Raw genomic sequence first — 57,671 nt, 5'->3', positions numbered from 1 at the left:
TTAGATATCCGTCACGGCAAGATGCTTCAAAATAAAGGCATTTTATATGCTCCTGATTATATCGTAAATGCGGGTGGATTAATTCAAGTAGCAGATGAATTATATGAACCGAATAAAGAGCGCGTATTACAAAAAACAAAAGGAATTTACACAACCCTTCTTAACATTTATAAAGAAGCAGAAAATGAGCGAATGACAACTGTTGAGGCAGCGAATCGGTTTTGTGAACAACGTATTGAGCTACGTAAATCAAGAAATAACTTCTTTACACATAAAAAGCGACCGAAATGGGATATTCGCCTATAAGTTTAATAGAAAGAGGGGACAGAATGGAAAAGCAATTTCCACTTATTCAAGTCATCGATCATTACGGAAATGTTGTAGTAGATGAATGGCGTCATCATGTTACGAGAGAGCTTTCCATGACATTTTACCGTCATTTAATACGAACACGGACGTTTGACAGAAAGTGTATAAGTTTACAGCGCCAAGGCCGTATTGGAACATATGCCCCTTATGAAGGACAAGAAGCGTCTCAAGTAGGAAGTGCCCTTGCCTTAGAGGAAGGAGATTGGATGTTTCCTACCTATCGCGATCATGGGGCGACCATGACATTTGGACATTCGTTAACCAACATTTTATTATTTTGGAACGGTCGAAACGAAGGGTGTGTTCCTCCGAAAGGGAAAAAAATTATGCCGCCAAGTGTACCAATCGCTACCCAAATTCCGCATGCTGCTGGGACGGCGCTTGCAGAAAAACGAAAAGGGACAACGAATGCAGTAATTGTGTATTTCGGTGATGGAGCAACATCCGAAGGAGATTTTCATGAAGGATTAAATTTTGCGAGCGTTTTTCATGCTCCAGTTGTATTTTTTAACCAAAACAACCAATATGCGATTTCGGTACCCATCACACGCCAAATGAAATCGAAAACCATCGCCCAAAAAGCGCTCGCCTATGATATATACGGTGTTCGTGTCGATGGAAATGATGTGTTTGCTGTGTACTTTGAAACGAAAAAAGCGCTTGAGAGAGCAAGAAACGGTGAAGGACCGACGTTAATTGAAGCCGTTACATGGCGTTACGGAGCTCACACAACAGCAGATGACCCGACGAAATACCGAAATCAAGAAGAAAGCGAAAAGAGACGGGAACAGTCAGACCCGATTTTACGGCTTGAACGCTTAATGAAAAATGAAGGTTGGTTCGACGAAGTATGGGCAAAAAAGGTACAAGAAGAAGTTACACAGGAAATTGATCATGCTGTTCGTGAAATGGAGTCCTTCCCAAAAGCTGATCCCGAAAATATGTTTAAGCATGTATTTGCTGAGCCAACATGGACGATTGAAGAGCAGAAAAAAGCTTACTTTGCTTGGAAAGGAGGGGGAGTCGTATGACAACTATCGTAAAGACGAAGACGCTTTCGTTCGTTCAAGCAGTCAATGATGCGTTAAAAACGATGCTTCGGGAAAATCAACAAGTCGTTTTACTAGGAGAAGATATCGGTAAAAACGGTGGCGTTTTCCGGGCGACCGATGGATTACAAGCGGAATTTGGAGAAGAGCGGGTGATGGATACACCGTTAAGTGAAGCCGGCTTTACTGGAGCGGCCATCGGGATGGCCCTTAACGGATTTCGACCTGTTGTTGAAATTCAATTTTTAGGTTTTATTTACCCAGCCTATGAACAAATCATGACACATGCTGCTCGTATGCGCTCACGTACGATGGGACATTTTACCGTACCGATGGTCATACGGGCTCCTTATGGTGCAGGAGTACGGGCACCGGAGATTCATAGTGATAGTACCGAGGCATTATTTACCCACATGCCAGGAATCAAAGTCGTTTGTCCTTCGACTCCATATGATGCCAAAGGGTTGTTAATTGCAGCTATTGAAGATCCTGATCCTGTCTTATTCCTAGAACCAATGAGATGTTACCGATCGGTTCGTGAAGAAATTCCTGAGGGGAAATATGTCATCGAGATCGGTAAAGGGAAAAAGCTCCGGGAAGGAGACGATGTAACCATCATTGCATGGGGAGCAATGGTTCCAGTGGCAATGAAAGCTGCTCAAATGGCTGCCCAAAAAGGGATTGAAGCAGATGTGATTGACTTACGCACCCTTTATCCGCTTGATAAAGAACTTATTAGTGAATCTGTTCAAAAAACTGGGAGAACTGTAATCGTGCAAGAAGCGCATATGACTGGAGGAGTAGCGAACGACATTCTAGCGATCATTAATGATACGTCGTTTTTATATCAAAAAGCACCTGTACAACGAGTGACAGGGTATGATGTTCCTGTACCGTTTTTTAGCTATGAAGACGAATATTTACCAACACCCAATCGGGTATTATCCGCGATTCAAACAGCCGTCAAGTTTTAATGAGAGAGGGGGGAGTGGAAGTGGTTGAAGTCAAACTTCACGATATTGGAGAAGGAATGACAGATGCTATGATCATGCATTATTTTGTCAAAAAAGGAGATGAAGTAAAAGCAGATCAACCACTGGTCGAAATACAAACGGACAAAATGACTGCGGAAATTCCAGCGCCTTCTTCAGGGGTTATTAGCGATATCCTAATACCTGAAGGTCAAACCGTAGAAGTCGGTACAACCTTACTTTTATTACAGCCAACTGAGAATATCGTTCATAGTGAGCAACAGCGTACTGAAAAACAAATACCAGTAACAATTTCAGCTCAAAATCAGCAAATTGAAAGGAATGTCATAAAACAGAATAAAAAACCACAGCGGATTCTTGCCGCACCTTATACTCGAAAAATTGCACGGGATCATGGGGTAGACTTATTACTTGTTAAAGGAACAGGACCTGCTGGACGTATCATGGATGAAGATGTCTATCGTTTTATTCAAACACAAAACCATAGCAGAAAAGTAACAAAGCCACTGGAAAGTAAGCCTCAATTCATCGAAAAGCCATCAAATGTTCAACGAGTAGAGGACAATCGTTCTCGACCTATAGATGAATCGCACGAACAAACCATCATTCCGTTCCGTGGTAGACGAAAACAAATTGCCAATAAAATGACCCAATCTCTATATCGAATCGCTCATTGTACGCATTTTGAAGAAATAGATGTGACGGAACTGAATCAGCTCCGTAATGAACTTAAAGAAAATAATATGAACATATCTGCCACAGCATTTTTTATTAAAGCCCTTTCCCTCGCCTTAAAACAGTTCCCGATTTTCAATGCGAAATTAGATGAGGAAAACGAAGTCATCCGATTAGAAAGAGAGCATCATATCGGAATTGCTGTAGATACAAATGAAGGGTTAATTGTGCCAGTTATTAAAAATGTTGAGAAGAAATCGTTACGTCAAATCCATGATGAAGCAAAAGCACTCACCAAAAAAGCATTAGAAAATAAATTGTCCATTCAAGACATTTCAGGAGGCACGTTCACCATTAGTAATGTCGGACCACTAGGGGGAAGTATTGGTGCCACACCGATTATTAATGATCCAGAAGTTGCATTAGTTGCCTTCCATAAAACAAAGAAACGACCAGTTGTAACGGAGCATGATGAAATTGTGATCCGCCAAATGATGAATATTTCTATGTCCTTTGACCATCGTGTAGCTGATGGAGCAACTGCAGTCCATTTTACAAACTATTTAATGAAGTTAATTGAAAACCCAAAATTGATGCTTGTGGAGATGGTATAGATGGTTGTTGGTGAACTAGCTCATGAACGAGATGTGATCATTATTGGTGGCGGGCCAGGAGGATATCATGCGGCCATACGTGCCGCTCAGCTAGGTTTGTCCGTCACATTAATTGAAAAAAATGAGCTCGGGGGAATTTGTCTTAACCAAGGATGTATCCCATCAAAAGTTTTTGCGCATGCGGCTAAACAAATAGGAGAAAAACAGCATTTCGAACAATTAGGAATCGAGTTCAAAACTACGTCATTGAATATAGAAAAATTACAAAACTATAAGCAAAATATAATAAAACAACTACGTCAAGGTGTGGAAACACTATGTAAAGCAAATAAAATCGAACTCATTAAAGGAAAAGCTTCATTTTTGTCGGAAGATCGTCTCGGAGTGGAAACCCATTTTGCCTTTGATGTTTATCGCTTCCAACATGTGATTATCGCGACAGGAGCCTCACTTGTTTCTCCATCTTTTGTTACTATTGACCATGATCGTATACTAAATGCTTTTTCTATTTATCAGTTGAATACGGTACCTGAGCATTTAATGGTTTATGGTAATGATTATATTTCGTTAGAAGTAGCCATGAGTTATCATGCTTTCGGTTCGAAAGTTACCTTAATTCTCGAAGACGATTTCCCATTTGACCCATCCATTAATCGAGAGCTTCAGCGTCTCTTGAAAAAAAGAAAAATAAAAATCTATCAAAAAAGCACCATACACAAAGTCGAGCACGCATTAAAGACTGTTCAAGTAGTGTTGATTACTAGTGAAGGAAGTACGACAACGATCGAAGGATCGCACTTATTTGTATCAAGTCGTACGAAATCCAATATAGAAGAATTAGGAATCGACAAGTTGGGAATCAAATTGACCGAAACAGGCTTTATTGACGTCAACCACAAAGGACAGACGTCACTAGAAAATATTTTTGCCATTGGGGATGTAACAGAGGGTCCAGCATTAGCTGTCAAAGCGATAAAACAAGGAAAAGTAGCGGCAGAAACGATCGCCGGTTTGGATTCGGAAGTAGATTTAACCTTTATGCCGACAATTGTTCATTCGATTCCTCCGATTGCAAGTGTCGGACTAACTGCAAAGGAAGCAAAAGAACAATACGAATGCATTCATGTTGGCCAATTTCCATTAAGGGCTAATGGATTTGCTTCTATTATTGGCCAAAAAGAAGGGTTTATCAAAGTGCTAACAGATGCCAAAACAGACTTAGTTGTCGGCATTCATATGATGGGATCTGGAGCAATCGAGCTTATTTCAAGTGGAATCATCGGTCTGGAAAATGTAGCCCGAGATGAAGATATGAAGTTTCCATTGTACCCACATCCGAGTATAAATGAAGGATTGTTAGAAGCAGTTGAAGCGTTAAAGGGAGAAGCTATTCATCTACCACCTAATAAACAACAACATAAAACAAAGGTAAACGAAGCAGTAAGTCAATAGTACCTATGCATTTCTTATAAAATGCTCTCGATTAAAAAGCTTTTGGTATACAAATGCTCCATGATTAATTTGTATACCATTAGCTTTTTTTATTAAGGCTCTTTTAAACGATAATGTTAATATTTATACATTTCGCTTGTGGCGGACACCTTCCGCGGGCAAGCCGCAAGCCGCTTCCCTCGCTACGCTCAAGTAAGGGTCTTGCGGCTTCTTGTTTCCGCCGGAGTCGCCGCCTTTCGCTTCATGTGAATAACTTGATAAAAATCACAATGATATAAAATAGCCTTTATTAAAAATGGATTGATTTAGGGAAGATGCACGGAAACATCTTTAACAAGATATTAAACATTAACATTCTACATCTTTTTATGTACCAAATGATTAATCAAAAGAAAGTGAATACAAATACGTGAATTTTTGTTGCTATTATACCGAATAGGGTATATCATATTCCTTGTCAGTGAAGTTCCAATTATGGTAACTTATCTGGGGAGGTTTTAACAGGATGATTCTTGTTTTGAGTTTGTTCATTAGTTTAATGGCTATGTTGATGTATAAAAGATACGTTCCCGTGTGGGGCGTTCCTTGTGTACAATCTTTTCATTCGCAAGGTAATTCAATCATTTTAGATGTTCGCGATTTTCATGAGTCATACAAAGATCCCGTACACGGAGCGATTAATATTCCAATTGCTTACTTAGAAAGAAGCAGTCAGCAATTATCTCAAAACAAAGTGTATATCGTGGCTGCCAACCATATAGAAAAAAATCTTAGTATCCGAACCCTTCGAAAAAAAGGTTTCCACGTTATGGGTTACACGCTAACAAATGGTCAGTGTCAGCACAAAGCGGCTTAACATAGCGAAAAAGGTGAAAAAATCACCTCTTTTCTATTTTTGTAAATAATAAAAAAATCTAGCTAATCCAAGTCATTTCAGATTCTTTAATTTGCCATTTTCCATCTTTATAATAAACAGTAATTTCTATACCGATGGCACCAGTTCCAGAACGATACTTGGAACCTTCAAATAAGATATTTTTGTTAAATTTAAAAGAAACCTTATCAAGTTTTAGAAGCACACCATCCAAGACCATTGTATCTGGATTATATAAACCTTTTTCTTTCAGTTCTGCAAATGAAGCTTCCATAACCTTAACTTTGTACTTTTTTTCGAAAAAACGGAATATTTCTTTCTTATCTTGTTCGTTCAATTCAACGAAATTACCCAAATCAATAGCGATGTATTTCATATGGCTATTTAATGCTGTATCTTTTCCCATCATTTCGTCTAAGGCCAGACGATATATTTCCCCTACATGTTCTTTTGGATTAATTCCATTCATACATGCAGTCAGAAAAAATATAGAGAAAATAAATGTTGAAAATAATTTCATTTTTATACTTCCCTTACTCCTTTTTAATGGTATAGACGACAAATTGAATAATATGTTTCATTTATATCTCAAATTTAGGGAAAAAATGAGTTGACACTATTGTTTTATTCCTGTAATATACCCATGGGGGTAATTATAAAAATCAATCCTTTCAATTAGAATAAATTTTTTAAAACAATATATACCTATATAGGTAATTAAGGAGGGATTAAACAATGTCAGAAAAGAAAAAAACAAACATTATTTTATTTAGTGGTGATTACGATAAAGCGATGGCAGCTTATATTATCGCTAATGGAGCAGCGGCGTATGATCACGATGTTACGATTTTCCATACGTTTTGGGGACTTAACGCGTTACGGAAAGACGAAGCTGTATCAGTTAAGAAAGGATTTATCGAAAAAATGTTTGCTAAACTTATGCCAAGAGGGGCCAATCAAATGGGTCTATCCAAAATGAATTTTGCAGGATTTGGTCCGAAAATGATTAAAAGTATTATGAAAAAACATAATGCGATGCCATTACCACAATTAATCGAATTGGCCCAAGAACAAGGGGTTAAGCTAGTCGCTTGCACCATGACGATGGATTTACTTGGTTTAAAAAAAGAGGAACTGTTAGATGGCATTGAATATGCAGGGGTAGCGGCCTACTTAGCTGATGCAGAAGAAGGTCAAGTCAACTTATTTATCTAATGGAAAAAATTTTTAAGGTAATAAATACCCTATAAGGTAAAGTGGTTAGGAGGTATAATTTAATGAAAAACTTAAAAGCAAATGTAACGGTTGATGCGAAAGGTTTAGCATGTCCCATGCCGATTGTAAAAACAAAAAAAGCGATAAATGAATTAGAGGCAGGTCAAGTGTTGGAAGTTCAAGCAACTGATAAAGGATCCAAAGTAGATATAAAAGTATGGGCAGAGAGTACTGGTCATCAATATTTAGGGACGGTGGAAGATGGAGAGGTGTTAAAACATTATTTAAGAAAGTCTTCCAATGAAGAAACGATCGAAAGAAAGTACCCAAACGTGATTACTAATGAGGAACTGGAAAAGAAACTGGAAGCGAACGAAACAATCGTTGTTCTCGATGTTCGAGAGGCTGCTGAGTATGCTTTTAATCATATTCCAAACGCAATTTCCATTCCTTTGGGTGAATTAGAGCAGCGTGTACATGAATTAAACAAAGATGATGAAATTTATATAGTTTGTCGGACTGGGAACCGTAGCGATTTAGCCGCTCAAAAGTTAACAGAGCATGGATTTACAAAAGTGTACAATGTCGTTCCAGGTATGAGCCAATGGACAGGAATGACAAGTGGAATCAATCGTTAAATAACGATTAGAAATTTTTTGCAACTAATTATACGTTAGGGGGAATGGGAGTTAGCTCGTGATTTCCAAAAAAAATCACGGACTCACTATTCTTGATGAACAAGAATTTAGAAAGACCGTAACGGAAAATTTACCACCTCAATCTAATTTCTACCACAAACGAACATGGAAAAATTGAATCCAGACGAAGATAAGCAACGTGAAATGGAAATTGGCCGAATCGCTGTGCGGTTCAATAAAACGAATAAATGGAGGTTATTAAGATGGAAGTAACAAAAGTAGTAGATGCGAAAGGGTTAGCTTGTCCGATGCCAATTGTTAGAACGAAAAAAGCGATGGATGAACTAAAATCAGGGGAAGTGCTTGAAGTTCACACAACGGATCATGGTGCGAAGAACGATTTAACCGCCTGGGCACAATCAACTGGTCATGAATTATTAAAACATGAAGAAGACAATGGGGTATTGAAGTTTTGGATTAAGAAAAGGTATGGCAAATGGGAAGTCTCCGTTAAGACTTCCCATTTTTATTACTTAAACAAAATCAAATAATCTCCATATCCTTCTTCTTCCATCTTCTCTTTTGGGATAAAACGAAGGGCGGCAGAATTAATGCAGTAACGGAGTCCACCAAGTTCTTTTGGGCCGTCATTGAAGACGTGACCAAGATGGCTGTCAGAATCTTTACTTCGGACTTCCGTGCGTACCATTCCGTGGCTTAAGTCAATTTTTTCTTCTATCGCCCCTTTAAGAATTGGTTTCGAGAAGCTCGGCCAACCACAACCAGAGTCAAACTTATCTTTGGAGCTAAAGAGCGGGTACCCAGTGACGACATCGACGTAAATGCCTTCTTCAAAATGGTCCCAATATTCGTTTTGGAATGGTGGTTCCGTTCCATTATTTTGGGTGACTTCGTATTGCATCGGTGTTAATCTCTTTTTTAACTCTTCTTTTTTCTTTTGATCTTCCCAATGTTTTTTTAAATAGTCTTCGCGGCCCGAACCTTTTTTGTAAAGAGCATAACGAAATGGGTTTTTCTTATGAAAGTTTTGATGATATTCTTCCGCTGGATAGAATGGTTTTGCCGGTAATATTTTCGTGACAATTGGTTTATTAAACGGGCTGTGTTCTTCAAGATGCTTCTTTGATTTTTCAGCAGCTATACGTTGTTCTTCCGTATGATAAAATATAGCGGTTTGATAGGATTGGCCACGGTCGTTAAATTGGCCTCCTTCATCGGTTGGGTCAATACTTTTCCAATAAATGTCTAATAACGTTTCATAGCTAATTAATTCTGGGTCATACGTAATTTGTACAACTTCGTAATGGCCGGTTGTACCGCTGCATACTTCTTTATACGTCGGATTTTCTTTCCATCCACCGGAATATCCGGAAATGACGGAAATAATTCCTGGTTTTTCCTCAAAAGGTTCGACCATACACCAAAAGCATCCTCCGGCAAACGTTGCTAATTGATGCGCCATTGTTTTTCCCCCTTCAGCTTATTGTGAAATATAGTTTACCATATCCAAGAACGTTTCATGAAAATATAAGCTCGTTCGGTATGCTCCGTACACTTTCTACCCTGAAATCGGGCAATATCCAATATAAAATAAATAGAAATATCAACACTCTTATGCTTGATACTTCTTAAAGTTACGCTTGAAATGCGCAGATACAAGTTGAATGCTGGATATGATCCTTTTGTCATGACGTCCCGCAATATTTAGGCCATGACATACTAAAAACAAGCCCGTAATCTCCATAGGCATATAAGAAAAAAAGTTTGGGAACTCTTCGTATGTGCCAATCATCGGTTAGCCGTCATGCGTTAGGCCGTAAAACGCCCCTAAATAGTATTCACGGTGGACTTAATCGTTCTGTAGCTCCCTTATGTATTTTTTGGATTATGACCATTTCAATCATTGATGACTATTAAAAAAATCTTCAAGTGAGACTGACACATCATTTCCTGAAAAAAATTGGTTGTCCATCTATAACAGCAACCAAATTAGATGTATACAATAACTAATACCTAGAAGGGGAAGCGGGGGAATCGATGTGAAATGGCTTACTTTGAACGAGATAGTGGCACAAACTGGGGGAGTATTCGTCCAAGGGAAAGGAAATCCGCTCATTAAGAATGTGGTGACAAAGCGATATAAAATCGGTCATCATACATTGCTCATTGATTTATATACAAAAAGGAAAGTTGATTCCAAGCTCTTTAAAAAGTATAACGAAGTGGTGGTCATGACGGAAAAACCGCATCATTTTACCCATCTAGGAGAAAAAGTAATAGTGGTCCAAGTAGATAATATCGACGAAACGTACTGGAATTTTATTGATTATTATCGGAACCTTTTTGATATTCCGATTATTGGAATCACGGGGACATGCGGGAAAACGACGACAAAGGAAATGATTACCCACATCCTTAAAAAAAGATATAAAGTGCAATCCACGTATAAGAGCTTTAATGGTGGCCATAGAAATCATCGCTATTTATTAGGAATCGATGAGGATACGGGGGCGGCAGTTATTGAAATGGGGGTCGACCGACCAGGAGATATTTTATTTTATCTTCAATATTTTCGACCTCAAATTCGCGTCTTGTTAAATATTGATGTCTATCATTTAGTTGGATGTGAAACACCTGAACGTTATTTAAAAGCAAAAGCAGAATTACTGCATGATTTCGATCCAAATTACAATACGTTGATTTTAAATGCAGATGATGAGAACATTCGTCAAATTGATATCAGCCATATCCAAAATAACATTGTTTATTTCGGCATGAGGGATGGTTGTCATTTTCAAGCGACTGATGTGTCTTATGAGAAAAAAGGGATGAAATTTACGTTGCATCATCAACATCAGACGTATTCAGTGTATGTCCCTGGATACGGCAAGCATAATGTATACAATGCGCTCGCTTCTATTGCGGCCACATGTAGTGCAGGAGTGGAAATCAAGGAAGCGTGTGAACGACTTGCATCCTTTCAACCAGTCATGGAACATTTGGAATTTCGAGAGGGAATCAATGGGAGTACCATCATCGATGATACATGGAACGTCACTCCACTATCGATGGAAACAGCGCTACAAGTGTTGAAGGAGGTAGCTGATACAAAAAAGAAAATCGCTTTATTAGGGTATATGCCACAGTTAGGAGAAGGGGAATACGCAAAAAATGAGTATGAACGAATTGGAAGAAAAGTAATGGAATCGAATGTAGATTATTTGATTGTTGTTGGAGAAGAAGCGAAGGAAATTGCGAAGGAAGCTCTTAAATGTGGCATGAATCCAAACAATGTTTATTTTGCGGAGGATGGAACAGACATTTTGAATATATTAGAACCTTTATTAAGTAACGAAACAATCGTCTTGTTAAAAATTCCTCATCGAGTCATGGTTCAAGACTCTTTTAAACAATTAAAAAGTACGATCATCGAGTCATGAAAGGGGGGATTCTATGAAACCATTATATCTCCAAGAAATTGTGAACGTCATTGACGGAAATGTGACACATGGGTCAGGAAATCCACTCATCGAACATGTTACGTATCGTCCGAAAAAAATAAAGGACCATACCTTGTTATTCTACCGTTACAACGATATGAAAATCGATAAACAATTGTTTAAAAAGTATCAACCGGTTACGGTAGTTACCGACGAACCAGATGCTTTTAGAAAAGTAAAAAACCATTGTATTTTGATTCAAGTGGAGCATATAGAGGATGCATACTGGAAATTTGTAACTTACTATCGAAACCTGTTCGATATTCCAATCATCGGTATCACCGGTACGTGTGGAAAAACAACGACGAAACAGATGGTCAAACATATTTTAAGAAAGTATTATCACGTCCACTCTACCTATCTAAGTAATAATCAAAGGTCCCTTAATTTAAAGTATTTGCTGGGGATTGATGACCAAACGGAAGCAGCCGTGTTTGAAATGCCGGTAGCATCGCCAGGATATTTAGCCAATACGATTCAATATTTCCAGCCGCCGATTCGTGTTTTGCTAAATATTGATGTGTACCACTTAAAGGATTGCAAAACCCCTGATGCGTATATGAAAGCGAAAGCAGAAATTCTCACAGGACTTGATAAAAAGACGGGGATCATCATTTTAAATGGCGATGACCCGAACATCAAAAAAGTAGTAGATATAAGTGATTTTAACCATGTCATTTATTTTGGTATGAGTGAAGGATGTCATTTTAAAGCTAATCATGTCCGTTACACAGATGAAGGCATGAAGTTTACCCTTACGCACCAAGAAAACGAGTATGAAGTGTTGGTGCCTGGTTATGGAAAATCGAATGTGTACAATGCCTTAGCTTCGATTGCTGCTGCATCCAGTGCAGGAATAGAAATTGCTGAATGTTGTGAACGATTAGCTACATTTGAACACATGAAGGAACATTTAGAAATCCAAAAAGGGGTTGGTGGAGTAACCATTATTGACGATACTTGGAACGTAACACCATTATCGATGGCTGAAGCACTTGAAGTACTTAAAGACATATCCGGTACAAAAATAAAAATCGCCATTTTAGGATATATGCCACAGTTAGGAAACCAAAAGTATGCGATGGAACAATATGCACGAATGGGGGAGAAAGTGGTAAACACGAACGTAGACCACTTAATCATCGTTGGAGATGAAGCAAAGGAAATTGGTCGGGTAGCAATGCAACAAGGAATGAACACCAACAATGTGCATTTTTGTACGGACGGTAAGGACGTCTATGAAACAGTAAAATCCTTTCTCCATTCAGATGCAGTGATTCTTTTAAAATTACCTCATCGTGTGATGGTAGAAGACACTTTTAAACAGTTTAAGAGGGCCATTATACGATAGTCTTTTTATCTACTTATAAAAAATATTTGATTAGAAAGGAAGGCAACATGAAAAAGACAGCTCAGTTACGACATATAATTAATTCAAGTTCATTAGATTTTTTAATGGAAGCCCATAATGGTATATCAGCAAAAATTGTTGAAGAAGCTGGATTTAAAGGAATTTGGGCCAGTGGATTATCCATCTCAGCGTCTTTGGGCGTACGAGATAACAATGAAGCGTCATGGACACAAGTGTTAGATGTGTTAGAGTTTATGAGTGATGCCACATCCATCCCTATATTATTAGATGGGGATACGGGATATGGAAACTTTAATAACGCACGACGCCTTGTAAAAAAATTAGAATCTAGACAGATCGCCGGTGTATGTATTGAAGATAAGCTCTTTCCAAAAACGAATTCATTTATTAGCGGGGAGGCACAGCCTTTAGCGGATGTAGAAGAGTTTTGTGGAAAAATTAAAGCGATGAAAGATAGTCAGGCAGACGATGAATTTGTGGTGGTCGCCAGAGTAGAAGCGTTTATTGCTGGCTGGGGACTTCAGGAAGCTCTTCGTCGTGCGGAGGCGTATCGTCAAGCAGGAGCGGATGCGGTATTAATTCATAGTAAAAAAAGTGACCATTCAGAGATTAAAGCATTTATGAAAGAATGGAGCGGCAGGCTTCCGGTCGTCATTGTCCCGACGAAATATTATTCTGTTCCGACCCAAGTTTTTAAAGATTTAGGTGTAAATGTGGCGATTTGGGCCAATCATAATTTGCGTGCAGCGATTACGGCAATGCAACATACGACCCGTCAAATTTATCAAGATCAAAGTCTAGTCGACGTTGAATCAGCGGTTGTACCGGTCGATGAAGTGTTTCGACTTCAAGGAGCAGATGAATTACAACAAGCAGAAAAGAAGTATCTCCCGGTCCCAAGAAAAAAAGTAAATGCCATTATTTTAGCTGCTAGCCGTGGAGACATGGATGAGCTTACCAAAGAGATTCCGAAAACGCTTTTGAAAGTCGGTGGAAAATCGATTTTAACTACACAAATCGATGAATTTCATAAAGTAGGGATTAAAGACATTTGCGTAGTGAGAGGATACGCAAAAGATAAAGTGTCATCTGCCAATTTCTCAGTTATTGACAATGATTTATACGCCGAAACAAAAGAACTGTATTCATTATATCTAGCAAAAGAACAATTACAGGAAAATACCATCATCAGCTACGGAGATATTATTTTTAAAAATTACATCCTCAACGATCTTCTCAATGACCTAAACGATATCACCCTCATCGTCGATGCTGACGTCGAAACCATCAGTAAAGATAAAGATTTTGTCACCACGAACATTCCCTATTCTAAAAAGTTATACTCTAGTACCGTTCAATTTCTCCATATGTCTAACAATCTACAAGAAGAAGACATCCACGGGGAATTTATCGGGTTATGGAAAGTATCGAAAAAAGGGGCACTCATTGTAAAAAAAGCACTTGAACATTTGGCAGAAAGAGAAGATTTCCACCAACTGACCATGGCCGATCTGTTTCATTACATTAGCTCTTCACACAAAATTGCCGTGAAATATATCAAAGGTTCTTGGTTAGATATTGATACAATTCGTGACTTACAAAAAGCAGGTGAGTTATTTGATTGACACAAAACTGTTTGGTGAAGAATTAAAAAAGTTAGGTTTCACATTTTTTAGTGGGGTTCCTTGTTCGTTTCTTAAACATTTAATCAACTATGCGATGAACGAATGTGACTATGTAGCAGCAACGAATGAAGGGGAAGCGGTGGCTATTGCATCTGGTGCGACATTAGCTGGAGAAAAATCAGTTGTATTAATGCAAAATTCCGGGTTAACGAACGCTGTTTCTCCTCTTGTTTCTTTAAATTATCCGTTTCAAATCCCGGTGCTTGGATTTGTTAGTTTAAGAGGGGAACCGGGACTTTCAGATGAACCCCAACATGAATTGATGGGGCGTATCACTACACAAATGTTAGAGCTGATGGAAATCAAGTGGGATTACTTATCATCAAACTTGGACGAAGCAAAACAGCAATTACAGCGTGCGAAAACTTGTATTGAACATCAGCAGTCATTCTTTTTTGTTGTGAAAAAAGGAACGTTTACAACGGAATCACTTAAAATTGAAAAACAAAGGACAAATTTCAACGTAAAAAAGGTAAATCGATCAGGAGAAGATCAACTGCCGACACGATGGGAAGTTTTACAGCATATTAATTCATTGAAAGACGAGCAAACCGTCCAATTAGCAACTACAGGTAAAACAGGCAGGGAACTGTTTGAAGTGGAAGATGCCCCGAATAATTTATATATGGTCGGTTCGATGGGCTGTGTGAGTTCGCTTGGTCTAGGAATGGCACGAACAAAGAAAGATAAAGATGTGTTCGTCATTGAAGGTGACGGGGCGTTGTTGATGCGGATGGGTAGTTTAGCGACAAATGGGTATTACGCACCGAAAAATATGTTGCATTTTTTATTGGACAATAATGTACACGATTCAACTGGAGGACAAAGCACAGTTTCTCACAACGTTGATTTTGTTGAAGTAGCAGCATCTTGCGGTTATACAAAAGCGATTTACATTCACAACCTACATGAATTAACTGATCAAATAAATGATTGGAAGAAACATAAAGGCTTAACATTTCTTTATATGAAAATAGCACCTGGCTCAAAGAAAAATCTTGCTCGTCCAACATTAAAGCCACATCAAGTGAAAGAGCGATTGAAGGTGTTTTTAAATGGTTAAAACAGCCGTTATTTTAGCCGCTGGGATGGGAAGTCGACTGGGCGAACGAACGAAACATCAGCCGAAGGGATTTTTACAACTCGGTGAGAAACCGATCATTGAAGAATCAATCCAGAAATTATTGGAGGCAGGTATTGAAGAGATTGTTATTGGAACAGGTTATTTAGCTGAGGCTTACGAAGAACTAGCTAAACAATATCCCCAAATTACTTGCGTTCGTAACGACAAGTATGAAACGACCGGGAGTTTATACACCCTTTATTGTTTAAAAGAACGGGTTAGTCAAGACTTTCTTCTATTAGAAAGTGACTTAGTCTATGAAAAAAAGGCAATTAAACTACTAATCAACCATCGTTGTGCCGATGTCATTTTGGCTAGCAGCTTAACCGGGGCGAATGACGAGGTTTTTATCGAAACCGATGAACAATGCTTCTTAAAAAAGATGTCCAAAAACAAAGAGGAACTAGTTAACCCTAGCGTCGCGTTAGTAGGAATATCGAAACTATCCTATTCTACATTCCATACGATATGCGAATATGCGGAAAAACATTTTCAGGAACAATTGATGCTCGATTATGAAGCCGCCCTTGTAGGTATTTCTTCTCAAGTTCCACTTTACGTCTACAAAATCCATCCATTAGCTTGGTGTGAAATTGATAACGAAGAACATTTATTACAAGCAAAACGTGACATTTATCCGTACATCAAACTTCAAGAAAGGGAGAAACCGCCTGTTCAAAGAAAAATTCTACTAAATCCGGGACCAGCCACTACGACAGATACTGTCAAATATGCACAAGTTGTTCCTGATATTTGTCCGCGAGAAGAAGAATTCGGCTATGTGATGCAATTTATTTCAGATGAATTAACCAATTTCGTTGCATCCACTGATCAATATACCACCGTCCTGTTTGGGGGCTCTGGAACGGCTGTTGTCGAGTCTATTTTAAGTTCCGTAATAGGTGATGGAACTGTCTTGATTATTAATAACGGTGCCTACGGAAAACGAATGTGCCAAATCGCCGATGCATATGGCCTGAATTTTGTGGAATTCGAAAGTAGGCCTGATCAACCTTTACACCTTCCATCCATCGAAAAGATCATTCATCAGTTTAACGGGAAGATTACTCATCTTGCCGTTGTTCATCACGAAACAACAACAGGACTGTTAAATGATATTGCTTCGCTCGGACGCCTTTGTCAAACATATGGTATTCATATGATTGTGGATGCAATGAGCTCATATGCGGCTATTCCTCTTGATATGGAAGCAATGAATATAAGTTATCTTGCCGCTAGTTCCAATAAAAATCTTCAAGGCATGGCTGGTGTTGGATTTGTGATTGCGAGAAAAGACCATTTAGAAGCGACGAAACAGCTTCGTCCCCGTAATTTTTATCTCCATTTGTATTCACAGTATCAATACTTCCAGGAAACGAAACAGATGCGATTTACTCCTCCCGTTCAAACACTTTATGCGTTAAAACAAGCCATCATAGAGACTCGCCTTGAAGGAATTGAAAATCGGTATGCGAGATATTCTAAAATCTGGGAAGTGCTGATTAATGGCATTACTCGTTTAGGATTAACCCACTTGGTAAAAAAAGAACATCACTCCCGTATCATTACGGCCATAGTGGAACCAACCATTCCTAGCTATTGTTTTGGTGAAATGCATCAGTTTTTTCAACAACATGGAATAACCATTTATCCTGGAAAACTTCATGATTTTCCAACGTTTCGGGTGGCCAATATTGGGGACATCACATATAAAGATATGGAACAATTTGTTCAGCTATTAGAGCAATATCTCTTTTCGATTGGATTTTGTCCTGAAAGGAAGAAGAATCATGGCATTTCCTAAACATCGGTTAGCAGGCTCTGTGGCTGTATTTAATGAGCACAATGAAATTTTATTAGTAAAAAATTGGAAAAGAGGATGGGAATTTCCTGGTGGGTATGTAGAAAATGGTGAATCTATTCAGGAGGCGGCTATTAGAGAAGTGAAAGAAGAGGCCGGAATAGAGATCCAAATTATCAAATTATGTGGCGTTATACAAGATATTAAAAATAGTCGCTGTACCATTCTTTTTCTTGGAACTCCCATTAGAGGAAAGGTCACATGTGGGGACGATGCGTTAGATGCTGGATTTTTCTCCATCGAGGATGCCCTACAAATGGTGAAATGGAAAACGTATAAAGAGAGAATTCATAAATGTTTGAATGAGACAGAACATCCATTTTTTATTGAATCGTAATGTAAGAGGGTGGAATTGTGGTATCTTATATCTCTTTGACAACAGAAGAAGCGATTGCAAAATATGAAGCGAATTATAACGATTATAAAAATAATGAATTAAAAAAAGTGAAGCAGTATCGTGATAGTTATCAACATATAAAAGGGAGTTTAGCGGACCAAATCGTTGAACGTGCGATATGGTATATGGAGCATGGCTATACGGTATATGGACACGGATATAATTCTTATCACTCTGATGGAGTCCTCGATTGTTCAGGGTTTATCAAATTAGTCTATGGCGATTTTGGATTTGACTTGACTGGTGTTGCGAAAAAGTATGTCGATATAGGGAAACGTGTTGACGGTGTTTATCAAAAGATTGTTGATGAATATTGGCACTTGGAAGGGGTGAAACATCTTCGTCCGGGAGATATTTTTACTTGGTGGAAAGAGCGGAGCAATCATACCGTTTATATTGGGCATGTAGGGATTTACATGGGCGAGTTAGAAGGAAGGCCTTCTGTCATTTGTACAGCAAGAGGAACACCAACTGCTATCGGAATTATATCAAGCTTCAAACGATGGTATGGTAGAAATTTTTATAATGTTCAACGAATTTTACCTGAAGGGTCATGGACGCCAGGAATCGTTATCGATGGTCACGAAGATCGGGGACCAGTCATTCCAAAGCGGTACGTCCTCCCACCCCAAAAGCCGATTATTATGCCCAATCGTCATCAATAGCTAAACGGATTTACGTAAAAGAGATGTGTATCTGTAAGCTATTTTTCAAAAATATTTTGGATGACTCATTTGGATAGACACTGATACGAAATAAATTCATAAAATAAAATTGAAATGCCATGCTCTTATAGGGAATTATGAAGGGGTGAGACTGTGGAAACAGAACCGATTCAATTGGGCTTTTTATATCATGCAAAAAAACAGCATCACCTTTATCAACACATGCTTGAACAATTCAGTCGATATTCCAAACAATATCGATTGAAAACCGTCTTGTTTTCAATCGATGGAATTAATCTAGATTATCAATGCATTTGTGGTACGATTCTTGACGGTAACACCATTCGTGAAGGGCTATGTGACATTCCCCCTTTAATTTATAACTTCGCCCTTTTTTCCAGAAAAGAAAATATTCGTAAAATGCGTACGTTAAGGAAAATGGAAAACATCACTGTCATTAATCCGGTTAATCGATTTGACCAAGGTATCATCTTTGAAATGTTAACAGCGTTAGAAGGTTCCCATCAATTTCTCCTACCGTCAGAAGCCTTAGATCCTACTATATTAACCGAATGGTTACAAGCTAATGATACCTTATATCTCTTACCTGAAAAGACGTACGTCTCTCCAAAAGCTGCAGTCATTAAAAAAACAAAGAAGAACAATTTTATTATTTGTATTGGCAATTTTGAACAAGTTTGTGAAAGTAAAGACATTCAAACTTATATTTTAAAAATGGTCAATAACAAAAATTTCCGTTTAATGAAGGGGATTCCATGTATGAAAAAAGAGAAAACCCCACTTGAAATAAGAATGTATTTGCAAAAGGGGGCGGAAGGAACATGGACGAATCCCTTGATGGTTGTAAAAAAAGGAATCTTTTCACAACAAGAAATGATCTCCACCTCGTTAAAAAATGTTCAAAATATGACCAATCATCAAGTAGAATCATTAACCAATCTTACATTAAAGATTGCGGAGTATTTTGATTTTTATATTCCGCTTTTAGGCAGTTGTACGCTTGATTTTCTTCTTGAAGAAAAAGGTTTTCCTTATCTCATTTATGTTGCCGGGTTTGATCAAGAATTGTCTACCTTCAATCAATTAGAAAATGGAGAACAATCTAATCTATTGGACCATGCTTTTTTCTACCTGTTATATTTACGGGATCAATCTGTCAAAGAAAAGGGTCTTACAACATGAAATGGATAAAATTAGAGAAATTAAAAGAAATAGATTCGGAATATTCTGGCAATGTGGTCTATTTCCCAAATGAAATAGCCAAACAGTTGCCAACGAAGACAAAACTAGTGTTTGGCCAACGAGAGATTTCGGTTATGATATCTGAATACACCTCAACAGAAAAAAATACAGGCAATCACTTTCATCAACCATTACGCTTGAAATGTTCCGCCCAAGTGTTTGAGCAACTACTCTTCCAAGAGTCGGCTACTTATCAAATGTACACTAAAGATAACATGATTCATATCGGTCCTGTAATCGGATTTCTCCTTGGCGATCAGCATTACTATTATCATGACCGTCGTTTAAAAGAATTATCAGATGCCATGGGAGTTTATGAACACGTTGGTGGTCTATATATTGCATTTAGGCATTGCTCGATTAGTTGGCAGGATAAATGTATTTATGGACAGTTTTATAATTACAGCAATCAAAAATGGGAATATGGTAAACTGCCTTTTCCATCGGTTGTTTATCGAAGAGGATTTAACTCCAAAAATAATTTTGTGACGGAAGTTACCGATATAGCCAATTGGAAAGTTTTTAATGAGAAGCGATTTGATAAATGGGAAATGTATAAATTATTAAAAGAAAATGAACAATTACATTCTTATGTACCTGAAACCGCCATCCTAACTACAGAAAATTTAATATCATTTCTTACAAAATATACAAAAGTTATCTTAAAGCCACATAAGCTTTCAAGGGGACGAGGCATTTCCATCATCTCTAAAAATGATGATGGAACGTTAACCATTCAAGATTATCGAAAATTTACTGAAATAAGTATTTTATTTTCTCAGTTGCAATCATATTTAGTTGAAGGTAACTATATACATCAAGATTATATCATTCAGCCATTTATCCCTTTAGCGCAAATTAATGGAAGACCTTGGGATATACGAGTCGTTATGCAAAAAAACAGATGGAAAAATTGGGTTTGCAGCGGAATTGAGTGCCGGCTTGCCGGACCGGGGAAAATGATTACCAACATTTCAAATGGGGGAAGTGCCCTTCATCTAAGGGAAGCGCTTGCGTTAGCTTTTGATTCGGAAATCGCCTCTTTTCAAGTTGAAGAAGAAATTGAATTCATTACGAAACATTTTTGTGAAATGATGGATGAAACAGGCGGCCATTTTGCCGAATTCGGTATCGATTTAGCGTTGGATCAACAAAAACATTTTTGGTTTATAGAAGCGAATGTTCGTCCGACATTTAAAGGGTTTCAATTGTTAGATGAAAGAATTTACCGTCAAATTTGTTACGAACCTATTCTTTATTCAGCTTCTATTGCCGGTTTTGGCTGGGAGGAAAATAATGAAACGAACATACAAAATTATTCCGGACTTACAGGCACGTAATGCACTAACGATCCATCCGACTACTGCTAGACGACAACACATTCCCATTTCAAAAAAATGGTTTTTACGTTTTGGCATGCAAGTATTAGAAATCAACTTGAACATCTCTTCGAAAATAAATGAAAATGAAGTCAAGTTATCTGTTGATATAATTGAATGGTTACGGATTCCTATTAATGGAACGTACGAACTCCGCCGAGTAGCAAATGAACTAATCATTGGACCTTATCTCGGTCTTCTGACAACATCGAAAAAAAGCAGTTTAGATGAAACGGTGCAATACTTATCTAATTACTTATACGATTACGACCATATTGGAGGAGCGATTGTTGCTTTTTCACTAGAGGGGATTCACACGAACGATCACACGATTGAAGGATATTTGTATAATCCAGACACGAAAAAATGGGAAAGCGGTGTGTATTCATATCCTGCGAGTGTCTTTAAAACCATTTATTTAAATAAAAAATGGAGAAACTATTTTCAAAGAGTGTTTGGTCAACGTTTTTTTAACAGTTATATATTCAATAAATGGGAGATGTATCAATGGTTAACCCAAAACGATGACGTAAAGACCTTTTTACCTTATACCGTTCTGTACAAACGACCGAAAGACTTAGAAGCCACATTGAACCGTTATGACCAAATATTTGTGAAACCTGTTCACGGAAGTATGGGAGAGAGAATATATAAAGTTACCAAACTTGGAGAACAGAATTTGAAATTGGAATATTCTCAGGACGGAACGGCATATACGATGACATTTAAAAGTGTATATGATTTAGACCAGTATTTCCTCAACCGGTTTAAAGGTAAAAAAGTAATTTTACAGGAAGCGCTTGACTTAATTTCTTTTGATGGAAAGAACATTGATTTTCGAATCGTGTTAGTGAAAGATCAAGCAGGTGAATGGAACGATATGTGCATGGTGGCCAAATATGGGCAAAAAGGGAGCATTATCACCAATATTTTAGCTGGAGGGACGGCTGAAATAGGGGAAGTGACGTTACAAAAAATATTTAACCTTTCACCAAATGAAGTGTTTGCTTGGCGGAAGGAGATTTCAGAGCTCGTAAAAAAAACCGCCCAATGTATCGAACAATGTGGTGTACACTGTGGAAATTTAGGAATAGATATTGCCATTGATCATGATCAAAGGGTGTGGATTCTTGAGGTGAATAATTTAAATCCGAGTCCGTTGTTCGCACTTGATATTCATAATCGTCCCCTTTTTTATGAAATCAAGCGGATGAATCTTCTATACGCAAAAAATTTAGCCGGCTTTCCGGAGGAGTTAACATGATCGTAAATATTACAAAGGTTCCAATGCAAATAAAAAATGCAATCGTCGTCCATGAATCCGTATTTTTTGATATGGATGTGATTCCACGGCGGATGATTTTGCAAATTGGTTCGTGGCGGCGAGAAGTGGAAGTTGAGCTTTCAAGTGACATAACGAAAAATGTCATCGCTTTGTCCAATCAAATGCATGTCCCTTTTGATTTTCCGGAAAATATTCCATTCGATGTTACCATGACCAATCGGGTCATACATGTTGGCCCCGTTATTGGCTTAATCGCATTTCGAGAAGAACGAGAGATGGATCTTCATGCGATACAAAAATTTAAGGACTATGTTGTTAACTATGTGAACCTTCGTGGGCTCCTTTATATTTGTGCGGCCGATAGTATATCTTTTTCAAATCAAACAGTTAAAGGGTATGTTTATCAGCCGGATCAAAAGAGTGACCAGCCGTCTTTTCAATTAAGTACATTTCCTCTACCTGATGTGTTTATCAATAAAGTTCGTCTCGATGAACCGGTCGTTGAACAACTTATCTCTTCACATGGGGAAAAACTAGTGAACTCTTATGTATGGAATTATCGTGAATTAGAGGAATGGCTATCCTCCTATCCCTCCATCTCTTCACATTTACTTTCTATGAACCAACTAACGACTTTGGAAAATTTAGATGAGATGTTAAATATGCATGAAACGGTTGTATTAAAACCCATCCATTTACGAAGCAATTGTATGGAATATAAAGTAAAGAAGCTTAAGAATAGATATCAATGGATAAATCAATGGAAAGTATATAGCTATTCTAAAGATGAAGCCACTGTACTTTTTTCAAAGTTAATACCTGAGGAACCATTTCTCATCCAACCGCTTATTTCGTCAATCAATAAAGAGGGGAACTCTTATATATTGAGAGCTTTTTTACAAAAAAATCGTTCCAAGCATTGGCGTTGTTCAGCAATTGTTTCCGATTTTAAGGGTGCCGAAGAATTTTCTTTAACGGGACAGGAAATCTTACGGAATGCCTTTCATTTGAACGAACGAGAGGTGTTTTTAAAGGAACAAGAAATAATCACACTTTGTCATTCAGTATGCCAACTAATAGAGAAGTGTTATGGAACGTACGCAGACTTATGTGTCACGATGAAGATAGACGAAGACTTAAACTTATGGCTATTAGATATCGACCCATTGTACGAACATCAAATGCTTTCCGAATCGATACAAGATCAACAAACGTATTTCAATATCGTGACTGCTCCGCTTGAATATGCCAAATCACTTAGTGGATTTTTATAAAGCTTAGTCCTTCATCTATGAGGGACTTTTTTGTTTTTATAGGTTGGCTCTGGATAAGTGTATCATAGCTAACTTATAAATAAGATTAAAAGAACTGGCAAGGAAATTGCGATAAAGAAAAGTATTTATGTGACAACGGAAAAAACTAAATAAGTAAATTCATATTTCTTTCTGTTTTTCGTGTATAATCTTTGATTTTCTATTAAGTTCGAAGTATGCTAAATCCAAATATGAAATGAGGTGGAAACTGGTGACGACGATTTATGATTTTACAGTTGAAAAACCAAATGGAGAACAAATGACCTTATCGGGGTACAAAGGGAAAGTGTTACTCATAGTGAATACGGCAAGTAAATGTGGATTTACGCCACAATTTAAAGAGTTGCAAGAGCTTTATGAAAAATATAAAGACCAAGGCTTTGAAGTTTTAGGTTTTCCATGCGACCAATTTATGAAGCAAGAATTTGATACAAATGATGAAATTATGCAGTTTTGTCAAGTCAATTATGGAGTATCGTTCCCAATGTTTGCGAAAGTAAATGTGAAAGGTAAAGAGGCGCACCCATTGTTCAAATGGTTAACGCAAGAGAAGAAAGGGTTATTAAGCTCAGAAATTAAATGGAACTTTACGAAATTTTTAGTGGACCGCAAAGGAAATGTCGTAGATCGTTTAGCACCACAAACGAACCCAGCGAAGATAGAGGGGCAGATACAGTCATTAATATCAAGAAAATGAAGTAAAAAACGCAGGAGGAGCTTGTCCCCTGCGTTTTTTATTATATTAACATACCTGCAATCGCAGCGCTTAATAGAGAAGCTAAAGCACCAGCAATTACGGCACGTACTCCTAATTTCGCAATGTCGGCACGGCGGTTAGGCGCTAAGTTTCCAAGACCACCAAGTAAAATTCCTAAAGAAGAGATGTTTGCAAAGCCACATAGGGCAAAACTTACGATAGCAACTGTTTTCTCAGAAAGGTTTGGTATTTCAGGTGCAAAGGCAGAATAAGCAACAAACTCATTTAAAATCAGTTTTTGACCAATAAAGTTACCGGCTAATACTGCTTCATCCCAAGGAACACCGATCGCAAAGGCAATAGGTGCGAATACATAACCTAAAATAACTTCGAGGGATAATTGGTCGAAACCGAACCAGCCACCAACCCATCCAAGTAAACCGTTAATAAGGGCAATAAGAGCAATGAAAGCTAAAAGCATTGCACCGATGTTAAGTGCAAGTTGTAAACCGACGCTTGCCCCACGTGCAGCCGCATCAATGACGTTTGCAGACTCCGTATCCGCTTCCATTTCAAATTCTTTTGGCTCTTCTTTTTCTTCAGTTTCTGGAACGAAAATTTTTGCTAAGACTAATCCAGCAGGTGCCGCCATAAAGCTTGCGGCTAATAAATATTTTAATGGAACACCAAGTAGAGAATATCCAATCAATACAGAACCGGCTACAGAAGCTAAACCACCTGTCATGACGGCAAATAATTCGGATTGAGTCATTTTTGCTAAATATGGACGAATTACAAGCGGTGCCTCTGTTTGTCCAACGAAAATGTTAGCAGCTGCAGACATGGATTCTGCTTTACGTGTTCCTAATAATTTTGCTAAGGAACCACCAATAATTTTAATAAAAAACTGCATAACACCTATATAATATAACACAGAGATTAATGCTGAGAAGAAAATAACAACTGGTAAAACGTTGAACGCGAATATAAATCCGATGTTTGTACCCTCAGCGAATAAACCACCAAATAAAAAGTTAATCCCTTCGTTGGCATACCCAATGATGTTGTTAATCCCCATTGTTAGTTTGTTCAATGCATTTTTTCCAGCTTCCCATTTTAATACTAAGAAAGCGAATACAAATTGAATCGCAAGTCCGCCAAGCACTGTTTGTAACTTAATTTTGGACTTGGCCGTTGAGAATAAAAAGGCAATCCCAAGTACAACTAAAATTCCTAAAAGTCCCCATACATAGTTCATTTTTGTCTTCACCCCAATGATGTATTTAAACCTTGCCGTCACAGTTTTTTTATTTTACAATGCAAATCTGGAATTAACAATGCTTTTTCGACAAATTTTACAAACGATGACACCTTACGTCTGAGGTATGACCTCTGTCAATCCTTGATAATACTAGAAAGGAGCAAGGTAATGAAAATCCGAAAAATTTTTATGGATAACAAGGAAGAAAAAGTATTTATTTACGAAAATAAGAAAGAGGAATACTTTATGGTAGCATTTCCTAGTGCCGAATGGTCTATTCAATTTACGTACGATGAATTTGGTGAGTCTCTTATTAATAAGCTTATCAAATCATTAACTAATCGTTTGAATGAAGAACAAGCAGAAGCTCTTGCCTTACGCATCGACCAGTGGACGAAAGAAATGTAATGAAAAAAGCCGTTCAATTCCAAAAAAGGAAATGAACGGCTTTTTATTCTGGAAAAAGAATACCTTTTTCTTCTATTATATATATAAAATAGATTTTTCTTACAGCGGAGGAGAACGAGATGAACGTGGTGACGAAATTACCTAAAGAAACGATGGTAGCTTTTTTCCAAGAGCATTGGGGAGGCTGTGAAATGATCGTTTCAACGGGAATATATTATTGTCCTGACTTACCTTCTTTAGCGGTCATCAGTGACGAAGGACAACTTCAAGGATTGTTAACGTACAAAAAAAGAAAGCATGCTTGGGAAATTGTATCGTTAGACGCGCTTATTGAGAATCAAGGAATAGGTTCATTGCTGTTAAGAACGTTAGAAGAGATGGCACAAAAAGAAGGAATAAAACGAGTGGAATTAATTACAACAAATGATAATATTCGCGCCATCGAGTTTTATCAAAAACGAGGGTACCGTCTTGAAAAAGTGATAAAAGATGCTGTTAGTGAAGCACGAAAAAAGAAACCGACAATCCCTCTCGTCGCTAATAATGGTATTGTCATTCAAGATGAATGGCTGTTTGTGAAAAATATTCTCTAAAGAAAGAAGGCTTTCTTCCTGAAAAGCCTTTTTATTTTTTAAATCTACTTGACGTATGAAAAAATTATGATAAATTAAAAGTACATACTTTATCACTTAAAAGCGTTTAAGTTTAAAAGCGTTTAAGCAGAAAAGTTTCATAATGGATTTGCTGAACAGAAGAAGTAGTCGTGTAGTGGGCAGCACATAGAGACTAGATGGTTGGTGAAAATCTAGGCAGCTACTCGGACGAATTACACTGTTCGTAACGGCAGATAATGCAAGAGTGGGTGAATGACGACATTCATCAATTAGGGTGGTACCGCGGAGAGCTTCTTCGTCCCTAAAGGGAAGGAGGCTCTTTTTTATTTCGAAAAAAAGGAGGAATCTTTCATGTTTCGTATTCAACCAGTTTATACGCCGAAGCTTTGGGAAGCCATTCTGTTGTCTCTTTGGATATTACTTAGTATTTTTGTCAGTATTTTTTCCTTCTCTTCCGCTCCACAAGTTCCGATTTTGATAGCCATTCTCGTTTTAATGGGATATGGATTCATTCGAAACGTACCGTTGAAAGATTTAGAAGACGGAATGGTTGATGGGGCGAAATCAGGGATCCAAGCCATTTATATCTTTTTCTTTATCGGAATTCTTATCAGTAGCTGGATGTTAAGTGGAACGATTCCAACAGTTATGTATGGAGGATTTGAACTGATTGTGCCGCAATATTTTTATGCGATTGTTTTTCTCCTCACCGCAATTGTTGGCGTTTGTATTGGTAGCTCATTAACGACCGTGGCAACGGTTGGTGTGGCGTTTATTGGTATCAGTAGCGCATTAGATTTATCGTTACCAATTACAGCTGGTGCGATTGTATCGGGTGCCTTTTTCGGTGATAAAATGTCTCCGTTATCGGATACGACAAATCTGGCTGCATCAATTGTCAAAGTGGATCTTTTTGAGCATATTCGCAATATGAGTTGGACGACAGTTCCAGCATTAATTATTACTCTCGTTGTTTTTGTATTCATGTCACCGTCAGAGATTTCTTCAAATTTTTCTAAAGTGGAAGAGATGAAGCAGGCACTCTTAGACAGCGGACTCGTTCATTGGGATAGCCTAATTCCGTTAATCTTATTGTTCATATTGACTATTTTTAAAGTTCCGACGTTGTTTACGTTAGCGATAAGTAGTTTATCGGCCATTGTTATTGCATTTATATATCATGAACATTTAACGATCAGTCAGCTATTTTCGGTATTGTTCGGCGGATTCGTTTCAGAAACAGGAAATGAAGCGATTGATGCATTACTATCCCGGGGCGGAATTAACAGCATGATGTTTACGATATCTCTTGTCTTATTAGCTTTAAGTATGGGAGGGTTATTATTTAAATTGGGCATTGTTCCTTCCATACTTCAAGCAATTGACCAATGGTTAAAAAATCGCCAATCCGTGGTGTTAGCTTCCGTCTTATCAGGGATTGGGGTCAATTTATTAGCTGGAGAACAATACTTGTCCATCCTATTAACCGGTGAAGCGTTCCAATCCCATTACCAACGACTAGGCTTAGCCAATAAAAACTTATCACGTGTTCTAGAAGATGCAGGTACGGTCATTAATCCACTCGTTCCTTGGGGGGTATGCGGAGTATTTATTGCATCGGTCCTTGGGGTACCTACTCTCGAATACGTCCCGTTTGCGTTTTTCTGCTTGTTATCCCCTTTGATTACTGTCCTTTTTGGATTTACTGGCTGGACGCTTACCTACTTGTCAACACCGGTAAAAGAAAAAGCAATTGGAGTCAAATCGTAACGGATTTGACTCTTTTTTTATTCATTCAAGGTGAAAAAATAAACTTTTTCGAAACAAGGAGTGAAATAGTTGCTTGAGAAAAATTCCGTGTTATATAGTAAAACTATGTAGTTCATCAATTAAACTAATTGGTCAAAGCTAGAAAGGAGTACATAAATTGAAGATAAGTGAATTTTCCATTAGGCGACCTGTTTTTACGATGGTCACAATGATTTTTATTTTAATTTTGGGGACGGTATCTTTATTGAAAACACCGTTAAAACTGATTCCTGATATTAGTCCACCGGTAGGGGTCGTTGTAGCTACTTACCCAGGTGCAGGCCCGACTGAAGTTGTGGAAAAAGTGACGAAACCATTAGAAGCGAATTTAGCAACATTACCAGGTATTAAAAATATCCAATCGACTTCCCAAGAAGGGTCGAACTTTATTTTAATGGAGTTTACATGGGATACATCAATTGATGATATTCAAAATGAAGTGTTGCAGCGGTTGGACCAAACCCCTCTTCCAGATGAGGTGAAACCTCGTTTTTTAAAATTTGATCCGTCCCAATTTCCGATTATTCAATTATCCATACGGGGAGAAAAGAACGAGGCATCGTTAAGAGATTTAGCGGAGAAATTAACAGTTGAACTCTCCAAAGTAGATGGCGTCGCGAGTGTAACGACGTCTGGAACAATCACGGAAGAAATTCGGGTCCTCATTGATCAAGACCAATTAAAGACATATGGATTAACGCAAAGTGATATTGTCAATGTTATTCAAGCGAATCAAATATCTTTACCAGGTAATACGGTTTTATCCCAAGACAAAGAGCTAACAACACGTATCGTTAGTTTGTTACATACCGTTGAAGATGTTGAAAATCTGATTGTGACAAAAAATCCTGTCACAGGTGAAACGATTCGGTTAAACGATGTAGCGAACGTTGAGTTGGTATCGAAAGAACAGGAAACGATCACTCGTACGAATCAGCAACCGTCTGTGTTAGTAAATGTTCTTCAACAATCGGATGCAAACACAGCGGAGGTTTCGAAACAATTCCAGAAAAAATTGGATGAACTGTTACAAGAGGAGCGTTTTCAGTCCATTAAAGCTGACCTATTATTTGACCAAGGAGAGTACATTGAGCAATCCATTGGAAACATCGGTAATGCGCTTATTTTAGGTGGCGCTTTTTCGATGATTGTTTTGTTCTTCTTTTTACGAAGTGTGAAAAGTCCAATTATTATAGGAGTCGCCATTCCGTATTCAGTGGTTGTCACGTTTGTTCTTATGTATTTCGCCAAATTTTCGTTAAACATCATGACGCTTGGTGGACTCGCCTTAGGAATCGGTATGCTCGTTGATAACGCGATTGTCGTTATTGAAAATATTTATCGACACCTTTCTATGGGGAAAGATCCAAAAGTAGCGGCTCGAGATGGTGCAAGAGAAGTAGGCGGTGCAATTACGGCTTCCACATTAACTACTGTTGCTGTGTTTTTGCCTGTAGCTTTTATCACTGGATTAATTGGCGAACTGTTTTCGGAGTTTGCGTTAACGATTGCCTTTAGTTTATTAGCTTCATTAGTCGTTGCCTTAACTGTAGTTCCGATGCTTGCTAGCCGTTGGTTGAAACCGTTAAAAGGACACGAGGAAGCACGGAGAAGACGATCGAAGCCGTTGAAAAAATTAGAACGCTCTGTACGGTGGGCACTTCAACATCGGTTTGTCGTGCTGTTCGTTACGTTTGCGTTATTAGTTGCTGGGGGTTACGGAATTTCCACGGTTGGAATGCAATTTTTACCCGCTACCGATGAAGGTTATTTCAATATACGGGTATCGTTAGAGGATGGTGTAGCGTTATCGGAAACAGAACAAGTGGTGAAAGAAGTCGAAAACGTATTAAAAAAGGAATCCGATATTGACGTATTTGTAAGCCTTATCGGTTCCACACAAGAAGAATCATTCCGGGGAACAAGTCAAAATAATATTGCTGAAATTTATGTGAAAATGAAGCCATTGGATGAGCGGGAACGTTCTACATTTGAATTTGTTGATGATGTAAAAGAACAATTGGAAAAAGCAGCGATTTCTGGACATCCAAGCGCGGAGCTTTCCTTTAATTTGCAATCAACCTCAGGTAATGCCCCACAAACGTTATCGTTTAGCGTGAAAGATACAAACAAAAAACGGTTGAACGAATCGGTTGAAAAAATTTATGAGGCGTTAGTGGACTTAAAAGACGTAAATGAAATTACAACCGATGTAATGAATAAAGTAGACGAAGTACAAATTACGGTTGACCGGGAAAAAGCTTTAAACTATGGGTTTGTCCCAGCCCAAGTGGCGACCACCGTCAATAATATTACCCGTGGGGTTCAAGCAACACAAATTGTGGACGATGAAGGAAATGTGCATGGTATTTCCGTGAAATATGATGATGCTTTTACAAAAGACGTTGAAGCCTTGAAAGCAATCGAATTAAAAGCCCCATCTGGTCAATTTGTACCGTTAGAGGAAATTGCCTCCATTGAAATTGGTAAAGGCCCTGTGAACATTCAGCGGATCAATCAGCAGGATGCTGTGCAATTCACGTTGAAATATAAATCAACGACGAACCTTGGCGAAATTTCTAGGCTGGTTGATGAAAAAATTGCTGCATTGAACTTATCACCGGAAACGGAGATTACGTTTGGTGGGGATCGTGAATTATTGGAAAGTTCTATTGATGACATGTTGTTAGCGATGGGATTAGCCATTGTCCTAGTTTACTTAGTTATGTCCGCGCAATTTGAATCGTTTAAGTATCCATTTATCATTATGTTTACCGTTCCATTAATGGTTATTGGTGTGGCGATTGCGTTAACCGTTACCCGGACACCTGTTAGTATCTCGGCAATCATTGGGGTTATTGTGTTAGCCGGTATTGTCGTTAACAATGCCATCGTCATTGTCGATTACATTCAACAGCGAAAAGCGGCTGGACTGGACAGTTTAGAAGCTATTGTCGAAGCTGTTCAAGTTCGAGCTCGTCCTATTTTAATGACAGCTTTAACAACGATTTTAGGGCTTCTTCCATTAGCATTAGGAATTGGTGAAGGAACAGAAATTAACCAACCAATGGGAATTACCGTCATTGGTGGATTAATTAGTAGTACGTTCCTTACATTATTTATCATCCCGATTGTGTATAGTTTCTTTGATAAAGAAACAAGACGTATGAAGAAAGCATAAAAAATTGAGTCCCATCTATGACTAAGGCGCAATTAAAGGAAATATATTGTAATGGGAAGTTTGGATGAAGGGGGAAATCGATGGGAGAGACGGTGTTGTTAACAGGATTTCCAGGGTTTTTGAGCGCTCGGTTAATCAAAAAAATTGCCCAACATCAACCGAATGTCCAAATGTATTTGCTATGTCAACCACATCTAATGGACAAAGGCAAAAAAGAAATTTTACAAATTGTTGAGCATTTGAGTCTTTCAGCCAGTCAATTTATATTATTAGAGGGAGACATTTCGCTCAATCGATTAGGATTATCTGAGGACATGTACGATAAGCTAGTCAATGAAGTACAGGTTGTTTGGCATTTAGCTGCCATTTATGATTTAGCTGTACCGAAAGATATCGCATATAAAGTGAATGTAACTGGAACTGAAAATGTCAACGAATTAGTAAGGAAATGTAAAAAAATAAGACGTTACAACTACTTCTCAACGGCTTATGTCGCTGGTACAAGAGAGGGGACGATTTACGAATCGGAGCTCATCACTCCCCCCTCTTTTCGTAATTATTATGAAAGAACGAAATTTGAAGCTGAATGTATTGTCGAGCCGTTAAAAAGCGAATTGCCGGTCACCATTTTTCGTCCGAGTATCGTTGTTGGTCATTCGGAAACGGGAGAAACGGCAAAATTTGATGGTCCGTATATGGTCTTAAATATGTTAGTTGCGCTTCGACGTTTGCCTGTTCTTCCACAAATTGGTATTAACACAACGGAAACGAATCTTGTTCCTTACAATTATGTAATCGATGCAGCTTATTTTCTAGGGACGAATTCAATTGGGATCGGAAAAACGTATCATTTAACAAATCCCAATCCAATTGCTGTTTCCGAATTATATCGGCAACTGATGAGAGAATTGCTTCGAAAACGACCATACGGGAAAATTCCCCTTTTCGTTGGGAAATGGGTATTACACATACCCGCAATTCGAAAACATTTACGAGTAGAAAAAGAGGCTATCGATTATTTTGTTGGAAATGGCTTATTTGACTGTACGCAAGCGATGACTGATTTACAATCAACTACCATAAGATGCCCAAGCGTTACTGAGATTATCCCAGCTCTTGTCGCCTTTTATCAAAAAAACTATGACAATCCACAACTTCACATTCATGTATCATGAAAGGAAGACCGATATGTTAACCAACTTGATGGAAACAATTTTACCAGCTACCGGTGAGAAAATTTCTGAAGTTGTCGAAACACCATTGGAAGAAATTCATCCGATTTATGAAAAGGCGAGAAATGCTTTCAGTGATTGGAGCCGACTATCTTTAAAAGATCGGTTAGATTATTTTAGAAAGTTACGCCTCGTAATGACCGAAAAAATGGATCATCTTGCCCAAGTGATTTCAAAAGATACCGGAAAATCAATAACGGAAGCCATTACGGCTGATGTGATGCCAACGATTGATGCGATTTTACATTTGGAACAAGAAGCACCACACGTCTTAAAGCGACAAAAAATGAAAACGCCACTCATGTTATGGGGAAAAAAATCGTATGTTGAGTACATGCCGATGGGCGTGGTTTTGGTCATTTCCCCTTGGAATTACCCAATGAATTTATCGATGGTCCCGATGCTAAGTGCACTTGTAAGCGGAAATACGGTCTTGTTAAAACCATCAGAAGTCACGCCTCTCGTTGGAAAGGAAATTGAACGGTTATTTCATATTGCTGGATTTCCAGATGGTGTCGTTCAAGTGGTTCATGGAGGAAAAGAAGTAGGCGCCGCTCTTACTGAAGGAAAGCCGGATTATATTTTCTTTACAGGTTCTGTGCGTACCGGAAAAATCATTCAGCAAGTTGCGGCAAAGAATTTAATACCAACAACGTTAGAACTTGGAGGCAAAGACCCAATGATCGTCTTTGAAGATGCTCCGCTTGAACGAGCAGTGAAAGGGGCGGTTTGGGGAGCATTTACCAATAGCGGGCAAGTATGTATGAGTACGGAGCGTCTATTTGTTCATAAATCCATTCTTCCTCAATTCGTCCAAATGTTGAAAAAAGAAGTCGCTAACTTGAAGAGAGGAACGGGACCGAATGATGACATTGGGGCGATGACGTATCTGCATCAAGTCGAAATCGTCAAACGGCATGTGGAAGATGCGTTACAAAAAGGTGCTACCTTAGAAACGGGAACACCACCAGAAACATGGGATGGAACGATGTTTTTACCGTTAATGGTATTAAGTAATGTAACGACGGATATGGATATTGTGAATGAGGAAACTTTTGGTCCAATTTTACCGATTATTCCTTTTGAAACTGAAGAAGAAGCGATTCAATTAGCGAATCAATCGGATTACGGGTTAAACTCGAGTGTCTGGTCAAAAGATTTAGAAAAAGCGAAACGTGTCGCTTCGCAATTAGTGACTGGAAATGTGGTCATTAATGATGTGATCGTTTCCGTTGCTAATCATCATTTACCATTTGGTGGGGTGAAACATAGCGGTATCGGTCGTTATCATGGAACTATTGGTATTTTAACGTTTTGTCATACAAAATCAGTAATGGTTGATAAAGGGACAAAACCATCGGAAATTCAATGGTATCCGTATAATGGAAAATATGAACTCTTTTTATCTCTCTTCCGCCATTATTTCGGGGAAAAGAGAAATTGGCTTGGCTTTATGAAAGATTATCTAACCTTGTTAAAAATGACCAAAAACTCTTGATAAATTGGAATACATTGTGTATAATCTAAATAGGTTAATAAGGACGTGTTGATCGTCAAAGGGGAGTAGCGTTAGGTACAGTTGTACCTAAAACAAAGTCGTCATTTCATGGGAGTTTCCCATCGGCTTTGTTGGCACTACAGTGTGTCTAGCAAGACCTTTGCCATGAAGGCAAAGGTCTTTTTATATTGCCTTCATGGACAAACGTTCTAGTATGCGTGTACATCAAAAATTCAATAATCATTATTGGGGGAAGGAAAAATGGATGTGACGATGTTGATGGAGTATGGTTGGGTTTTACTTGTCCTTGTTGGCTTAGAAGGAATTTTAGCTGCAGACAACGCTGTCGTAATGGCCGTTATGGTCAAACATTTGCCAAAAGAGCAGCAGAAAAAAGCTCTTTTTTATGGATTAGTTGGTGCGTTTGTTTTCCGATTTGCCGCCTTGTTCTTGATTTCGTTTTTAGTCAACTCATGGCAAGTGCAGGCAATTGGTGCCGTGTATCTATTGTTTATCTCGATGAAACATTTACTGAGTAAAAACGGAAAAAATGCAGAACAAAAAACTTCATCCCAATCTGGATTTTGGATGACAGTGTTGAAAGTTGAATTAGCCGATATTGCCTTTGCTGTTGATTCCATTCTTGCCGCCGTTGCCTTGGCGGTTACACTTACACCAACTGGTTGGTTTAGCGTCGGTGGGATTGATGGTGGACAATTTTTAGTCATGTTTTTAGGTGGGATTATCGGTCTTGTGATCATCCGATTTGCGGCTAATGTATTTGTCAATTTGCTGCACAAATATCCTGGACTTGAAACGTCCGCGTTTCTTATCGTCGGATGGGTAGGAGTAAAACTTGCTGTTCTTACTTTATCTCATCCACAACTGCACATTATTAACGAACACGTACCAGAATCGTTCGAATGGAAAATGATATTCTGGACGGTACTAGCCATTATCGCATTTGGAGGCTATTTTCGTTCTAAAACAAAAATGAATACAAGCAAATCATACTAAAATGGGCCTGATTTAGGGCTCTTTTTATTTTGTTCGAAAATACAGCTTTTCGTTCACCTCGAGAATTGCACCGTTACTGAAAATAAAGGTTGAGGGTGGATTAAAACGAACTTGTAAAATATTTTTTATAACACCCCCAGACCAAAATAGCTTATTCCGTAACGTATAAGTGAATGCGGCCGCAAAATCTAATGTTGAGGTGGTATAAATCATGAAATCGTTATGGAAAAAATCTTCATTAGCTCTTGTTGTTGCGGGAACATTTGCTATTTCCAATGTTCTTGTACAAGCAGAAGGAAACGGAACAACTTTAGCGAATGATGGTCAACAAAATGAAAGCTTCGATAATTTTGAAACGATTGACATATCAAAAATGATGGAGGATGCGGCTGACGTAAAAGATCAATTAGAAACTTCGAATCCAGATTTAGTCCCAGGAGATTTCTTCTATTTTGTTAAAATCGCTCTAGAAAAAATTCAACTAGCTCTTACGTTTGATCAAGAGAAGGAAGCAGAATTAATCGCAAAATTTGCTTTTGAACGGCTAGCTGAAGCTGAAAAGTTAATGAGCGAAGGGAATGAAGAAGCGGCATTAGAATCACTCCAAGTTGCGATGGATTTACTTAAAGAATCTGAAAGCATGGTCAACGAGGAAGACGTAGAAGAAGATGTTGATTCCGAAGCAACAGACGACACCGTTGAAGAAAATGAAGACGAGTCAGAAGATGATACAACTACAATAGATGAGGTTCAAGAGAAAGAAGATTCAGATGATGCATCTTCAGCTGAAGAGGTAGAAGATACATATGATCAAGTGATGCGAAACAACATTATCGCTTTAACCCTTGCAATGGAAAAAGTGAAAAATCCAAAAGCAAAAGAAGCTTTACAAAAAAATATTTTGAAAACATACCAAAAAATGTATAAAAAATATGGGTATATTATTGATATTGATATCGATGTGAAAGAAGTTCAATCTGACGTAAATGAAACACCAACAGCTGTTGAAAATCCTACTGAAGAACAAACGGTAGCTACTGACACAGTTCAAGAAAAAGTAGAAACTAAGGACGTAACTGAACAAGTAGAAGGAACAACCAACGCAATCGTCTCAACTGAAAAAGAAAAGAAAGCGGAGAAAGAGACTGGAAAAGCAAAAATGAAAGAAGAAGTAAAAGTGAAAGTAAAAGAGAAAAAAGAAGAAGTAATAGAGAAAGTAAATGAAAAGCATCGTGAGAAGGAAAAACGACATGACGAAAAACACGAAAAGCACGAAAAACATAAAAAACATGAAAAGCATGAAATAATGAAAGAAAAGAAACGGGAAAAACATGAAAAGGATGAACATGATGACGACGACCAAAAGGATGAGCGTGAATAATAGAACAACAAATATTTAGCATCAAAAGATAGCCGTAAAAAAATACGGCTATCTTTATTGCCAAACCTTTGTGAATTCATGATACAATGGCATTTGGAAGTGAGGTGAGGCTGATGCTAAGTTTATTGTTGTTCAAAAAGAAAAAGAAAAAGAAAACGCTAGAGGAAATAGCAGTAGAAATTCAAAATGGAAATGATGAATTATTAAATCAATTGCTTTCTGATTACAAACCTTTTGTAAAGAAAGCGGTTTCAAAAGTATGTAAACGATATATTAATGAAAGTGATGATGAGTTTAGCATCGGCCTCATCGCCTTCCATGAGGCCATTCAAAAGTATGAGCATACAAAAGGTGCGTCGCTATTAAGCTTCGCTGAAGTTATTGTGAAACGAAAAGTCATTGACTATTTACGAAAACATGGGAAGCATCAGCCATTACATTTAGAAATAAACGGAAAAGAAGAGCAAGATGAACAAGCTCCTTCGACACTTGTCGATCGATTATCGATCGAAGAATTCGAAAAAAATCGCGAAATTGAAATTCGTAGGGAAGAAATTTTGCGATACCAGCAAGATCTTCTCCGTTTCGGGCTTACTTTTGATGATTTAGTAAAAAATTCACCAAAACATGAAGATGCCCGCATGAATGCGATTCAAGTTGCAAAAACATTAATGGCCCATGAAAATCTGAAAAATTACTTGTTTCAACATCAACGTCTGCCAATTAAAGAATTAGAGCAACTTGTTAGCGTCAGTCGGAAAACGATTGAAAGAAATAGGAAATATATTATCGCAATCGCACTTATTTTATCGGGTGATTATGTGTATTTATTGGAATATATAAAAGGGCGGATGGATGGATGAAAAAGGGAATCATCGTAGATTTAAAAGATCAATACATAGTCGTTTTAACTCCTACAGGGGAGTTTGTTAAAGGAAAGAGAGAATTTGATCATGTTGTTGGGAAGGAAGTTTTGTTTACTCCCTATGAGGAGAAAAAATGGGGATTTTCACTTCCTACTGTACAAATATTGGCACCGATTGTAGCCCTCCTAATGCTCGTGTTTTCAGTAATGGCCTTTTCCTCTTTTTCCAGTCAAAAAGTGTACGCTTATGTAACGATTGACATAAATCCTAGTATTGAACTAGCACTTAATGGCTCATTAGAAGTTGTTGATGTAATCGCATATAACAATGATGGTTCGACGGTATTGAGTCGCATTCATGATTGGAAACATAAAGATGTGTTGGAAGTTTCGAAAAAAATTATTGAAGAAAGCGAAGAACTTGGATTTTTAACGACGAATCAAGAAGTGATTGTTGGATCGGTTATTGTTGCTAAAGACGAAAATGTTTTGCTCGACTTAAATCAAAAATTAGAACAAGTCAAACAAAATGCAACAACACCGATTGAAATTGTCCAAATTACAAAAGAAGAACGTGAAGAAGCGGTGCAAAAAGGGGTAAGCCCTACAACATATGTAGTTGAAAAAAAAGAAACTCAATTACCTGCTTCTAATCGTGCTAATTCATTTGTGAAAGAAAAATTAATAGAACCAAATAAAGAAAAAGGGAAACAAATAGAAATTCAGCAAGAAATTCAACCTACTCTAAAGCATGAAGTAAAGAACAATACACCGAAAAACGACTGGAAGCAAAAAGAAGAGCGTTGGAAAGAAAAAATTGAAAAAAAAGAACAAAAGACAATAAATAGACAAGAGAAAAGAGAACAAAAGAGATTAGAGAGACAAGAGAAAAGAGAGCAGAAGAGATTAGAGAGACAAGAGAAAAGAGAACAAAAGAGACTAGAGAGACAAGAGAAGAGAGAACAGAAGAGGCTACAAAGACTAGATAAAAAAGAAATGAATGAAAAGATAAAGCTAAAAAGCAAGCATGACAAAGTAGAGAATGAAAGCCAAGAAGACAAAAAAGAACAAAAGGAAAACATAGAAACAGCTGACAAGAAGGGAGATTAACCCTTTTGTCAGCTTTATTTTTATTGTTGCGGGTATTGACCGGAAAGTTGCGATTGAGCTTGCTTCACTAATCGTTTCGTAATTTCCCCACCGACTGATCCGTTCGCTCTTGATACGGTATCTGAGCCGAGTTGTACACCAAATTCTTGGGCAATTTCATACTTCACTTGATCTAGATATTGTTCCACACCAGGAACTAATAATTTATTTCGACTTGTCATTAATTGACACTCCTTTACTTGATATAAGAATGATCGTATCACTCTTATTAGTAGTATGGGGAAAAATACGGTTCACATGATTGGTAATTCTTTGTGAAGAAACCAAAACATATCTTCCAAAGCGTTAAAATCCTCATCAATTGGTCAACATAATCGTAATGACGTAAAGGAGAATGGAAGGATATACCAGCTGAATATTTAATTGGCTTGAAATGTCTCAGAATGTCCCTACGTATCCTACTTTAGGAATCAGCTGATTGTGTAATTGAATTGGTAGTCATGGGCTTTTTTGTGGAATTTTATCGCATTATTCTTGATACCAATCACTAAATACATTACCTTGATACATCGCTTTACGTTCGACACGCATGTTTCATAATGGTTTTAATTGAGCCCTTTTCAAGTGGGTGTTTTTTCATTAAGATAAAGAAATGAATACAATTGAAAGGGAAGTAGAGATGTGGAAAAGTCTCCATTTACGATTTAGACAATTAACACCGGCACAACTTATCGTATCCTATTACTTGTTAGCAATTACTGTATCCATGGGTCTCCTTAGTTTACCGTTTGCCCATAAAGAGGGAGTGGAGTGGACTTTTTTAGACGCATTATTTACAGCAGTTAGTGCTGTAAGCGTCACAGGCTTATCAACCATTTCGGTTGCTGATACGTTTAATACAACAGGTGTATTTATTTTAATGTTTGTCCTGCAATTTGGTGGAGTCGGAATAATGACTCTCGGTACGCTTTTTTGGCTTTTGTTAGGGAAGAGGATAGGCTTTCGTGAACGTCGATTAATTATGACCGATCAAAACCAAATTCGATTATCAGGGCTCGTTCATTTATTACAACAAATTTTTTACATAATTATTTTAATTGAATTGATTGGAGCTCTCATTTTAGGTCTTCATTTCAGGAATTATTTTTCAACATGGAAAGAAGCCTTCTTGCATGGTTTGTTCGCCTCCGTAAGTGCCACGACGAATGCCGGATTTGATATTACAGGTGCATCGTTAATTCCGTTTGCGAACGATTATTTTGTCCAATTTGTCACGATTATTTTAATTATTTTAGGTTCAATAGGCTTTCCTGTGTTAATTGAAACAAAAGACTTTTTAATGAATCGTCACAAAAATGGCAAATATCATTTTTCACTGTATACAAAGCTAACGACCCTTATTTACTTCGTTTTATTTATACTGGGGACAGTCCTTATTTATTTGTTCGAATATAAGGCATTCTTTGCGGATAAAGTATGGCATGAAGCACTTTTTTATGCGTTGTTTCAATCTGTGACTACGAAAAGCAGTGGCTTAGCAACAGTGGATATGAATCAACTAACTGAGGCGACTCAATTGTTACTGAGTGGATTAATGTTTATTGGGGCATCCCCAAGTTCAGTCGGAGGGGGAATCCGAACAACGACGTTTGCGCTTAATCTGCTATTTTTATTTCACTTTGCAAGAGGCAATCGCCATATTAAAATTTTTAAGCGAGAAATTCATGAGAACGACATCTTAAAATCGTTAGCTGTTACGTTACTAGCTATGATTTTATGTGCCATTTCCGTCATTATTTTATCGATTACCGAGAATCATTCGTTAGTAGCTATCATTTTCGAAGTAACCTCAGCCTTCGGGACAACAGGATTATCAATGGGGATTACTCAAGACCTTTCCACTACAGGTAAGTGGGTAATAATGACTTTGATGTTTATTGGTAGAGTAGGAATATTATCCTTCATGTTCATGATCGGAGGGAAAGAGAAAAAAGTTCATTACCATTATCCAAAAGAAAGAATCATTATTGGATAACATATGAAGCAGTGATTTCCTGTTTCAGGAAGTGACTGCTTTTTCCGTATGAAGAGCCTGCGAATGAAAAAACTATAAATGATTTTATTAGTAAAGGAGTAGAGAATATGACGAAGCGAAAAGCTCAGTTTGACGCAGCTGAAAAACATAATAAAACGCCAAACAAAAATTTACAGGAAACAGAATTTTCTGCTGAATTTGCTCTTGGTGAATCTCCAGCCAAAGGAGCGAATCGCAATTCAAACAAGGGAAGGGCAGGACATGAGGAATAGAAAGTCCTCAACATCAAGTAGAGAAGAATTTGGAATTGAATTTGGGGATATAAATGCAGTAAAACAATATGAACTGTTTCTTCAACAAGAAAAAAGGAAAAATAAACAAGATACGAAAAAAAATGTTGATAATAAAGAGTAAAAGGTAAAGGGAACCTCCGACTATTGGAAGTTCCCTTTATTTTATAAGGAAAGATAGGTATGTTGACTTGTAAACGCTTCGGCTTGTCCGGTTGATGGGTCATAATAAACAAGCAGGATGGACGGTTCTAGAATGATTTCTTTCGAATTTAAATAGTGGGCTAAGTCAAACGGAATTTCTTCCAAAATCGTATGTTTGTGTAAATCTTTTTCTGTCAGTTCAAATTGAACGAATTTTTCCCCGAGTAGTTCAGGGTGTTCGGCAATTTGTTTATACACTTGTGATCGTTGGTCCGAAGCAGAAGTCTTTTCCCACCAAGGCTTACGAGGCCGGAAGCGTGAGTTAACTAAATAATCGTATTTCATTAAACCTTCGACAATATTTAGCTGGTTAAATTGATTATCAGATAAGAACTGATGTAGACGCTTAAATAAATCTTCCCGTTGATGGCCAATTCGGGCCCAGCCTTGTTCATCCCAATACGTACCAAACTGTTGGAAAAAGTCAAACGGTGTAGCAAAACCTTTTGATACTAAAAATTCGATCGTTTCATCCATCCGATGGTCGTTCCAATACTTTTCAAGAACATCTTCTACTTGCTTAATCCGGATGATGTCTTTAAAACTTAACACATTATTTTTTAATATTTCATACGGGGCGTGGTCCATATATACATAATCGTGTTCGTTCGCACGAATACGTAGGCCTGTCCCGCGAAGCATTTTTAAAAAGCCCAATTGCAGTTCTTCCGGGCGAAGCGCAAACACATCGTTAAAAGTCTTCTTAAACGATTCATAATCTTCTTCAGGAAGACCGGCAATTAAGTCAAGATGTTGAGCAATTTTTCCACCTTCTTTGACCATCGTAACGGTTCGAGCCAGCTTTTCAAAATTTTGTTTGCGCATAACCAGTTCGTTTGTTAAGTCGTTCGTCGATTGAACACCAATTTCAAAGCGGAATAGGCCAGGCGGTGCATGTTCGTTTAAAAACTCGATCACCTCTGGGCGCATAATATCAGCCGTAATCTCAAATTGAAACACGGTTCCTGGGACGTGTTCGTCAATTAAAAATTGAAACATTTCCATTGCATAGCTTCGGCTAATGTTAAAGGTTCGGTCGACAAATTTGATCGTTTTCGCACCGTTTTTCATTAAATACCGTAAGTCTTCTTTAATTTTTTCCCGGTCAAAGTAGCGGACTCCTACTTCGATTGAGGATAAACAAAATTGGCAACGAAATGGGCAACCACGGCTCGTTTCGATGTAGACCACCCGTTTAGATAAATGCGGAATGTCTTCTTTAAATCGAAACGGGGATGGCATTTGCCGTAAGTCGAGTTTATTCGTTTGCGGTTGAATTACCGGTTTTCCCTTTTTCCTGTAGGCGAGACCTGGCACTTGCTCAAAGTTTCTTTCGCCATGAAGTTCATCCAATAATTGTTTAAAAGTAGCTTCCCCTTCGCCAATGACGATAAAATCAACTTCCGGAAGTCTTTCTAACCATTCCGGAACATCGTAAGAAACTTCAGGCCCACCAAGGACGATGATCAAGTTTGGATTCACTTTTTTTAACATTTTAATAACTTTGATTGTCTCTTCGATATTCCAAATATAACAACTAAATCCAATCAAATCGGGAGACTTAGAAAATAAATCGGAAACAATATTCATCGCTGGGTCTTTAATCGTATACTCGGCAATTTCGATCTCGTAATCTGGTTGGGCATATGCTTTCAAATAGCGAATGGCAATGTTCATATGAATATATTTTGCGTTCAGTGTACTAAGTACCACTTTCATACCGACATAATCTCCTTTAGTTCATTCATGCGTTATTCCATCATTTTATTGTATCGAACGGAAAGAAAAAGTACAATGTATGACTTCAGACAAGGATTTTCTTCCAAATATACAGCAGGAATCTGAAGGTTTTTTACGAATATTGTATGTGAAACGGTTTTTGTACTTCTATTTGCAGTGAATAGGACCAGTAGTTAAAACATTCTTTTCTAGTTCATTCCACTTCCTCGGATGAATTCACTAGATTTCTCTTTCCTATTCCATTCATCTATCCAAATGTGAAAAGTTCCTATGCCGTGTCTAGCAAGTTGAATATATAAATGAGTAGAGTTAGATGAAAACATCATCTCCCATTTATCATTTGTTTCCATTAGTTCTACAAATCATTCCAGTAGTAAACGGAGAATTCGTATGATAAGAAAGGAGAGAAAGTTTTGATTAAACATTCTTTCTTCGATAGTATGATGCACAATACAGGAGTTTGTTCTAAAGAACAAGAACTTGCCTTTTTTCAATTAATGATAGATGAAACTTTTGAAGCAATTATATCCACCAATGAAGAATTTTCTATTCAATCCGGAAATCGAACATTTTCTACATTATTCCAATTGGAAGAAGCGAATTGGAAAGGAAAAAATTTTTTTCGACTGTTTCAATTTCCGTCTATTGTTTTCAAGCACCAATTTAAAGATTCCCTTAGTTTAAATCATAAAGCTGAGACAGAAGCGCAATATGTAGGCCAAGACGGAACGATTAAATACGTAAAAATTAAAGCGGTGAAGTTTAATCCTTCTATCTATTTATTTTTCATACGCGATATTTCCTTTAATAAACAATTAGAAGAAATCGGGCTATTGAATCGCAATTTGTTTACAGGAATGTTTGAGCAGGCAGCTGACGCGATTCTCATTTTCGATCATCATGGAAAAATTATCGATGCCAATCCGATTTTTTGCCGTATATTTGGAGTCCCAAAAGAAGACCTGATTCACCAAAAATTAGAAAAGTACATTCCACGACCATTTCATCAACGGTTAAATAAAGTTAAACTAGCATTAAAAAAACGTCAAAAATCATGGGGGGAAATTCCTGTTATCCATTCCAAAGGGATGTCCATTTTTGAATATTCGGCAAGTCCGATTGTTGACAACAAGTTTCATATGGCCATTTTACGTGATATTACGGAAAAGCGACAAATTGAATTAACATTGAAGAGAAGTGAGGAATTGTTTAAAGATCTATTTGAAGAAGCCATTGATGCAATTGTGTTTTGGGACCATGATGGGAGCATCATTAAAGCAAATGAATCTGCCTCTCGTATATTTGAAACTCCTTTAGACGAATTAATCGGAAAGAAACTATGGGATTATGTAGAACAGAAAGATGAACAATACGCGGCCATCCAAAAAGAGTTTTACGAAAAGGGAGCTATTCGTGATGAATTGTTGTTTTTAATGCCGAACGGTCAAAGAAAACATTTAGAATTTACATCGAAAATGCATTCCGTTGATGGCTACAATATGACGATTTTTCGTAACGTTAGTGAACGTTATCGAATGGAGCAAGAATTGCGAGAAAGTGAAGCGAGGTTTCGAAAAATATTTGAAGGTTCAAATGACGGAATGATATTATGGGACCAACAGTTTCAAATTGTCGATGTTAACCCTGAAATTTGTCGCATTTTTCAAAAAGAAAAAGAACAACTGATCGGGGAAAATTTGCAAGAATGGTTATCGAAAAGTACGAAGCAAAAGAAAAAATTCGAGCATTACCAAGTGGAGCTAGAAAAAAACGGCCAGGCGGATATGTTATTATCGTTTAAGTTATCCAAAAACGAGACGCGTCATTTAGAGATATCATCGAAAAAAAATGTCATGTTGAATTTAAACTATACGGTTATTCGCGATGTCACCGAAAAACTTGAAATGCAAGAGCAATTAAGAAAATCAGATACGTTAACAGTTGTTGGAGAGCTTGCTGCCGGTATTGCCCACGAAATTCGAAATCCGATGACGGCTTTAAAGGGGTTTATTCAATTACTTCAAAATAAGATGAACGATGATCATTCGATGTATTTTGATGTGATTACTTCAGAATTAAAGCGAATTGAAACGATTATCACAGAATTCTTAATTTTAGCGAAGCCTCAAGCGGTTCAATTTGTTCATGCCGACGTCACGAAAATTATGAAAGATACGATTGATCTATTAAATGCACAAGCAATGATGCACAATGTTCAGTTTTCATATTCTTTTCCAAAAAATTTACCACAAGTCTATAGTGAACCGAATCAATTAAAGCAGGTGTTTATCAATATTATTAAAAATGCGATTGAAGTAATGCCTAAAGGTGGAACGATTACAATTACAATTAACGATGACCAAAACGGTTACTTAAAAGTATCCATTAAAGACGAAGGTGTCGGCATACCAGAAGATAAAATCAAACGATTAGGAGAACCTTTTTATACGACGAAAGATCGAGGGACTGGTCTTGGGTTAATGGTTAGTTATAAAATTATTAAAGAGCATAATGGAAAAGTAGAAGTCGAAAGCGAAGTGGGAAAAGGCACAACGTTCCACATATATTTACCGTATTCAGGAACAATGTAAGGAGTTTTTCGTATGAGCCGATATTATGCAACAATGACAAGTCCGATTGGGGAATTATACATCTTTGTCAACGACCATCAAGTAACTGATATTACTTTTGGTAAAGAGAAGGAACTGTTGGAAGAGGCGATATATGAACCGTCCCATTCAATCATTCAGGAAGCCTTTTGTCAATTAGATTTATACTTTCAAGGGAAACTTGTACAGTTCCAGCTCCCCATACATTTCGAAGGGACCCCTTTTCAACAAAAAGTGTGGGAAGCGTTACAAGCGATTCCTTATGGAGAAACACGAAGTTACAAGGACATTGCCAAAATGATTGGAAATGAAAAAGCTGTCCGAGCCGTCGGCCAAGCAAATCGAAAAAATCGGTTGCCGATTATCGTTCCATGTCACCGAGTTATTGGAAAAAATGGTGCTTTAACCGGTTACGCCGGAAAAGAAGTGGAGAAAAAACGAATATTGTTACAGTTGGAAGGGGCTTTAAAGTAAGCCTCTTTCTTTTTATTTCTTGAACATTTCTGAAAAATATTTACAATTAAAATAATTTTTATTATCATCTAATTAGATATTTGTCAAATTAGATATATATCGAAATAGGAGGGGTGTTATGCAGCTAGGTAAATCTATTGCTTTTTTTAAAGCAATCGGGGACGCGACACGCATTCGAATTGTTACATTGTTGGCCAATGGTCCGCTACATGGTCAGGCGATTGCCGGTAAATTAGGTTTAACGGCACCAACAATTACGCATCATCTGCAAAAGCTCAAAGAAGTGAATTTAGTATTCCAACGAAGAGATAAAAACACGATTTATTACCATTTAAACCGTTCCGTCCTGTCGCACCACGGAATGGCGCTCCTCCAGTTAGCCAAACAAAAGGAGGAAAGAGATATGACGTCACTTGAATTGGAAAAGCAAAAAGTTATTCAAAATTTCTTTACACCAGAAGGGAAATTAAAGGCTATTCCAGCGCAGCGAAAGAAGAAATTAATCGTGTTTGAACACATCATTCGAGGACTGGAAATAGGAAGAAAGTACGAGGAAAAAGAAATTAATGAGTATATTAAGAGGTTTCATGAAGACTATGCGACCATTCGTCGTGAGTTCATCATTAATCATTACATGTATCGGGAAAATGGTATTTACGAATTGAATCCAAAAGAAATGTGGGCAACAATTGAATAAGTGAAGAAGGCTGACTTTCAAATAGAAACGTCAGCCGATCTTATAATTAATAAAATTCCGGACGCCGGTCTTGGAATACCGGAATTTTTTGACGAATGCGTTCTACATCATCTAGTTCAATCGTTCCATAGATGCATTGTTCTATTTCGCTTGCTTCAACAATCACTTCTCCCCACGGATTGACAATCATGGAATGGCCAGCAAACGTATTAGCAGAATCATTGCCTGCCCGGTTGCAAGCAATCACAAAACATTGGTTTTCAATCGCTCGTGCTTGAAGTAAGGTACGCCAATGGTCCAGTCGTGGTAAAGGCCACTCTGCTACGACAAAGATTGCTTTTGCTCCAAGTAATACATGTTTTCGAATCCATTCAGGAAAGCGAATGTCATAACAAATGACCCCAGCAAATGTCTCCCCATCTAAAGAAAACAGACCGTCTGTATCTCCACTCGTTAAAAATTTATGTTCGTCCATCAGTTGAAAGAGATGTAGTTTACTATAATGCTTCACTTCTTCCCCATCTCGATTGACGACAAGCAGCGTGTTTGAAATCGTTTCCCCTTTTTTAAAAGGAATCGAACCTGCAATGATATGAATACCATATGTTTTTGCTAACTGTTGAATCATTTGCCGGACATCTGCACCTTCTTCTTGAACAATATTTCGCAATCTCGAAAGATCGTAACCTGTTGTCCAAAGTTCTGGTAAAACCAATATATCACAGCCTTGTTCGACGATTACAGGGAGACTTTCTTGCAATTTTTTTATATTTTCTTCTGGTTTTCCAAATTGGATATCCATTTGGAATAAAGCAAGTCGATAGTTCACTTTCTGTCCTCCTCATATTTTCTTCAAGTATGTTTAAAAAGTATAAAAATAATAAATTTTTGTTCTTTACATTTCTTAACAATCGTTATATCATGTTTCACTAGAAATGAAAAGCAAAAGAGTTACCTTGATTAAAAATAGCGAATGGAATGTGAAGAAGGTGGAAAATTTGACTATTTATGAACCATCACAAATAATCCAACAATTACCGAAGCAATTTTTCGCTAATTTAGTGAAACAAGTAAGCGCAAATGTTGCCCAAGGGCATGATGTCATAAATTTAGGCCAAGGGAATCCTGATTTACCCACTCCAGCGCATATCGTCGAAAAAATGCAAGAAGCGGTTCAAAATCCATTGAATCATAAATATGCACCTTTTCGAGGATTTGATTATTTGAAAGAAGCAGTGGCGACCTTTTACAAACAAGAATATGGGGTAAAGATCGATCCGAAACATGAGGTGGCTGTTCTTTTTGGAGGGAAAGCTGGACTCGTTCAATTACCTATTTGTCTATTAAACCCTGGCGATATTGCCCTTCTTCCGGACCCCGGGTATCCAGACTATTTATCTGGACTAGCGATGGCCAGAGCATCTTACGAGTTGATGCCTCTTCGGGAAGAGTCTCAATTTCTACCGGAATTTGATTTTATAAATCCTCATGTACTTGAAAAAGCAAAACTCATGTTTTTAAACTATCCGAACAATCCAACAGGGGCGACCGCTGATCTCAGCTTTTTTGAAGAAACGGTACGCTTAGCGGAAAAGCATCGAATTTGTGTTGTGCACGACTTCGCATATGGAGCGATCGGCTTTGATGGACAAAAGCCGATTAGCTTTTTACAGGCAGAAGGGGCGAAAGAAGTTGGCATTGAAATTTATACATTGTCAAAAACATACAATATGGCTGGCTGGCGGGTCGCTTTTGCAATTGGCAATCGCTCCGTCATTCAAGCTCTTGAGCAATATCAAGACCATATGTATGTGAGTCTTTTCGGTGCGATTCAAGAAGCTGCCGCCCACGCGCTTCTTTCCTCCCAACAGGCGGTGAGAGACCTGGTACAAACGTACGAAAAACGGAGAAATACGTTGATTGAAGCTGCTCATCAAATTGGCTGGAATGTAACTCAACCGAAAGGCACTTTTTTTGCCTGGCTGAATGTGCCGAATGGCTATACTTCTATGGAGTTTTTCCAATTGTTATTAGAAAAAGCTCATGTCGCTGTGGCTCCGGGAGTTGGATTTGGACAATATGGGGAAGGGTACGTGCGTGTAGGACTGTTAGCAGAAGAAAAACGACTAGTGGAAGCCATTGAACGAATGGATGCACTCCGTTTATTTAAATCGTAGCAATTAAGATAATTGGTGAAAAAAATATTGACAATTTTTCTAGGAGATGGCATAATTCGAATTAATTTAAATTATATGAAAATTGAATACGTAAGAATTTCTTATCAAGAGTAGGTGGAGGGACGAGCCCGATGAAACCCGGCAACCGACCGTAATACCATCGCGAGGTGGGGCGCTTAAGGCGCCGGATGTAACATCCGCAAGGCACGGTGCTAATTCTTGCAGCGTTATGCTGAGAGATAAGAAGATGGTGGATAGAAATGCAACCTCTTCTTATCGAAGAGGTTTTTTTATTTGATTTGAAAAAGGAGGAGCAAGATGTCCTATCTTATTGCTACTTACAAAATGAGGGGAAAGCCCGGTTCGTTTTTGAAAAAGGCCGAACAGATTGCACTTGGTATGACAGTTGGTTCTTGGACGAATTTACCTTTGCTTGAAAAAGAACAACTGAAAAAGCACAAAGGTGAAGTTCTTTCAGTGGAAGAAGTTGGACTTGAGAAAGGAGAGACAGAAAAAGTAACTGGTTATGTCCGAATTGGGTATCCTATCGTTAATATTACGACCGATTTTCCTTCCATCTTAACGACTGTGTTTGGGAAGCTTTCATTAGACGGAGAAATCAAATTAGTGGATGTATCGTTTCCGGATGAATTATTTCCGTCATTCCCAGGCCCGCGTTTTGGAATCAAGAAAATTCGAGAGGGGTTACAAGTATTGGATCGACCACTTGTGATGAGCATTTTTAAAGGGGTGATTGGCCGCGACTTACCATACCTGTTGTCGCAACTAAAAGAACAAGCGCTTGGTGGTGTGGACTTAGTAAAAGATGATGAAATTTTGTTCCAAAATGACCTTACGCCTTTTGAACAGCGGATTGTTGAAGGGAAGAAGGTGCTAAATCATGTGTATGAAGAAACAGGACATCGAACGTGGTATGCGGTTCATCTTTCTGGTCGGACAAAAGACATCATTGACCGGGCGAGACGTGCATCTGAATTAGGGGCAGATGTGTTGTTATTCAATGTATTTACGTATGGGTTGGATATTTTACAGCAGCTAACTGAAGACGATGAAGTGAACGTCCCAATTATGGCACATCCTGCTTTTAGCGGAGCATTGACTTCTTCCCTCATTTTTGGTTTGTCCCATTCTCTTTTACTTGGAAAGTTGTTGCGCTATGCCGGAGCAGATTTTTCCCTCTTTCCATCTCCATATGGTTCGGTTGCGCTCAAAAAAGAAGAAGCGCTCCACATTAGAGATGAATTAGTGAAAAATCACGTGTATAAACGTACATTCCCGGTCCCATCGGCAGGGATTCATCCCGGTTTGGTACCTGCTCTAATCCATGATTTTGGGTATGATCAAGTCATTAATGCAGGTGGTGGCATCCATGGTCATCCACAAGGAGCACAAGGAGGTGGAAGGGCGTTTCGACAAGCGATAGAGGCTGTTTTGCAAAATAAGCCGTTACAGGAAGCAGCAAATGAGCATCCAGAATTGCAAGAAGCGTTATCCCTTTGGGGGACAGTGGAGGTGACATCATCATGAGTTCTATAGCTATATTCTGTGATTTTGATGGAACGATTACTGAACAGGACAACATAATCTCCCTCATGGAACAATTTGCCCCTTCTTCTTGGGAATCGTTAAAAAACGCGGTGCTATCCGAACAAATGTCCATACAAGAAGGAGTTGGAAAAATGTTTTCCCTTCTTCCGACGTCACTAAAAGAGGACATTGTTCAATATTTGTTAGAAAAAGCTACGATTCGTGAAGGGTTTGCTGAATTTGTTCGCTTTACCAACAAACGTGATATTCCCTTCTATGTTGTAAGCGGAGGTATCGACTTTTTCGTGAATCCGTTACTGTCCCCTTATAAAGGGATTACCAACATTTATTGCAATCGAGGAAATTTTACTGGAGATACGATTCGAATTGAGTGGCCGTATCCATGTGATGACGATTGTTTAGGTGGGTGCGGTTGTTGTAAACCGTCCCTTATTCGTTCCATTAGTCAAAATTCAACCTACAGAGTAGTTATTGGCGATTCCATAACCGATTGGAAAGCTGCCCAATTAGCCGATTTTGTTTTAGCGAGAGGATTATTGTTAGAAAAATGTAGAGAGCATGAGCTTCCTCATGCCCCGTTTGAAAATTTCTTTGATTGTATTTATGTTATTGAACAGTTGTTGGAGGTGAACATATGACCATCTTTCAAGAAAAATGGAACGAGTTAGCTGATATCAAAGATGAATTAGCGGAACGGGATTGGTTTATGGGGACAAGTGGAAATTTGTCTATCAAAGTGACGGATGACCCTCTCTTATTTTATGTAACAGCAAGCGGTAAAGATAAGCGCAAGCGGACCGATGAAGACTTTTTACTCGTCAATGAATTTGGAAAAGCGGTCGAAAAAACGCATTTACGTCCATCAGCAGAAACGTTGATTCATTGCGAGATTTATCGGAAAACAAAGGCTGGATGCAGTTTGCACGTGCACACCATCGCTAACAATGTGATTTCCGAATTATACGGAAATCAAGGTCATATTTCTTTTAGCGGCCAAGAATTAATTAAAGCGTTTGACATGTGGGAAGAAGACGCCGTGTTAACCATTCCGATTATTTATAATTATGCCGATCTAAAAAGGCTTGCGAAAGAATTTAGTCAACACGTATCAGCAGATAAAGGTGCGGTGTTAATTCGTAATCACGGGATTACCACTTGGGGCAAAAATGGGTTTGAAGCAAAAAAAATATTAGAAGCTTGCGAGTTTTTGTTTCAATATCAATTAGCGTTACACCAAGTTCGCTCGAACGTTTCTTTTGCTTCTTCTAAATTAGCTCTTTAATTTAATTTTAAGGCTCTACCCTAAAATAACTGTGGATAACTTTTGCTGTTATTATTCATCGATGTGCCAATGGCAATTGGCATGAATGTCTGTTAAATGATACTGTTGATATTTATCCATTTCGCTTGTGGCGGACGTTTTCCGCGGGCAAGGTGCAAGCCGCTTCCCTCGCTACGCTCAAGTATGGGTCTTGCGGCTTCTTGTTCCCGCTGAAGTCGCCGCCTTTTGCTTCATGTAAATAACTTGCTAAATATCAACAATGACATATAACATAGCCAATTTTAAAATTAAAATAATTTCTAGGAGGTATGAAAGAATGGCGCAAATTTTTAAAAAAGTAGACCAAGAATGGATCAAAGAGGAGGAAAAAGTACGAGATTACTTGGAACAGCAAGGAGTCATTTATGAACGATGGAATATTGAAAAGCTACCGAAAGCGTTGAAGGATAAGTTTTACTTAACAGATGAAGAAAAAGAAGAAATTCTTCAAGTTTTTAAACAGGAAATTGATGATATTTCCAAACGTCGTGGCTACAAAGCGTATGATGTCATTTCTTTGTCGAAAGATACTCCAAATTTAGAGCAGCTGTTAGAAAACTTTAAAAAAGAACACCATCATACGGACGATGAAGTGCGATTTATTGTAAGCGGCCACGGAATTTTTGCGATTCAAGGGAAGGATGGTCACTTTTTTGAAGTACATTTGGAACCAGGGGATTTAATTTCCGTTCCAGAAAATGTCCGTCACTACTTTACGTTAGCGGAAGACCGTCAAGTTGTAGCGGTACGTATTTTTGTCACTGAAGAAGGTTGGGTCCCGATTTATGAAAAGGAAAATGTACAAGCATAACCGGAAATAGCTCCTCTTCTTTTAGAAGGGGAGCTATTATTTTGTTCCGGTAAACACCCCATTTTTAACGACCCTACTCAAAAAATGTCATATGCGGCTTTTCATCACGGTAATACTCGAGCCGTTCTTTCAATGTACCTGTATGGAATTCATATAGATATCCATCAGGATCACGAAAATAGATGGATTTGCGATCCCGAGGATGACGTTTTCTTCCTGGTTCGAGTTGAACACCTAATTGATTTAAACGGTTTCTCACTTTTTCTAATTCTTCTAGATTAATAGAGAAGGCAATATGGGTATACGATTGGTAAATCTCTTCTCGTGAAATATCGGGTTGTTCATTGAGTGCCAACCATTTCCCCTTTACATCGAAATACGCTGTTTGTCGCCCTTTCACAAGCAGCTTTGCTTGAAACACTTGCTCATAAAACAGGATGGATTGTTCAAGATTGGAAACGGAAATACAAATATGATTGATAGGATACATCTTCATCCTCCTTTCAACATAACCATAGCAAAGATGTAAGAGGTATGATGTCGGATTTTGTTAGGTAATAGGTGTTCGTTATATCGCTTTTCGTAAAGTTTTGTCTTATTTTGCGAAACTATTTACATCTAATGAAATTATTGTAATAATCCATGTACAAGGAGGTTCATACGATAATCAAAAGTGAGGGAAAGAAAAGTGATAGCACATACCAAACATCAATCATACCAATTAATGATTTACGAGAAGCGAAAAGAAATGATTGAGTTAGGAATTAAATATGGATTTACTAATGACCTCACGATTCAGTGCAGTCAAGAGCTGGATCAACTGTTAAATGAATATTATTTTTCTTCCTTAAAACAACGGATAAAAAAGAAAAATAGTGCTTAATAGTTAGTCAATAAGACCATTCATATGTAATAAAAAAGGAGCTAACAAAAGGCTCCTTTTAGTCATTTTTAGATTTCTCTAGAGGGAGTGAAATTGTCACTATCGTTCCTCGCCCTACTTCACTTTCAATAGAAATGACCCCATTGAACGATTGGATAATCCGTTTACAAACCACTAACCCAAGCCCTGTTCCACATTCTTTTGATGTAAAAAATGGTTCAAAAATTTTATCGAGCTGGTCTTTCGGTATACCGACACCACTATCTTGAATCGTAATCGTGCAATGGTCACTCCATTTCTCCAATTCTAAGTTTAGCGTCCCACCGGCATCCATCGCTTCAAAGGCATTTCGGGTAATATTTAAAATAACTTGTTTCATTTGATCTTTTGTACATTTAACCAGAACATGTTCAGCAGGCATTTTAAAGTTGTATATGATGTTATATAGATTAGCTTCAGAGCGAATAATTGGATTGATATCAGTAATAATCTTTCTTAAATCGATCGTCTCTACCTTTTGAATGGTCGGTTTTCCTAATATTAAAAATTCACTCACAATTTGATTGATTCGATCAATTTCTTTATGAATGACCGAAAAATAAAATTGATCTTGCGGATCTCGATATTTTTCGCTTAACAGCTGTACAAGACCTTGAATACCTGTTAACGGATTACGAATTTCATGGGCTGTGCTAGCAGCTAATGTACCGATAAGCTCCAGTTTTTGAGCTTCATTTTGGATCCGTTCCTTTTGAGCTTGTCGCTTAATATAAATGTTTTGACTGATTAAGTAGAGGATATGTAAACAAGTAAACACGCACAAACCATAAAAAATGGTTGATTTGTTCACATCGGATAATGATAGCTCCGATTCCACAACAATTTGCCAAGGTATATTCTCGAGCACAATCGACACAACTGTTTCCTTTGCGCTTGTGTGAATGATTTGGTTGTTATGATAAACAATTTGAACATCTTCCTCAGGAGTTAAGATGTTTATAATATTTTGGAGATAGTCAATTCGTATATGAGCGATTACCGCACCAATGACGTTGTTGGATTGTATGATCGGAGCCGCAACAGCAAAAACTAATTGTCCTTTTGGAAAATATTCAGGTTGTGGGGAAACAACGGTTCTTTTTGTTTTAAGCAATGTTTGAAAGTACTCCTTATTCTGATATGTAACAAACGCATTTTCGTGGGTTGTACTTCTGAGAACGGTTCCATTTGGATCCACAACAAGGAGCCCCCCGTATCGTGGATCCTTTTCCGCCGCTTGCTCTAACGTTGCCTGAATTTCCTCCTTATTACCATCTATTGGATTAATGGTTAATGATAATATTTCTAAACTAGCTTCGGTTTCTCCGATAAATTGGTCGATTTGGTTTTTATGAATAGAAGCGACCCATTTGGCATGTTCCCATTGTTTCCCTTTTTCAACATCATATCGGTAATCCCAGTAAAAAAAAAGAAAGATACACGTTGGAAGTAATACTAGAATGAGATAATAAAGAAATGGTTTCATCCATTTTTTCATCTGTCTTTCCCTCTACTAAAATATGAATATTTTTCAAGAACAACTATATCATACCATTGTAATAATTTCATTTACAGTAAAAAGATAGGTATTGAACCTGTTTAATTCGTAAATAAAATGAAAAAAACGTTTAACAGATGATATCAATAGCAAAATAATTATGGACCACAATTGCATTTGGAGGGGAAAAATGATCTATTCTAAATCGGAAACGACCGTAACCATTCTTTTTACGAGTGATATACACGGACATGTACTTACTTCTACGAACGGAGAGAGCTGCTTCGGTCTCAGTAAAGTGGCGACACTTTTAAAATCTATTCAATTAAAAGCAGAAAATGTATTAACGATCGATAACGGTGACTTAATCCAAGGAACACCTTTAACGTATTATTTTGCTAAACGGTTGAAAAACAAACCGAATCCAATGGTTTTACTTTTAAATGAATTGCAGTATGATGCAGCTATAATAGGAAACCACGAATTTAATTATGGAAAAGCGATTATTAATCAAGCTATTAGTCAGTCCAATTTTCCATGGCTTTCTGCGAATATCGTGCACCATCGGACGAAAGAAACGTACTTTGGTACACCATATATTGTTAAAGAATTTCCGTCAGGTATTAAAGTTGCGGTATTAGGAGTGACAACAAAGCTTATTCCCCAATGGGAGCGCACAGAACATATCGAATCGTTAGCGTTTGAAGATGCAGTGGAGTCAACGAAAAGATGGGTGCAATATATCCATGAAATTGAACAACCTGATCTCATGGTAGTGGCCTATCATGGCGGGTTTGAACGTGATATTCATACTGGGGAACGATTGGAACGAGATACGGGGGAAAATCAAGCGTACGCCATGTGTCAATCAGTTGATGGGATTGATGTTTTATTAACGGGGCATCAGCATCGAGAACTTGTTGGAGAAGTCAATGGTGTAACGGTCATTCAAGCAGGATCGAACGGTCGTTTACTTGGAGAAGTATCTGTTACATTTAATAAAATTCATCACGAATGGCACATTCACCAAAAATCAGCGAATATTTATTCAGTTAAACACGTAAAAGAGGACCAGCAATGCTTGCAATTAATAAAATATTATCAAGAGGAAACAAATCGTTGGTTAAACGAATCGATTGGAAAAGTGATAGGGGATATGCGAATATCTAATCCATTCGATGTACGATTGAAAGAACACCCATACATTGAGTTCATTAATAAAGTTCAAATGGAAGCAACAGGGGTAAATATTTCGTGCACAGCTTTATTTACAGAAAAAGGAAAAGGGTTACCAGCGAATGTCAAAGTGAATGATATCATCTCTAATTATATTTATCCGAACACATTAGTCGTTCTACGAGTGACTGGGAAAGATATAAAAGAAGCATTAGAGAAGTCAGCATCATATTTCGTGTTAAATGAAGATGGAAGCATTGAGGTAAGTAGACACTTTTCTTACCCAAAACCACAACATTATTATTACGATATGTGGGAAGGGATTGAGTATGTGATCAATATTTCACGTCCGATTGGGGAGCGGATTGAGTCGTTGACGATCAATGGAGCACCGTTGCAAATGGACAAGGAATATGATGTTGTAATGAATAATTATCGGGCGAGTGGTGGTGGAAATTATCATATGTTCGAAGGAAAAGAGCGCATCAAAGAAGTGCAACTCGATGTAACCGAGCTTCTCATCGAATACTTTATGGAACATAAAGAAGTAGAGGCGACCGTTAACAACAATTGGAAAGTCGTGTGGTGACAGTGAAGATTGTGTATATTGACAGGACTTAGACAGTTCTTTATAATAATTTAGAATTTGAGAATTTCGTTTTCAAACAAAGTACACGTTGAAGGGTCTTAATGTTTATGGCTCTACTAAATAACGATCGGATGAAAATGGGTGAAAATATGGAATTAAACGAAAACATTCAAAAATCACTCAAACTGTACATTGTGCTTTCACGTGCATTTCGGTCTGTAACAGACTACACGAACCAATATATCCAGCAAAATGGATTAAATCCAACCGAATTTGCAGTGTTAGAGCTTCTCTATCATAAAGGACATCAACCATTGCAACAAATTGGGGAAAAAATATTACTCGCAAGCGGAAGTATTACCTATGTCGTAGACAAGCTTGAGAAAAAAGGCTATTTAGAACGGGTAGCTTGTCCGAACGACCGTCGTGTAACGTATGGTCAAATTACCGAAAAAGGAAAGCAATTTATTGAGGATATTTTTCCAGCTCATGCAGAACGTATTCATCAAATGATGTCTGTTTTAACGGACGAAGAGAAAGATGAAGCGATTCGCTTATTAAAACGATTAGGAATTGAAACAAGCAAACGTTCGTAAGGGGCTGTCCAAAAAGTCAGGGTAACTGACTTTTTGGAGCCCCTCTTCATTTTTTATTTATTAAAAAAATACACAAAAAAATCGCCCTTTCTAGTAAAATGAAGTTACCACACAACATTCCAGAAAGGACGATTTTTTATGAGCAATC

The 57,671-nt window shown here is 37.8% G+C and carries 53 protein-coding genes and 1 riboswitch (1 of these 54 running past the window's edge); of the genes, 45 read left to right on the top strand and 8 right to left on the bottom strand.

Annotated elements, in window-relative coordinates; all coding sequences use genetic code 11:
• The 6 genes from H0Z31_10385 to H0Z31_10360 all read left to right on the top strand — a co-directional run.
• Window positions 1-306, top strand: the 3' portion of a protein-coding gene (locus H0Z31_10385) for a Glu/Leu/Phe/Val dehydrogenase (protein MBO8177848.1). The gene continues 828 nt to the left of window position 1, outside the view; only the last 306 of its 1,134 coding nucleotides appear in the window; its start codon lies beyond the left edge, outside the window; it ends in the stop codon at window positions 304-306.
• Window positions 307-329: 23 nt separating this feature from the next.
• Window positions 330-1,400 (top strand): pyruvate dehydrogenase (acetyl-transferring) E1 component subunit alpha, encoded by a 1,071-nt coding sequence (gene pdhA, locus H0Z31_10380; protein ID MBO8177847.1) that lies wholly within the window; start codon window positions 330-332, stop codon window positions 1,398-1,400.
• Window positions 1,397-2,392 (top strand): alpha-ketoacid dehydrogenase subunit beta, encoded by a 996-nt coding sequence (locus H0Z31_10375; protein MBO8177846.1) that lies wholly within the window; start codon window positions 1,397-1,399, stop codon window positions 2,390-2,392. The genes pdhA and H0Z31_10375 overlap by 4 nt, the downstream gene beginning before the upstream one ends.
• Window positions 2,392-3,699 (top strand): 2-oxo acid dehydrogenase subunit E2, encoded by a 1,308-nt coding sequence (locus H0Z31_10370; protein MBO8177845.1) that lies wholly within the window; start codon window positions 2,392-2,394, stop codon window positions 3,697-3,699. The genes H0Z31_10375 and H0Z31_10370 overlap by 1 nt, the downstream gene beginning before the upstream one ends.
• Window positions 3,700-5,151 carry a dihydrolipoyl dehydrogenase gene (gene lpdA / locus H0Z31_10365; GenBank protein ID MBO8177844.1) on the top strand — a complete coding sequence of 484 codons (1,452 nt, stop codon included), beginning with the start codon at window positions 3,700-3,702 and terminating at the stop codon, window positions 5,149-5,151.
• Between the two features lie 538 nt (window positions 5,152-5,689).
• Window positions 5,690-6,007 carry a hypothetical protein gene (locus tag H0Z31_10360; GenBank protein MBO8177843.1) on the top strand — a complete coding sequence of 106 codons (318 nt, stop codon included), beginning with the start codon at window positions 5,690-5,692 and terminating at the stop codon, window positions 6,005-6,007.
• Between the two features lie 58 nt (window positions 6,008-6,065).
• Here H0Z31_10360 and H0Z31_10355 read toward each other — a convergent pair whose 3' ends face one another.
• Window positions 6,066-6,545 (bottom strand): peptide ABC transporter substrate-binding protein, encoded by a 480-nt coding sequence (locus tag H0Z31_10355; GenBank protein ID MBO8177842.1) that lies wholly within the window; start codon window positions 6,543-6,545, stop codon window positions 6,066-6,068.
• Between the two features lie 215 nt (window positions 6,546-6,760).
• On the opposite strand from H0Z31_10355, the gene H0Z31_10350 reads away from it, so the two are divergent.
• The 3 genes from H0Z31_10350 to H0Z31_10340 all read left to right on the top strand — a co-directional run bounded on the left by H0Z31_10350 (window position 6,761) and on the right by H0Z31_10340 (window position 8,429).
• Entirely contained in the window at window positions 6,761-7,240 is a 480-nt protein-coding gene (locus H0Z31_10350; protein MBO8177841.1) for a DsrE/DsrF/DrsH-like family protein, read from the top strand.
• Window positions 7,241-7,302: 62 nt separating this feature from the next.
• Window positions 7,303-7,878: a sulfurtransferase TusA family protein gene (locus H0Z31_10345; GenBank protein ID MBO8177840.1), complete on the top strand. Its 576-nt coding sequence runs from the start codon at window positions 7,303-7,305 to the stop codon at window positions 7,876-7,878.
• Window positions 7,879-8,141: 263 nt separating this feature from the next.
• The gene (locus H0Z31_10340) at window positions 8,142-8,429 is read left to right on the top strand and encodes a sulfurtransferase TusA family protein (GenBank protein ID MBO8177839.1); all 288 of its coding nucleotides are present in this window, start codon (window positions 8,142-8,144) and stop codon (window positions 8,427-8,429) included.
• Here the strand turns inward: H0Z31_10340 and msrB are convergent.
• Window positions 8,408-9,361 (bottom strand): peptide-methionine (R)-S-oxide reductase MsrB, encoded by a 954-nt coding sequence (gene msrB / locus H0Z31_10335; protein ID MBO8177838.1) that lies wholly within the window; start codon window positions 9,359-9,361, stop codon window positions 8,408-8,410. The two genes, H0Z31_10340 and msrB, sit on opposite strands and share 22 nt — an antisense overlap.
• 577 nt (window positions 9,362-9,938) lie before the next feature.
• On the opposite strand from msrB, the gene H0Z31_10330 reads away from it, so the two are divergent.
• The 12 genes from H0Z31_10330 (at window position 9,939) to H0Z31_10275 (ending at window position 24,439) form a co-directional block, all read left to right on the top strand.
• Window positions 9,939-11,339 carry a UDP-N-acetylmuramoyl-tripeptide--D-alanyl-D-alanine ligase gene (locus H0Z31_10330; GenBank protein MBO8177837.1) on the top strand — a complete coding sequence of 467 codons (1,401 nt, stop codon included), beginning with the start codon at window positions 9,939-9,941 and terminating at the stop codon, window positions 11,337-11,339.
• Window positions 11,340-11,352: 13 nt separating this feature from the next.
• On the top strand, window positions 11,353-12,750 hold the full coding sequence (locus tag H0Z31_10325; GenBank protein MBO8177836.1) for a UDP-N-acetylmuramoyl-tripeptide--D-alanyl-D-alanine ligase: 1,398 nt from the start codon (window positions 11,353-11,355) through the stop codon (window positions 12,748-12,750).
• 47 nt (window positions 12,751-12,797) lie between these two features.
• Window positions 12,798-14,396 carry a phosphoenolpyruvate mutase gene (gene aepX / locus H0Z31_10320; protein ID MBO8177835.1) on the top strand — a complete coding sequence of 533 codons (1,599 nt, stop codon included), beginning with the start codon at window positions 12,798-12,800 and terminating at the stop codon, window positions 14,394-14,396.
• Window positions 14,389-15,519 (top strand): phosphonopyruvate decarboxylase, encoded by a 1,131-nt coding sequence (aepY, locus tag H0Z31_10315; protein MBO8177834.1) that lies wholly within the window; start codon window positions 14,389-14,391, stop codon window positions 15,517-15,519. Before aepX ends, aepY begins: the two co-directional genes overlap by 8 nt.
• On the top strand, window positions 15,512-17,383 hold the full coding sequence (locus H0Z31_10310; protein MBO8177833.1) for a 2-aminoethylphosphonate--pyruvate transaminase: 1,872 nt from the start codon (window positions 15,512-15,514) through the stop codon (window positions 17,381-17,383). Before aepY ends, H0Z31_10310 begins: the two co-directional genes overlap by 8 nt.
• Entirely contained in the window at window positions 17,370-17,777 is a 408-nt protein-coding gene (locus H0Z31_10305; GenBank protein MBO8177832.1) for an NUDIX hydrolase, read from the top strand. Before H0Z31_10310 ends, H0Z31_10305 begins: the two co-directional genes overlap by 14 nt.
• Window positions 17,778-17,791: 14 nt before the next feature.
• Window positions 17,792-18,502, top strand: a complete 711-nt coding sequence (locus tag H0Z31_10300) for a C40 family peptidase (protein ID MBO8177831.1) — start codon at window positions 17,792-17,794, stop codon at window positions 18,500-18,502.
• A 153-nt stretch (window positions 18,503-18,655) separates the two neighbouring features.
• Window positions 18,656-19,705 (top strand): hypothetical protein, encoded by a 1,050-nt coding sequence (locus tag H0Z31_10295; GenBank protein MBO8177830.1) that lies wholly within the window; start codon window positions 18,656-18,658, stop codon window positions 19,703-19,705.
• Entirely contained in the window at window positions 19,702-21,105 is a 1,404-nt protein-coding gene (locus H0Z31_10290; protein ID MBO8177829.1) for a YheC/YheD family protein, read from the top strand. The genes H0Z31_10295 and H0Z31_10290 overlap by 4 nt, the downstream gene beginning before the upstream one ends.
• Window positions 21,062-22,408, top strand: a complete 1,347-nt coding sequence (locus tag H0Z31_10285; GenBank protein MBO8177828.1) for a YheC/YheD family protein — start codon at window positions 21,062-21,064, stop codon at window positions 22,406-22,408. Before H0Z31_10290 ends, H0Z31_10285 begins: the two co-directional genes overlap by 44 nt.
• Window positions 22,405-23,703, top strand: coding sequence for a hypothetical protein (locus H0Z31_10280; protein ID MBO8177827.1), 1,299 nt, complete (start codon window positions 22,405-22,407; stop codon window positions 23,701-23,703). Before H0Z31_10285 ends, H0Z31_10280 begins: the two co-directional genes overlap by 4 nt.
• 235 nt (window positions 23,704-23,938) lie before the next feature.
• On the top strand, window positions 23,939-24,439 hold the full coding sequence (locus tag H0Z31_10275) for a glutathione peroxidase (protein ID MBO8177826.1): 501 nt from the start codon (window positions 23,939-23,941) through the stop codon (window positions 24,437-24,439).
• 40 nt (window positions 24,440-24,479) lie between these two features.
• Here the strand turns inward: H0Z31_10275 and H0Z31_10270 are convergent, their stop codons facing one another.
• Window positions 24,480-25,697 carry a NupC/NupG family nucleoside CNT transporter gene (locus H0Z31_10270; GenBank protein ID MBO8177825.1) on the bottom strand — a complete coding sequence of 406 codons (1,218 nt, stop codon included), beginning with the start codon at window positions 25,695-25,697 and terminating at the stop codon, window positions 24,480-24,482.
• Window positions 25,698-25,868: 171 nt separating this feature from the next.
• Here H0Z31_10270 and H0Z31_10265 point away from each other — a divergent pair, with 171 nt between their 5' ends.
• The 10 genes from H0Z31_10265 to H0Z31_10220 all read left to right on the top strand — a co-directional run bounded on the left by H0Z31_10265 (window position 25,869) and on the right by H0Z31_10220 (window position 38,815).
• Complete coding sequence (locus tag H0Z31_10265; GenBank protein MBO8177824.1) at window positions 25,869-26,108, top strand: YueH family protein; 240 nt, start codon at window positions 25,869-25,871, stop codon at window positions 26,106-26,108.
• A gap of 119 nt (window positions 26,109-26,227) precedes the next feature.
• A complete protein-coding gene (locus H0Z31_10260; protein MBO8177823.1) occupies window positions 26,228-26,701 on the top strand; it encodes a GNAT family N-acetyltransferase in 474 nt (157 codons plus the stop codon).
• Between the two features lie 372 nt (window positions 26,702-27,073).
• Complete coding sequence (nhaC, locus tag H0Z31_10255) at window positions 27,074-28,492, top strand: Na+/H+ antiporter NhaC (protein MBO8177822.1); 1,419 nt, start codon at window positions 27,074-27,076, stop codon at window positions 28,490-28,492.
• 157 nt (window positions 28,493-28,649) lie between these two features.
• Window positions 28,650-31,712 (top strand): efflux RND transporter permease subunit, encoded by a 3,063-nt coding sequence (locus tag H0Z31_10250; protein MBO8177821.1) that lies wholly within the window; start codon window positions 28,650-28,652, stop codon window positions 31,710-31,712.
• A gap of 80 nt (window positions 31,713-31,792) precedes the next feature.
• A complete protein-coding gene (locus H0Z31_10245; GenBank protein MBO8177820.1) occupies window positions 31,793-32,887 on the top strand; it encodes an SDR family oxidoreductase in 1,095 nt (364 codons plus the stop codon).
• A gap of 28 nt (window positions 32,888-32,915) precedes the next feature.
• Entirely contained in the window at window positions 32,916-34,442 is a 1,527-nt protein-coding gene (locus H0Z31_10240) for an aldehyde dehydrogenase family protein (protein MBO8177819.1), read from the top strand.
• Between the two features lie 261 nt (window positions 34,443-34,703).
• Window positions 34,704-35,459 (top strand): TerC family protein, encoded by a 756-nt coding sequence (locus tag H0Z31_10235; protein MBO8177818.1) that lies wholly within the window; start codon window positions 34,704-34,706, stop codon window positions 35,457-35,459.
• A 211-nt stretch (window positions 35,460-35,670) separates the two neighbouring features.
• Window positions 35,671-36,840, top strand: coding sequence for a hypothetical protein (locus H0Z31_10230; GenBank protein MBO8177817.1), 1,170 nt, complete (start codon window positions 35,671-35,673; stop codon window positions 36,838-36,840).
• A 113-nt stretch (window positions 36,841-36,953) separates the two neighbouring features.
• On the top strand, window positions 36,954-37,703 hold the full coding sequence (gene sigI / locus H0Z31_10225; GenBank protein MBO8177816.1) for an RNA polymerase sigma factor SigI: 750 nt from the start codon (window positions 36,954-36,956) through the stop codon (window positions 37,701-37,703).
• The gene (locus H0Z31_10220) at window positions 37,700-38,815 is read left to right on the top strand and encodes an anti-sigma factor domain-containing protein (GenBank protein MBO8177815.1); all 1,116 of its coding nucleotides are present in this window, start codon (window positions 37,700-37,702) and stop codon (window positions 38,813-38,815) included. Before sigI ends, H0Z31_10220 begins: the two co-directional genes overlap by 4 nt.
• Before the next feature lie 20 nt (window positions 38,816-38,835).
• Here the strand turns inward: H0Z31_10220 and H0Z31_10215 are convergent, their stop codons facing one another.
• Complete coding sequence (locus H0Z31_10215; GenBank protein MBO8177814.1) at window positions 38,836-39,036, bottom strand: alpha/beta-type small acid-soluble spore protein; 201 nt, start codon at window positions 39,034-39,036, stop codon at window positions 38,836-38,838.
• Window positions 39,037-39,494: 458 nt separating this feature from the next.
• On the opposite strand from H0Z31_10215, the gene H0Z31_10210 reads away from it, so the two are divergent.
• From H0Z31_10210 to H0Z31_10200, 3 genes are all read left to right on the top strand, one after another.
• Window positions 39,495-40,850 carry a TrkH family potassium uptake protein gene (locus tag H0Z31_10210; protein MBO8177813.1) on the top strand — a complete coding sequence of 452 codons (1,356 nt, stop codon included), beginning with the start codon at window positions 39,495-39,497 and terminating at the stop codon, window positions 40,848-40,850.
• 107 nt (window positions 40,851-40,957) lie between these two features.
• Complete coding sequence (locus H0Z31_10205) at window positions 40,958-41,122, top strand: hypothetical protein (protein ID MBO8177812.1); 165 nt, start codon at window positions 40,958-40,960, stop codon at window positions 41,120-41,122.
• On the top strand, window positions 41,112-41,264 hold the full coding sequence (locus H0Z31_10200) for a hypothetical protein (protein MBO8177811.1): 153 nt from the start codon (window positions 41,112-41,114) through the stop codon (window positions 41,262-41,264). Before H0Z31_10205 ends, H0Z31_10200 begins: the two co-directional genes overlap by 11 nt.
• A 41-nt stretch (window positions 41,265-41,305) precedes the next feature.
• Here H0Z31_10200 and H0Z31_10195 read toward each other — a convergent pair whose 3' ends face one another.
• Entirely contained in the window at window positions 41,306-43,063 is a 1,758-nt protein-coding gene (locus H0Z31_10195) for a B12-binding domain-containing radical SAM protein (protein ID MBO8177810.1), read from the bottom strand.
• Window positions 43,064-43,497: 434 nt separating this feature from the next.
• On the opposite strand from H0Z31_10195, the gene H0Z31_10190 reads away from it, so the two are divergent.
• The 3 genes from H0Z31_10190 to H0Z31_10180 all read left to right on the top strand — a co-directional run bounded on the left by H0Z31_10190 (window position 43,498) and on the right by H0Z31_10180 (window position 46,864).
• Window positions 43,498-45,675, top strand: coding sequence for a PAS domain S-box protein (locus tag H0Z31_10190; GenBank protein MBO8177809.1), 2,178 nt, complete (start codon window positions 43,498-43,500; stop codon window positions 45,673-45,675).
• 12 nt (window positions 45,676-45,687) lie between these two features.
• Complete coding sequence (locus tag H0Z31_10185) at window positions 45,688-46,167, top strand: methylated-DNA--[protein]-cysteine S-methyltransferase (protein ID MBO8177808.1); 480 nt, start codon at window positions 45,688-45,690, stop codon at window positions 46,165-46,167.
• A 118-nt stretch (window positions 46,168-46,285) separates the two neighbouring features.
• Window positions 46,286-46,864, top strand: a complete 579-nt coding sequence (locus H0Z31_10180; GenBank protein ID MBO8177807.1) for a metalloregulator ArsR/SmtB family transcription factor — start codon at window positions 46,286-46,288, stop codon at window positions 46,862-46,864.
• 46 nt (window positions 46,865-46,910) lie between these two features.
• On the opposite strand, the gene H0Z31_10175 is transcribed toward H0Z31_10180, so the two are convergent.
• Window positions 46,911-47,693, bottom strand: coding sequence for a carbon-nitrogen family hydrolase (locus tag H0Z31_10175; GenBank protein MBO8177806.1), 783 nt, complete (start codon window positions 47,691-47,693; stop codon window positions 46,911-46,913).
• 106 nt (window positions 47,694-47,799) lie between these two features.
• On the opposite strand from H0Z31_10175, the gene H0Z31_10170 reads away from it, so the two are divergent.
• The 5 genes from H0Z31_10170 to H0Z31_10150 all read left to right on the top strand — a co-directional run bounded on the left by H0Z31_10170 (window position 47,800) and on the right by H0Z31_10150 (window position 52,742).
• Window positions 47,800-49,041, top strand: coding sequence for a pyridoxal phosphate-dependent aminotransferase (locus H0Z31_10170; protein MBO8177805.1), 1,242 nt, complete (start codon window positions 47,800-47,802; stop codon window positions 49,039-49,041).
• 98 nt (window positions 49,042-49,139) lie between these two features.
• Window positions 49,140-49,287, top strand: a riboswitch (SAM riboswitch).
• 72 nt (window positions 49,288-49,359) lie between these two features.
• Window positions 49,360-50,589, top strand: coding sequence for a 2,3-diketo-5-methylthiopentyl-1-phosphate enolase (locus tag H0Z31_10165; protein MBO8177804.1), 1,230 nt, complete (start codon window positions 49,360-49,362; stop codon window positions 50,587-50,589).
• Window positions 50,586-51,248, top strand: coding sequence for a 2-hydroxy-3-keto-5-methylthiopentenyl-1-phosphate phosphatase (locus tag H0Z31_10160; GenBank protein MBO8177803.1), 663 nt, complete (start codon window positions 50,586-50,588; stop codon window positions 51,246-51,248). Before H0Z31_10165 ends, H0Z31_10160 begins: the two co-directional genes overlap by 4 nt.
• Window positions 51,245-51,892, top strand: coding sequence for a methylthioribulose 1-phosphate dehydratase (locus H0Z31_10155; protein MBO8177802.1), 648 nt, complete (start codon window positions 51,245-51,247; stop codon window positions 51,890-51,892). The genes H0Z31_10160 and H0Z31_10155 overlap by 4 nt, the downstream gene beginning before the upstream one ends.
• A gap of 316 nt (window positions 51,893-52,208) precedes the next feature.
• A complete protein-coding gene (locus H0Z31_10150; protein ID MBO8177801.1) occupies window positions 52,209-52,742 on the top strand; it encodes a cupin domain-containing protein in 534 nt (177 codons plus the stop codon).
• 73 nt (window positions 52,743-52,815) lie between these two features.
• On the opposite strand, the gene fosB is transcribed toward H0Z31_10150, so the two are convergent.
• Complete coding sequence (gene fosB / locus H0Z31_10145) at window positions 52,816-53,238, bottom strand: metallothiol transferase FosB (protein MBO8177800.1); 423 nt, start codon at window positions 53,236-53,238, stop codon at window positions 52,816-52,818.
• Between the two features lie 228 nt (window positions 53,239-53,466).
• On the opposite strand from fosB, the gene H0Z31_10140 reads away from it, so the two are divergent.
• Window positions 53,467-53,625, top strand: a complete 159-nt coding sequence (locus H0Z31_10140) for an aspartyl-phosphate phosphatase Spo0E family protein (protein ID MBO8177799.1) — start codon at window positions 53,467-53,469, stop codon at window positions 53,623-53,625.
• A gap of 58 nt (window positions 53,626-53,683) precedes the next feature.
• On the opposite strand, the gene H0Z31_10135 is transcribed toward H0Z31_10140, so the two are convergent.
• The gene (locus H0Z31_10135; GenBank protein ID MBO8177798.1) at window positions 53,684-55,162 is read right to left on the bottom strand and encodes a two-component sensor histidine kinase; all 1,479 of its coding nucleotides are present in this window, start codon (window positions 55,160-55,162) and stop codon (window positions 53,684-53,686) included.
• A 190-nt stretch (window positions 55,163-55,352) separates the two neighbouring features.
• Between H0Z31_10135 and H0Z31_10130 the strand changes: the two genes are divergently transcribed.
• Both H0Z31_10130 and H0Z31_10125 read left to right on the top strand, forming a co-directional pair.
• Window positions 55,353-56,927 (top strand): bifunctional metallophosphatase/5'-nucleotidase, encoded by a 1,575-nt coding sequence (locus H0Z31_10130; protein ID MBO8177797.1) that lies wholly within the window; start codon window positions 55,353-55,355, stop codon window positions 56,925-56,927.
• 149 nt (window positions 56,928-57,076) lie between these two features.
• Entirely contained in the window at window positions 57,077-57,523 is a 447-nt protein-coding gene (locus H0Z31_10125; protein ID MBO8177796.1) for a MarR family transcriptional regulator, read from the top strand.
• Window positions 57,524-57,671 lie beyond the last annotated feature (148 nt).

Origin of the sequence: Bacillus sp. (in: firmicutes), from assembly GCA_017656295.1 — a bacterium.
Taxonomy (GTDB): domain Bacteria; phylum Bacillota; class Bacilli; order Bacillales; family JACDOC01; genus JACDOC01.
This window is presented reverse-complemented; position numbering and strand designations above follow the sequence as displayed.

What these genes read in the sequence shown, in the direction of transcription:
- pdhA (MBO8177847.1), top strand. Translation starts at nt 330, where the DNA reads ATGGAAAAGCAATTTCCACTTATTCAAGTCATCGATCATTACGGAAAT.
- H0Z31_10375 (MBO8177846.1), top strand. Translation starts at nt 1,397, where the DNA reads ATGACAACTATCGTAAAGACGAAGACGCTTTCGTTCGTTCAAGCAGTC.
- H0Z31_10370 (MBO8177845.1), top strand. Translation starts at nt 2,392, where the DNA reads ATGAGAGAGGGGGGAGTGGAAGTGGTTGAAGTCAAACTTCACGATATT.
- lpdA (MBO8177844.1), top strand. Translation starts at nt 3,700, where the DNA reads ATGGTTGTTGGTGAACTAGCTCATGAACGAGATGTGATCATTATTGGT.
- H0Z31_10360 (MBO8177843.1), top strand. Translation starts at nt 5,690, where the DNA reads ATGGCTATGTTGATGTATAAAAGATACGTTCCCGTGTGGGGCGTTCCT.
- H0Z31_10355 (MBO8177842.1), bottom strand. Translation starts at nt 6,545, where the DNA reads ATGAAATTATTTTCAACATTTATTTTCTCTATATTTTTTCTGACTGCA.
- H0Z31_10350 (MBO8177841.1), top strand. Translation starts at nt 6,761, where the DNA reads ATGTCAGAAAAGAAAAAAACAAACATTATTTTATTTAGTGGTGATTAC.
- H0Z31_10345 (MBO8177840.1), top strand. Translation starts at nt 7,303, where the DNA reads ATGAAAAACTTAAAAGCAAATGTAACGGTTGATGCGAAAGGTTTAGCA.
- H0Z31_10340 (MBO8177839.1), top strand. Translation starts at nt 8,142, where the DNA reads ATGGAAGTAACAAAAGTAGTAGATGCGAAAGGGTTAGCTTGTCCGATG.
- msrB (MBO8177838.1), bottom strand. Translation starts at nt 9,361, where the DNA reads ATGGCGCATCAATTAGCAACGTTTGCCGGAGGATGCTTTTGGTGTATG.
- H0Z31_10325 (MBO8177836.1), top strand. Translation starts at nt 11,353, where the DNA reads ATGAAACCATTATATCTCCAAGAAATTGTGAACGTCATTGACGGAAAT.
- aepX (MBO8177835.1), top strand. Translation starts at nt 12,798, where the DNA reads ATGAAAAAGACAGCTCAGTTACGACATATAATTAATTCAAGTTCATTA.
- H0Z31_10310 (MBO8177833.1), top strand. Translation starts at nt 15,512, where the DNA reads ATGGTTAAAACAGCCGTTATTTTAGCCGCTGGGATGGGAAGTCGACTG.
- H0Z31_10305 (MBO8177832.1), top strand. Translation starts at nt 17,370, where the DNA reads ATGGCATTTCCTAAACATCGGTTAGCAGGCTCTGTGGCTGTATTTAAT.
- H0Z31_10290 (MBO8177829.1), top strand. Translation starts at nt 19,702, where the DNA reads ATGAAATGGATAAAATTAGAGAAATTAAAAGAAATAGATTCGGAATAT.
- H0Z31_10285 (MBO8177828.1), top strand. Translation starts at nt 21,062, where the DNA reads ATGAAACGAACATACAAAATTATTCCGGACTTACAGGCACGTAATGCA.
- H0Z31_10280 (MBO8177827.1), top strand. Translation starts at nt 22,405, where the DNA reads ATGATCGTAAATATTACAAAGGTTCCAATGCAAATAAAAAATGCAATC.
- H0Z31_10275 (MBO8177826.1), top strand. Translation starts at nt 23,939, where the DNA reads ATGAGGTGGAAACTGGTGACGACGATTTATGATTTTACAGTTGAAAAA.
- H0Z31_10270 (MBO8177825.1), bottom strand. Translation starts at nt 25,697, where the DNA reads ATGAACTATGTATGGGGACTTTTAGGAATTTTAGTTGTACTTGGGATT.
- H0Z31_10265 (MBO8177824.1), top strand. Translation starts at nt 25,869, where the DNA reads ATGAAAATCCGAAAAATTTTTATGGATAACAAGGAAGAAAAAGTATTT.
- H0Z31_10260 (MBO8177823.1), top strand. Translation starts at nt 26,228, where the DNA reads ATGAACGTGGTGACGAAATTACCTAAAGAAACGATGGTAGCTTTTTTC.
- nhaC (MBO8177822.1), top strand. Translation starts at nt 27,074, where the DNA reads ATGTTTCGTATTCAACCAGTTTATACGCCGAAGCTTTGGGAAGCCATT.
- H0Z31_10245 (MBO8177820.1), top strand. Translation starts at nt 31,793, where the DNA reads ATGGGAGAGACGGTGTTGTTAACAGGATTTCCAGGGTTTTTGAGCGCT.
- H0Z31_10240 (MBO8177819.1), top strand. Translation starts at nt 32,916, where the DNA reads ATGGAAACAATTTTACCAGCTACCGGTGAGAAAATTTCTGAAGTTGTC.
- H0Z31_10235 (MBO8177818.1), top strand. Translation starts at nt 34,704, where the DNA reads ATGGATGTGACGATGTTGATGGAGTATGGTTGGGTTTTACTTGTCCTT.
- H0Z31_10230 (MBO8177817.1), top strand. Translation starts at nt 35,671, where the DNA reads ATGAAATCGTTATGGAAAAAATCTTCATTAGCTCTTGTTGTTGCGGGA.
- sigI (MBO8177816.1), top strand. Translation starts at nt 36,954, where the DNA reads ATGCTAAGTTTATTGTTGTTCAAAAAGAAAAAGAAAAAGAAAACGCTA.
- H0Z31_10220 (MBO8177815.1), top strand. Translation starts at nt 37,700, where the DNA reads ATGAAAAAGGGAATCATCGTAGATTTAAAAGATCAATACATAGTCGTT.
- H0Z31_10215 (MBO8177814.1), bottom strand. Translation starts at nt 39,036, where the DNA reads ATGACAAGTCGAAATAAATTATTAGTTCCTGGTGTGGAACAATATCTA.
- H0Z31_10210 (MBO8177813.1), top strand. Translation starts at nt 39,495, where the DNA reads ATGTGGAAAAGTCTCCATTTACGATTTAGACAATTAACACCGGCACAA.
- H0Z31_10205 (MBO8177812.1), top strand. Translation starts at nt 40,958, where the DNA reads ATGACGAAGCGAAAAGCTCAGTTTGACGCAGCTGAAAAACATAATAAA.
- H0Z31_10200 (MBO8177811.1), top strand. Translation starts at nt 41,112, where the DNA reads ATGAGGAATAGAAAGTCCTCAACATCAAGTAGAGAAGAATTTGGAATT.
- H0Z31_10195 (MBO8177810.1), bottom strand. Translation starts at nt 43,063, where the DNA reads ATGAAAGTGGTACTTAGTACACTGAACGCAAAATATATTCATATGAAC.
- H0Z31_10185 (MBO8177808.1), top strand. Translation starts at nt 45,688, where the DNA reads ATGAGCCGATATTATGCAACAATGACAAGTCCGATTGGGGAATTATAC.
- H0Z31_10180 (MBO8177807.1), top strand. Translation starts at nt 46,286, where the DNA reads ATGCAGCTAGGTAAATCTATTGCTTTTTTTAAAGCAATCGGGGACGCG.
- H0Z31_10170 (MBO8177805.1), top strand. Translation starts at nt 47,800, where the DNA reads ATGAAAAGCAAAAGAGTTACCTTGATTAAAAATAGCGAATGGAATGTG.
- H0Z31_10165 (MBO8177804.1), top strand. Translation starts at nt 49,360, where the DNA reads ATGTCCTATCTTATTGCTACTTACAAAATGAGGGGAAAGCCCGGTTCG.
- H0Z31_10160 (MBO8177803.1), top strand. Translation starts at nt 50,586, where the DNA reads ATGAGTTCTATAGCTATATTCTGTGATTTTGATGGAACGATTACTGAA.
- H0Z31_10155 (MBO8177802.1), top strand. Translation starts at nt 51,245, where the DNA reads ATGACCATCTTTCAAGAAAAATGGAACGAGTTAGCTGATATCAAAGAT.
- H0Z31_10150 (MBO8177801.1), top strand. Translation starts at nt 52,209, where the DNA reads ATGGCGCAAATTTTTAAAAAAGTAGACCAAGAATGGATCAAAGAGGAG.
- fosB (MBO8177800.1), bottom strand. Translation starts at nt 53,238, where the DNA reads ATGAAGATGTATCCTATCAATCATATTTGTATTTCCGTTTCCAATCTT.
- H0Z31_10140 (MBO8177799.1), top strand. Translation starts at nt 53,467, where the DNA reads ATGATTTACGAGAAGCGAAAAGAAATGATTGAGTTAGGAATTAAATAT.
- H0Z31_10135 (MBO8177798.1), bottom strand. Translation starts at nt 55,162, where the DNA reads ATGAAAAAATGGATGAAACCATTTCTTTATTATCTCATTCTAGTATTA.
- H0Z31_10130 (MBO8177797.1), top strand. Translation starts at nt 55,353, where the DNA reads ATGATCTATTCTAAATCGGAAACGACCGTAACCATTCTTTTTACGAGT.
- H0Z31_10125 (MBO8177796.1), top strand. Translation starts at nt 57,077, where the DNA reads ATGGAATTAAACGAAAACATTCAAAAATCACTCAAACTGTACATTGTG.